Origin of the sequence: Boudabousia liubingyangii (assembly GCF_001907245.1) — a bacterium.
Classification (GTDB): Bacteria; Actinomycetota; Actinomycetes; order Actinomycetales; family Actinomycetaceae; genus Boudabousia; species Boudabousia liubingyangii.
This window is the reverse complement of sequence record NZ_MQSU01000004.1, coordinates 1-57,671: the sequence shown is the minus strand read 5'-3', so window position 1 is coordinate 57,671 and position 57,671 is coordinate 1. Positions and strand designations below refer to the sequence as shown.

Sequence of the window (57,671 nt, the reverse complement as noted above, 5' to 3'; positions counted from 1 at the left end):
TTCCGTGCTGGCGGGGATTGCACCTAAGACCGGGATCGCGGGGACTGGTCCGGGCGGGTAGGATCCGGGACCGTACCAGGTGTCTACTCCCAGGTAGAAGCCGGTTCCAGCAATCCAGCTGAGGGACCAGGCGAGGAGGTCTGGCAGGTAGGCCAGTTGGGCTAGTACGAGGAGGATTTTCTCCCAGGTTCCAGCCCCTAAAGCTTGAGCGATTTCGCTGATTCGGCTAAAGCCGACGATTACGGCTGCCACCAGCGCAATGAGCCCAATAGCGAGGTTTGCTAGGGTCACGCGCCAGCCGATTTCTAGTCCCCGGTAAAGGTCGCGTGGGCCGGAGGCGAGGAAGTTTAGGAGTTGATCATCAACTCGATCATCGTTTAGGTAGCCTAGGTTCTCATCTAGGTCCATCCGGTATTTTCGTAGCCTACGCAGTCCTTGCCAGAGGATCGATAGGCCAGAGACTAAGAGTGAGCCTAGGAAGATTCTGCCGATTCCAATGCCGCTGGGTGCAGTCATGGATAGGAGCAATGCCCCAAAGGTAAAACCTAGGGGGAAGGTCAGGAGGGCAGCTAGGTGCACATCCGAACGAAGCTTTAGCGCCATTTGTGCCAGCAGGATGATCACTAGGGTCATGCCGGCGGGCAGTAGTGTGGCGGCGGTGTCGGCGATTGGGTAGGCCCCGAACAGGGAGGCACCCCAGATGCTGGTGCCGAATCCGATCACGTCTGCCCAAGAGGTTTCCGCTAGCCAGCGGTTACTGGTTTGGCTGAGGTAGCCGGCGAAGGTGATCGCTAGGCTTAGAGCCCAGCTGAGGAAGACAACTTCTAGGCCAGCCAGCAGCACCCTTGACCAGCCTTGAGGCAGGTGGAAGGGTGCTGCTGTTTGCGCCTGAGTGCCCGTTTGGGTCACAGGAAGCTCCGGACTAGTTCAGCGGTCTGGGTGGGGGTCTTACCGACCTTCACGCCGACGGCTTCTAGGGCTTCGGCCTTGGCAGCGGCGGTACCGGCAGAACCGGAAACAATTGCGCCCGCGTGGCCCATGGTCTTGCCTTCGGGGGCGGTGAAGCCCGCGATGTAGGCGACTACCGGTTTGGTGACGTGTTCCTTGATGTACTGGGCGGCGCGTTCTTCTGCGTCGCCACCGATTTCACCGATCATGACGATTGCGTCGGTGTTCGGGTCGGCTTCGAAGGCAGCGAGGGCATCGATGTGGCTAGTGCCCACAACCGGGTCGCCACCAATGCCTAGGCAGGTGGTGAAGCCTAGGTCGCGTAATTCGTACATGAGCTGGTAGGTCAGGGTGCCGGACTTGGACACTAGGCCTAGGCGTCCTGGGCCGGTGATGTCTGCCGGGGTAATCCCCACATTGGACTGTCCGGGGCTGATAATGCCGGGGCAGTTGGGGCCAATGATGCGGGTACCTTTTTCTTTGGCATAGGCGCAGAATTCGACGGCGTCCTTGACGGGTACGCCCTCGGTAATGACGACTACTAGTTCCATTCCGGCGTCGATGGCTTCTAGGACAGCGCCCTTGGTGAAGGCCGGCGGGACGAAGATGACGGAGGTGTTTGCTCCGGTTGCTTCGCGGCCTTCCTTGACGGTGCCGAAGACCTTTACGCTGACCGGGCCGGCCTGGAGGCTGTCAGCCTTGGGGCCGTAGGGTTCGACGTTGAATTCGACTTCGGTGTTGGCCTTGCGGGGGTTGACGCCGCCAGCAATGCGGGTGCCCGCGTTGAGCATCCGGCCAGTGTGTTTCATGCCTTCTGCCCCGGTCATACCCTGGACTAGGACAATTGAGTTTTCATCTAAAAAGATTGCCATTTGAGTTCTCTCCTAGGTTCGGGTTAGTTGGCTTGGGCGGCTAGTTTGGCAGCGGCAGCGGCGGCCTCGTCCATGGTTGGAATCATGGTGACCAACGGGTGGTTGGCGGATTCGAGGATGGCGCGGCCGGCTTCTACCCGGTTGCCGTCTAGGCGAACTACGATCGGTTTGGTGGCGGTGTCACCAAGAATGTTCAGGGCTTCGATGATGCCGTTGGCAACCTGGTCACAGGCGGTGATGCCACCGAAGACGTTGACTAGGACGGAGCGTACCTGCGGGTCTTCAATGATGATCTTGAGGCCGTCGGCCATCACCTGGGCGGAAGCGCCACCACCGATATCAAGGAAGTTCGCGGGCTTGACCCCGTATTCTTCACCGGCGTAGGCGACTACGTCTAGGGTGGACATGACCAGGCCGGCACCGTTACCGATGATGCCTACTTCGCCTTCTAGGCGAACGTAGTTGAGGCCGGCGTCTTTTGCGGCCTGTTCACGCGGGTCTACGGTGGACTTGTCTACTAGCTCTAGGTGTTCTGGGTGACGGAAGCGAGCGTTGTCGTCTAGGGTGACTTTCGCGTCTAGGGCTAGGCATTCACCTTCGGGGGTGATAACTAGCGGGTTGACTTCCACTAGGGTGGCGTCTTCGTCGCGGTAGGTTTCCCAGAGTTTAATGAGGACGGGGACGACGGCGTCGTGGTGTTCTTCGGGGATTAGGGCCTGGCGGCAGATGTCGCGGGCGACTTCCTCGTCAATGCCGCGGGTGGGGTGTAGTCCCACGCGGGCTAGTTTTTCGGGGGATTCTTTCGCTAGGGTTTCAATATCCATGCCGCCTTCGGCGGAGCAGAGCACTAGGTGCTGCCCTGAGGCGCGGTCTAGCAGGATGGAGAAGTAGTATTCGACGGCGATGTCAGCGGCGGTGGCGACCATGACGCGTTTGACGTCGTGGCCCTTAATGTTGAGCTGTAGGATCGCTTCGGCTTTTTCCTTGGCTTCTTCCGGGTTGTGTGCTAGTTTGACGCCACCGGCTTTACCGCGGCCACCGGTTTTCACCTGGGCTTTGATTACATATAACTCGGCGTTGAGTTCTTTGGCACCTGCTTCGGCTTCGCTGCCGGTCGTGGCTACCGCGTACGGTAGTACGGGCACGCCGTGGGCGCCGAATAGTTCGCGTGCCTGGTATTCGTAGAGGTCCACTTTGGTCCTTTCTTAGTTGTAACCCTTAGTGATGGGATTTACTCACTGACTATCGTATGCTTTTTGGAGCTTTTTCGATAGTGCTTCGAATGCACTCTTAATGGTCTCACCCATGACCGTTGCACCCTTTACATTGGGGTGCGTCCGGTCAGATTGCAGTAGTTTGGGGTTTTCTTTGGCCACTGTGGCCCAGTCTGCGACGATCACATTGGGGTATTTTGCGGCCACCTCGTTAAGAATTTCGTTGGTTCGCGGCACGAAGGTGGACCGGGAGCCAATATTGACGAGGACGATTTGTCGCTTTGGCCCTAGGGCCTTGATTAGTTCTTCCAGTGGGGCCGGGTCTGGGAGACCGGCGTTGGTACCGAAGTCGACGACGACGGCGCGGCGCAGTTCGCCCGCATCCTGTGCCTGTTTGAGGAAGCCCATGGCGTGTTTCCACTGCGAGTTGGACTTAGCGTGAATAGCGATCCCGGGGAAGACTTCTTTGAGGCCGTCTTTGGAGGTGACGATCAGGGAGTCGCCCAGCGCGGTGATTTCTTCACCGGTGGGGATGGTCGGGTCGGCTAGGCCTTTAGCTTCGTAGGCTTTGGCAATGCCTTGGGATTCAAGTTCGGCTTGGGCTTTAGCTTTGGCCTCAGCTTCGGCTTTAGCTTTAGCGGCGGCGGCTTCGCGCGCGGCTTCCATTTGGGCAGCGGCGGCGGTAGCGTCGGTGACGACGGTTAGTTTGCTCTGTTCTTCACCTTCGATTTGTGCTCCCACGGCTGATAGTTTGGGGGCGGTGGCGGCGGCGAAGAGGGTGAAAGCGGTTAGGGTGGTTACCCCTAGCGTGATGGGGCGCCAGATCTTTGGGGGTGCGGCACGTAGGGCTCGCAGGGTGTAGGTGATGCCATCGCGACGCATGGGGGTTTCAACCCAGCGGAAGGAGGCGTCCGCCCCGACTACACAGAGGATCACGACGAGGACGCGCAGCGCCCAGTACTTCCAGGTACCGTCGGGAACTACCCAGGCTTGTTCGGCGATTAGTAGGACGGGCCAGTGCCACAGGTAAATACCGTAGGAGCGCTGCCCGATCCAGACGCTAGCCGGGTTGTCAACGATCGTTTCAGAAAATTTCGGCATTAGTAGCAGGCCGGCAATCAAGAGTGCCGCTGCTAGTGAGGCTCCCAGTAGTCCGCCGCGGTAAGTGGCGGTGCCTTCTTCGGTGAGCATCACGGAGAGGGTCATGAGGACACCTAGGCCGATGATGATGAAGGTAGGCCCAAAGACGCGGGGATTTAGTTTGGGGAAGGGGTTGTGAATCCTGGTGGTGTAGGCCATCGCTAGGATAGCCCCGATCATCAGACCGAAGGCGTGCGTGTCTAGACCGTAGTAGACGCGGGTAGCGTCGTTTCCGGGGACGAATAGCAGTGCCATGGCGGTGGCTGATAGTAGGGCCATGAGGCCGGTTAGGCCAGCGCGTGCCTGCCAGGTTTTCCCAGCCCAGATCAGGGCGATTAGGATTAGCGGCCACAGTACGTAGAACTGTTCTTCTACACCTAGGGACCAGAGGTTTGCGTAGATTATCGGTGAGGTCCGGTCAAAGTATGAGGAGCCCGCAAAGATTTCCACCCAGTTGGTGGTAAAGGTCAGGGCTCCGGCCAGTTGTCGTCTGATCCCAACTAGTAGGTCACGGTTGGTTAGGGCCGCGATGGGGGTACAAACCAGCACTAGGGTCAGGACTGCCGGGATAAGGCGCCGGGCCCGTCGAACCCAGAAGTTAGCTAGGTTCAGGTTGGAGAACTGCTGATAGTGACGAAGTAGCAGGGTGGAGATGAGGAAGCCAGAGAGGACAAAAAAGATGTCTACACCAATGAACCCGCCGGTCAGTGCGGCAGGGTGCAGGTGGTAGATGAGCACGGCCGCGATCGCTAGGGCGCGCAGGCCGTCAAGGCCGGGGATCCGTCCGCCTTGGTCGCCGGTGATGCGCGGGTAAGGGTTCGTTCTGGTGTTACTCATATCTTCTTTACCTTAGCGAATCTCAGCATGAGGCGTTTGTGTTTTCCATCGTCGAAGGTAACTTCGGCGATTTCGGCTTCCCCACTGCCGGTTACGTCCATGACTATACCGGTCCCGAAGGTGGGGTGCTCGATTCGGTCTGCGGGTTTGATCCCGTAGTGGAATCGGGTTTGGGAGGACTGTTTTTCGCTGGCTTTTTTGGCGGCTTTGGCGGCCGCGCGGGCCCTAGCGGTCGCCCCCATGGTGGGTTCGGCTCGGCGGCTCAGATCCGGCATGGGGCGGGCCCGGCCACTACCGTAGGCGGGGGCAAAATCGGTATCGTCCCCGTAGTCGCTACTGGAGTAGTTACCGCTGTAGGAGTCATCGCCGTAGCCGCGCCCATAGCGGCCAGAGCCATAACCGCCGGAACCGTATCCGCCTCGGCCAGAACCATAACCAGACCCGTAACCGTAACCGGCACTCCCCTGCTGGAAGCTTTGTTCACTGAATGTCGTGGCGCGACGAGCTTCTTGGACCTCCGCCGGAATATCGGCCAGGAAGCGCGAGGCGGGTAGCATCTGCGGGGTTCCCCAAGAACTGCGGGAGCCGGCGCGGGTCAGGTAGAGCTGTTCGCGAGCGCGCGTCACGGCCACATAAGCTAGCCGACGTTCTTCGCTCAGCTCGTTCGGGTCCTCTAGGGAACGCGAGTGCGGGAAGGTACCGTCTTCCATGCCGGTCACGAAGACCACGGGGAACTCGAGGCCCTTCGCGGTGTGTACGGTCATGAGGGTGACTTGGCCTTCCTCGTCATGTTCTAGTTGGTCTGCGTCTGCAACTAGGGCGACGCTTTCTAGGAAGGCACCCAGGGTGCTTTGGTTTTCTTCCCGGGCGGGCGGGTTTTGGTCGAATTCGAGGGCGACCGCGTGAAGTTCAGCTAGGTTGTCGACACGACTGGCGTCCTGCAGGTCGGTGGAGGCACGCAGGGCCGCTAGGTATCCCGAATCGTCCAGGATTTGGTCTAGGAGGGGCGCGATGGGGTCGCCTTCTTCGGGGTTGAGGCGCAGGATTTGTAGCCAGAATTCGCGCAGGGTTTTGGTGACGCGGGCGCTGAGGTCGTTAAAGGGCGGCAGGGTGGCCAGTTCGGGCCAGATACGGTTTAGTAACGCGTGGAGTTTGGCGGCGTCCGGGTAGTCCGCGTTCGTTACCTTGGGGGCCTTTTCCGCGGGCTTTTCCTCTTCCGAGGTCGCAGCTTCCGGCAATACCGGCAGGTCACTTAGAACTAGGCGTGAGAGCGCGGCACCTAGAGAGACGCCGACTCGCTGAGCGTAGGCGTTGAGCGTAGCGATGGTTTTATCGCCTATCCCCCGTCGCGGAGTGTTAATGATGCGCAGGATGGAGACGGTATCGTCCGGGTTTTCGAGCACGTGCAGGTAGGCGATGGCGTCTTTGATTTCTTTACGATCGTAGAATCGCGTACCGCCAATGACCCGGTAGGGAATACCGTTTTTGACTAGGGCATCTTCTAGGGCGCGGGATTGTGCGTTGGTGCGGTAGAAGACGGCCACGTCCCCGTAGGTGCGGCCCTGGGCACGCAGGGCGTCGATTTCGGTGATCAGGAAGTTTGCTTCATCCCGGTCCGATTCGGCCGCGTCGGTAACGATTTTGGCTCCGTCACCGTGGGCGGTCCAGAGGTTTTTGGCTCGGCGGCCCTGGTTGGCAGCAATGATCGCGTTCGCGGCAGACAGGATGTTCTGGGTGGAACGGTAGTTTTGTTCTAGGGTGATGGTGCGGGCGTCTTTGAAGTCTTTTTCGAACTCTTCAATATTGCGGATGGTGGCCCCGCGGAAGGCGTAGATGGACTGGTCAGAGTCACCCACGACGGTCAGCTGGGCGGGCTCAACGTCTTTCCCGTTTCCGACTAGGACGCGCACTAGTTCGTACTGGGCGTGGTTCGTATCCTGGTATTCGTCAACTAGGATGTGCCGGAAGCGCCGGTGGTAGTGTTCGGCGATCGCGGGGTGTTCGCGTAGCAGCTTGACGCTGAGCATGATCAGGTCGTCAAAGTCGACGGCATTCGCGTCCCGCAGGCGCTGCTGGTAGGTGGCGTAGATTTTAATGAGCGCCTGAGATTGTGGGTCTTTGGCGGCAGAGGCCTCGTACCCTTCGGGGCTGATCAGGTCATTTTTGAGGTCTGAGATTTTGAAGGCGAAGCTCTTCGGGGGGAACTGTTTGGGGTCTAGGTTTAGTTCTTTACAGATCAGGGTGACTAGTCGTTGAGCGTCGGCCTGGTCGTAGATGGTGAAGGTGGTTTTGAGTCCGGCGGCGTTGGCGTGCTGGCGTAGGATGCGCACGCAGGCGGAGTGGAAGGTGGAGACCCACATATAGTTGGCGGCGGGGCCCACCAAATTGCTGACGCGTTCGCGCATTTCGGCGGCCGCTTTATTGGTGAAGGTGATCGCTAGGATTTCGGAGGGGCGGGCCTGTCCGGTGGCGATTAGGTAGGCGATGCGGTGCGTGAGTACGCGAGTTTTGCCTGAGCCTGCACCCGCGATTACAAGGAGGGGCGCGCCGGTATGTTCGACGGCGGCGGCTTGTTCGGGGTTTAGGCCTTCTAGGAGGTCTTCGGGGTTGGTGCGCCGAGGGGGCGTGGGGGCGTCCTCGTCATGGTCAGAGTAGATGCCCGTAGAAAGCTGCGGTAGGCGCGCGGGGGCGCTGGTGGCTTTGGGGGCGTTTAGACCGAGGCTGGCGAAGAGGCTATCCATAGTGTTCATAGATTAACGCGTCTAGGGCGGCGGAGCTTTGCTTTGTTCCGCGTGCCCTGTGAATTCGGTTTTCTGTGGATTGGGGCTAGTGCATTTTGTCCACTGTTGGGCTTCTCACTGGTCATTCTTATTGGGATTGTGTCACAATAGGCGACGAACACGGGAGCCCTACCGACTGGGCTGAGAGGAAAGCACTTTCGCTTTCGACCGTTTGGACCTGAACCGGGTAATGCCGGCGCAGGAAGGTTTTCTCTTCTCCGTGCCCCGCGCACGTAAAAGCTACGTGCGTCCTTGCAACTGCATGAAGGAGCACTTTTCTTATGGCAACTAAGCCGAACTTGAACTGGCGAGTCATTGACATTGTTACCGCCGCTGTCCTAGCTGTCGTCACCGGCCTGATCTTCCTAGGCTGGAATATTGTGGGCGGTCAGCTCTGGTCTACCGTTAACGCCATCACCCCCGGTATGGGTGGACTGGTGGCCGGCGTTTGGCTGATCGGTGGCGTGCTGGGTGGCTTGATCATCCGTAAGCCCGGCGCTGCCCTGTTCGTTGAAACCCTAGCAGCGACGATCTCTGCACTACTGGGTTCCCAGTGGGGTATTTCCACGATTTACTCGGGCCTAGCACAGGGTGCCGGCGCGGGAATCATCTTCCTACTCTTCGCCTACCGTAAGTTCAACCTGCCGGTCGCCATGTTGGCCGGTGCGGGTGCAGGCGTGGGCGCCTGGGTTTTGGAACTGTTCTACGGCTCCACCCCGAACATCGCCCTGGGCTTCACCTACAATGCCATCTACTTGGGTTCCCTAGTGGTTTCTGGCGCGATCCTAGCTGGCCTACTGGGCTGGATCCTAACTCGCGCACTAGCTACCACTGGCGCCTTGGATCGTTTAGCTTCGGGCCGCGAAGCCCGCATTGTGGACTGAGCTGAAGCTAATTAGTTTTTACTGTGGAGATTAAGCCAGCTGCCGTTTCCGCCCGCGGGTGGGGTTGGCGGCACGCATCCCGACGAAACTTCACCCTGTCCGGGTTGGACCTTGAGGTTCAGCCCGGACAGCGGGTTTTACTACTGGGCCCTTCCGGGGCGGGTAAGTCTACTTTCCTGCACGCCTTGGCAGGCGTTTTAGCTGCTGACGAGGGCGAACAGGCCGGTCAGCTTTTGATTGACGGGCAGGCCCCGGCGGACCAACGCGGCCGAGTGGGCATGGTCCTGCAGGACCCAAACTCGCAGGTGATTGTGGGTAAGGTCGGGGATGACGTGGCCTTCGGGCCAGAGAGCCTGCAGGTCCCCCGGCCAGAGATTTGGCAGCGTGTCTATGAGGCCCTGGATGCGGTGGGTTTGGACGTGCCGTTAACTAGGCCCACGAACGCGCTTTCCGGCGGCCAAAAGCAGCGCATGGCACTGGCGGGCGCGCTGGCCATGGCCCCCGGGCTGCTGCTTCTGGATGAGCCGACTGCCAACTTGGACCCAGAAGGCATTTTGGAGGTTCGTGATGCGGTGATCCGCGCCCAGGAACGTACCGGTGCCACGCTGATCGTGGTGGAGCACCGGGTGCCAATCTGGGCTGAGCACGTGGACCGGATTGTGGTCCTAGAAAAGGGCGGCGGCGTGCGCGTCGATGGCCCGCCCGCTCAGGTCCTAGCGGAGCACGGCGCAGAACTGGCTGAACAGGGCGTGTGGGTCGCGGACTTTGAACGCCCCAAGCCGCTCCCCAAGGTGAGCGTAAAGGACCGGGCGCTATTTAAGGCTGTCTCGAAGCAGCTTTCGCCGGAAGAAGCGGGCGAAACTAGCGAGCCAAGGGATACGCAGCACGCGTCCTCGGCAAAGCTAGAACCGATTATTTGGGCCGATGACCTGACTATCGGCTACTCGCCGGAACACCCGGTCGGGCAGCACCTACAGTGCTCGATCCCCCGCGGGGTTTCCACCTGCATTACTGGCGTGAATGGGGCCGGTAAGTCCACTTTGGCTCTGACCTTGGCGGGCCTGCTGCCGGCCCTTTCGGGCACGGTCCACGCTTCAGAAGACCTGCGCACTCCCCTGCCGGATGAGCCGATCGTGAAGAAACATTTTTGGCGTCGCCAAGCACCGAAGGGCCTGCTGGGCGCGGACGGGCTGTTGCCGGTTGATCCGCATGATTGGTCCTCAAAGCAGCTTTTACCCCGTTTGGGTACGGTCTTCCAGTCTCCAGAGCACCAGTTCGTGACCAGTACCGTGGTCGGTGAGCTGATGGCGGGCCCGCAGGCGCTGGGGATCGCGGAGGAAGAAGCTCATGAGCAGGCCATGGAGGTGCTGACTCGTTTACGTTTGGACAAGCTAGCGAAGGCGAACCCGTTCACGCTGTCGGGCGGGGAAAAGCGCCGCCTGTCAGTGGCGACCGTGCTGGTTAGTGCCCCGCAGGTAATTTTCCTTGATGAGCCGACTTTCGGCCAGGATTTGCGGACTTGGCGGGAGTTGATTCGCCTGCTTAAGTCACTGATTGAGCAGGGCACGACCCTGGTGTCGGTGACGCATGATGAGGATTATTTGGCGGCCTTGGGTCAGCATATTTTGCACGTGGATGAAAGCGGGGTGAGCGTGAAGTGAGTAGTTCGCAGGCGGCCTCGGCGGGGAAAGGAAGCGAGCTGGCACAGCCCACCGGTGCGGTGAGCCCCGTGGTGGGCGGGAAGCCCGTGGATCTGGGCCCCTATGGGGCGCCCACGCTAACTGAGCCCCCGTATTTTATTGCCTCAACGAATCCTTTCGCGCGCATTTTGGCCCTGTTCTGCCTTTCTACCCCACTGATGGTGACGGTGGACTGGGTGAGTGGCCTGACCGCACTGGTTTTGGAAGTGATTGCGTTAGCTGCTGGGGGCGTGAAGTTTAGGCACTTAGCTAGGATGGCTTGGCCGATCCTGCTGGCGGCCCCACTGGCCTCGGTGACCATGTTGCTTTATGCGAAGCCATCCGGGCAGGTTTATTTCTCTTGGTGGCTGATGAACATTAGCGATAATTCGATCAAGTTAGCTTCGGCGATCCTGATTCGAGTTTTGGCTTTGGCCCTGCCGGCGGTGGCCCTGTTTTTGCATACGGACCCGACTAGGGCGGCGGATGCGCTGGCGCAGAATGCGAAGTTGCCGGTGCGTTTCGTTTTGGCGTCTTTGGCGGCGGTGCGGATGACGGGCCAGTTGATGAATGAGTGGCGGATTATGGAGTTGGCTCGCCGGGCGCGTGGTTTGACCGATACGGGCAAGTTTAAGCGCTTTGGGCAGATGGCTTTTGCGATGTTGGTGATTGCGATTCGTCGGGCCGCGGACTTGTCTACGGCGATGGAGGCGCGGGGCTTTGGGTCGAATCCGAGGTCGTGGGCTCGCCCGTCTGAGTGGCGAGGGCGTGACACTTTGACTATTTTGGCAGGTATAGGTATTGCTGCCGTCGCCTTGGGGGCGGCAGTCTGGGCGGGCACGTTCCGCTGGTTTGGTTTGTAATAGCGCTTAGCTTTGAGGTATTGATGAAGGATTGCGTCCCGGCGCCAGACTTTCTTTCTGACGAACAGCGTTCCACGATTGGGACCTTACTTTCTGCCGGTCCGGTCCGTGACCTTCCGGGCCCCTACCGGATGTTGCTGGATGGCCCGGCGGGTACGGGCAAGACCACTATGGGGCGTTGGCTGGTACAGGAGTTGCGGGCTCGGGCTGCTTCGGGTGAGCACCCGGAGTACGAGCCGTGGGCTAACGTACAGCTACTGTCGATGGATTCGTTCTACCCGGGTTGGGATGGTTTGGCAGCTGCGCAGACCATTTTGGAACAGCAGATTTTAGCTTCGGTGAAACCACAGTATCCGACGTGGGATTGGGAGTTGAATGTTCCAGGTCCAGCAGTGAAGATTGACCCGACGGTGCCGTTGATTATTGAGGGTTGTGGGGCGATTACTCCGCGCTCTTACCTGTCGGCACACTTTACGATTTGGGTGGAGATTTTGGATACTCAGCGTCGTAAGGATCGGGCTTTGGGCCGCGATGGTGAGATTTTTGCCCCGCACTGGGAGCGTTGGGCCGACCAGGAGGCCGCGCACTGGGATGCTAGCCACCCGCGTGACCTGGCCGATTTGGCACTATTTGGGTGAACTGATCGGTTTTGGGCGCTTAGAGTTCGACCGCAGCTTTTAGTTCTTTTTCGTAACGGGGTTCGAAGGTTCCTAGGATTTGGGGTAGGAGTTCGTCTAGGCCGTAGGCGGCACCGACGAAGGCCCCGCCGACTGCAGCTAGGGAGTCTGAATCCCCCGTCGTGTTGACGAGGACGCGCAGGGCCTGTTCCGGGTTGCCACCGTATAGTCCGGCTGCGACCCAGGCGGTTCGGTAGCATTCTTCCGCGATCCACCCCTGCCCAAGGGCAGCAGAAATATCGTTATTTAGGTAGCGTTCGTAGGCCTGCGGGTCGCGGATCTCGTCAGCTCCGGCCTGAAGGAACTTTCGAAGTTCGGCCTCCAGTTCCGGGGTGAAACCTAAGTAGTATTGACGGCCCAGTTCTAGGGCATCGACCCCAGCCTGATAGCCGGCCTCGGCCCACCACTCAGGGGTAAACAGATCGCCTTGGGGAGCCCCTTCATGCGCCACCATTATCCGTCGCACCAGTAGCGCGGCCGCAGCCGCCGCCCAGTCAGCATAGGGATGATCGTGAGTGGTCTGGGATTGTAGGATCGCCAAGGTGACCAGAGCGCCCTCGTCAATATTTAATAGGCCCATCCAGGGTGAACGCATGATTGTGCCGCAGCCCTTGGAGCCGCTACCTTGGGCGCCTTCTAGGCCGGTTAGTTCAGGTAGGTTTTCCCGGTTTGGGGCCTTTCGTAGCAGGTCCCAGGCGCGCAGCGCACCAATGACGGTGCGTCCGGGTGCGCGGTCGAAAGTATTATCCGGGTCGTGGAAGTAGCCTAGGAATTGGTCCGCGTAGAAGCAGCGAATCTGGTTTGCGGACCTAGTGCTAGGTAGGGCCTGTACCCAGTCGGGGTGTTCGTTGAGGAGTTCTCGGGTGGCCGCTAGGGCGTAGAGGCTCATCTGCGTGTCGTCGGTGACCTGCAGGAAGGGCGGAAGGATCAGCATGTCGGGCGTGATGTCCTCGTATTTGACGAACTCGGTGATCCGACCCCAGGCATCCCCTAGGGCTAGGCCGTAAATACTGCCGGTAACGTAACGCTGGTTCATGAGTTTATTCTACTGCGATAGCGACGCGAGCAGGCCTGTTTTGGTGCGCAGAATCTTCTCAACGGTGACGAGCGCACTCCCCTATCTTTTAGTGGCTGTGGAAGCGTGCGGAGGGCTGGTTTTCTAGGGCTTGGCGGACGATCTCTGTGAAGCGTTCGTTCATGGGTGGGAGTTGGTCAGCACGGACGAAGGCGCATTCGGTGTTTTCCCCGTCCGCAGGCCAGGGTTTGGTGTTTCGGGAGGATTCGGCGACCAGCATGCTGAAGGCTAGGTCTAGGTAGATGGTGTCGTCCCCGTTCGCGTAGATGACTGGTCCGACTACTTGGGTGCTGAGTAGCCGCTGCGGGATTACGTTAATGCCGGTTTCTTCTAGGGCTTCCCGGATGCCGGCGACGGCTGGTTCTTCCCCGGGGTCGACGATCCCAGTGACGGGTGTCCAGTTGCCGTTATCGGAGCGGCGTACGACTAGGACGTCCCACTGGGTGGGGTCTAGGGGTCCTTCGGGGAGTTCTGTAGGCAGGGCCTGATCTGCCGGTAGCTGGTGCGGGCGCAGGATTACCGCGGTAATTCCAGGCATCCAGAGCCGAGCGTGCCCCACATGTTTACGCAGTTCCAAAACAAAATCCGGTGTCGCCATGGGGTAATTCTAGCTCAGCATTAATCCTTCATGTCCACGAATGATCGGCCTGTTGAGTACTTACTTTCCCTATCTGGCAGTTACCTTAAGATGATTTTAGAAGGTAAACTCAGCCGTCACTTTACGACATGATCTGCTACCAATCGAAGAATTCCTGCTACTTGGTCAGCCTGAGAAATGTCAGTGTAAATAACCCAAAATTCTTGATTTCTATCTGCCTTGTATGGCTCCTTGAGTTCATTATCTAGACCATTTGCGGCCTCTATTAACTGGGCACCGATGGTCTTCATTACGTCCTCTTTGCATTTATAAGAGAATTTAATACGGCAATTCATCTTGCTAACTCTTAAAAGTCCTACACGACGTGCAGAGGAATCATCGCTATCAGCGGGATAAGCATAAACAGAATACTCATTGTCGCTACTCTGTTTGCCTATAGTAAAATTATGGTCCTTATCTACATCCTCTATGCGTTTTAGGAGCGCTTCTAGAAGAGGGAAAGACTCGGGGAAGAGCCACTTAAATCTCTCGATACTATCTTCATGCGACATTGTGCCTTTCCTTCCTTTATAAATATTTTTCCCACCGCGCGAAGTAAGTTCGGCCGCAGCACGACCAGCCTCGATTTCTTCCTGCCCAATCTTCATTGAAAGTTCCTCGTATAATTTCAAGAAATCTCTCAATCCACTCAATTCATTTACATCGTAATGCCATGTTTCAAGTTCTTTTGAAAGCTCCTGATCATCACCTAGGAATAAGGTAATTTCATCAGCGATGGCTTTAATACGTTCTCGAAGTTCCTCTTTTTTACTTAACGACAATAATTCATTAAGCTCCGGATAAGCACTTTGTGCACATAGCCAATAAAAACGAGCAAGACGCTCATTCTTAATCCTTTTTGTGTCATCTGACTTTTGCGAATTTATGTTCTCTAATAACAAGAAGGTGTTCACGAGACGTTTTATAGATCGCGGAACTGTACCTACAGAGCACTGGGTAATCTCTGTTATCAAAGAACGGTCTCCCTCTGCTTCATCAGAAAGATCGATCTCACCTAATGTTTCCTTCAAAAGTCTGCTGGGTTCATACTCGGAAACGGGGAGCTGAAAGGGAACTTGAATAATCTTGTCAAAAAAGGAACGAGCTTTACGCTCTGACAGATCCGAACCATACTTACTAGATATCCCCTGTGAGACTACTGAAAAGTCAATTGCCAAAACAAAAACACAATTTTTAGATTCAAAAAATAGTTTTAACGCTTCCAATACCTCAACTGCTTTAGCGGGCTCCAATCGATCGAGATCATCGATAAAAATAACAACCCTATCATTTCCGGTTTGGTTTAAGAATTCTTGAATTGTATTCTCAAAATTAGCTCTAAGATTCCTTAATGATTCAACGAGCGAGGGTTCGGTTTTTTGCCCTGTCTTGATTTCTTCTTGTGCTTGTCGATAATCCGAAACTACTTCTTGGGTCAAACCGCTCATGCCGGCTTTGTCCTCAACTTTTCGCCAAGCATATTTAAGCACCGTTGTCATAATCCTTAGGCCGGAGTTAGCAAACTCTTTCAGTTTCTCCTTGGCATCAGCATTAAGCTCCTTTTTCTCCATCAGTGTCTGCGTAATCTGCGAGATCAAGGCAAAAATTAAGGTATCCCCCAGATTAAATTGAGAAAACTGCCATGTATTGAAGAAAACTGTTTGGGTCCTTTTAGCAACAACGCTTTTACTATTGTTATCGTCTGTTGTTCTTTTTATGGAGCGTTCTTCCAATATATTTTCGATGATATTCATCGTGCTAGTTTTCCCGGTCCCCCAATCTCCTTGAATTGCGATTGTCATTGGGGTCTGGCAACGTTCAATAAAATCTGCAAGTCCCTCGTAGTACTTGCCCATCTCAAAGTAATCCGCTTCTGGGCTGGACAAGGGCAGATCGGTATTCCCTAAGGATGTTTTCGCAATACTTAATTCGTCATTTATAGGCTTGGTCATCGTTGTCCTCAGCATCTAGCTTCTATCATCCAAACTATTTAGCTTGGATGGTTGTTGCTTTCATTTCGAAGCTTACTCGTGCTGTATTTGAAAAACAACCGAATTATCGCGGAAGTTTAGGAATCTAAGTGAGCGTTTATTGTGAGCGCTTAATAGCCGATTTCATTGTATTTCGAACGGTTCCCAGCGGGCGAAGGGTTCGATGCCCGGCCCCATTGGTGGCGCTACCTTTTCGGCGAGGACGTACCAGAGTTTTCGGGTTGGGTCCCACCTGGCACCTAGGCTTTTGGCGGCTTCTTTTTCCCGGTAGGGCACGTTCAGGTAGATGCGTCCGGTAGTGTCTTGTAGTTGCCCGTCCTCGCCTGCGTAGCGTCGTCGTCCTTGGTTTCCGGCGAAGATTTTGGCTAGGGTTTCATCTCCGTGTTGGCGGCGCATTTCAGCAAAGATTAGACCGCAGGTGATGGCGTCGGCTTCTGCGTGGTGGTGCTCAAAATCGTAGTCCAGTAGATAGTGTTGAGCGACGCAGGTTAGGCGTTTGGATCCTTCGTAGGGGTTGAGTGCTCTAGCGACCCGCAGAGTGCAGAGCCTGCGGTTTGGTACTTGTTGCCCGTAGATTTCGGCTAGGGCGTCCATGACGGACCCGTCGAAGTCCATATTGTGTGCGACTAGCGGTAGGTCGCCGATAAAGTCGAGGATCGCGGGTAGGGCTTCTTCCCAGGTGGGTGCGCCTACTACTTCCTCGGGGTAGATTCCGTGGATACCAATATTTCCGGGGTCGAAGTAGCTGACGGTGGGGTGCGGTTTTAGTAGCGTGTAGTAGGTGCGGGCGACTTCTCCATTAGGGTCGATTAGCGCTAGTCCGACGGCGCAGGCGGAGGCTCGACTACGGTTAGCGGTCTCGAAGTCGATCGCCACAAACTGTTCGAAGTCACTCATTCCGCTCCCCTTTCTGGTCCAGCGGATATTTTAGTGCCCGTTTCGCTCTTCTGCTTGGTCGTTCAGGTACACGGTGAAGGGCCGGACTTCTTGCGGAGCACTGGTCTCAGTTGTTATCACAGGTTCTGGGATGGTGACCGTTTCCCCGGTTTGCGGGTTGGTGAAGCTGGCTTCCCAGCTGGTCGTGAGGGTGACCGTGAAGGTACCGTCACGGGTGAACTTTCGGTGCAGTCCTCCTTTTAACCCTTCCGGGTAGGGGCGAGGTTGCTGCCCGGTACTTACTTTGGGCCCACCGTCCCCGAAATCGGCTTCCCACTTTTTGGCTTTTAGGTTTACGGGGATTACTTGGCCATCCAGGTTTACTTGGAGGGTCTGGGTGTCTGCGGTGGTGTAGACGATGGCGTCGTGTTTTCGATCGTGGCGTCCTTCGGGCTGGATTTTCATCCCGGCTTTTTGGGCTTGTTGTTGCGCTTCACGCGTGATGATTGTGGTCAGTGACGGCCCCGGGTTTGGCGAGGGCGCACCACCCTTCCCGCCACTTTTAGCGCCGTCTTTTGCGTAGAAATAATCGTATAGTGCGTTGCAGTCGTTAATCGGGACAGGTACTCCACCTGGCGTGAATCGTGCACGCTCTTCCATTGATTGGCGACGATATCTAATATCGCCATAGACCTTCTCAGGATCCGTCCCATCCGGTACTGCCACCCGCCAAACCCCACAATAACGAGCCAGCTTCGGTCCGATAGATTGCCCGTGTACAGCGGGCTTTGAGCGAAGTTGGGGTAGGGAATTTGGAATTTTACTAGGCACTTTATTCAAAATATCAGTTGTGGAGACAAATATTTGGTCATCCTTAATACGAACATCGGGTCGCCAACCTTTATCCCCAGCCAAAGCAGTGGAATGAACGAAGCTAATATCAATCAACAAGCTGATTGCAAGAAGCAACCTTGATAACCGCACCTTAGTCTAGCTCCACAACACGATCGGTAGGGTCAACAGATCGATATTCTTCTGACGAAGCAAGATCGGAAACTTCCATCAAACCTTCTCGAGAGGTGACTGTTACCCGGAAATCACGGAGTCTATCATTGTCGTCGTTTGACTCATTATCGATTCTCAACACAAATGAATCATCTCCACTCTTTCGAAAGTGGATTCGAAAAACCTTTGTTATCGAGTGAATATGAGTTAGCTGAATAAAGCTTTCTGATTTGGATGCATCGATTGCTCCTACAATATATTCTTCACAAGAGTCACAATCCTTATAGAGGGTCTTCGTCATTGCGAAGTTGAGCGTGTGAGACTCCAAGATCAGAGTCTCCAAGAAGTACTTTGCGAATGCTTCCTTCCCCTCAACTGTATTGGGGAATTTTTTCGGATCATACTTCGTAGGTTTTTCCAACGCCCAAGCAGGCAAAGGATCTTTGCGCCCAGCTGGGGTTTCAGGAGTTGGATAGTGCTCCCACACAAAAACCCTCTGCTCCTCCACGCCCTCAGGAGTCTTAACCTCAGCGCCCTCTGCCGAAGCCGACACCGTAGCCTGCTGGCCTTCAGATTCATTTGAAACCGCACCACTTTGCGTAGTTCCGCACGCCGCAAGCGGCAGGCAAAGCCCCGCACTTAAAAGCATTGCAAGCGCGCCCCGACGGAAGCCTCCGGAAGAAATAATCTCCTGCCCACCAGTGCGCACACCGGCCCCAACCATAAGAGCATTTTCACTTCGCAGCCCATCAGATTGATTAAGCATCTTAAACTCCCACTACCAAAAATGGCGAATAACTGGCTACAGAGTAACAAAAGAGGAGAAAAAGTGCCGCAAGTTTTCCACAGGCCCTATTAGCAGTAGATCACAATAAAAACTGGCCAACGCAAATAGGCTCAGCCGAGTAACTCCCCCAAGAACGACCTAGCCTTCTCCACAATCTTCATCTTCTGCACCCTCAGCTTCTAGGCCCAACCCAAAAGCGGCCCAACGCTCAAGGTATTCACTGGTTTCCGCGGCTTCACGTCGCCCCTTAAGCCAAGTAAAAACTTTGCCCACCCACCCGGGGTACTCCTGCGTGCGCACTAAAATAGTCACTCCAGGTTCCGGGTTCTCAACTCGACAAGTCAGTGAGGAACGCAGGGGCCCGGCTTCGGCGAGGGCGCGCCACTCTTCCCCGTACCTTTCGCACCGTCTTTTGCGTAGAAATAATCGTATAGTGCGTTGCAGTCGTTAATCGGGACGGGCACTCCACCTGGCGTGAATCGTGCACGCTCCTCCATTGATCGGCGACGGTATCTAATATCGCCATAGACCTTCTCAGGATCCGTCCCATCCGGTACTACAACCCGCCAAACCCCACAATAACGAGCCAACTTCGGGCCGACTTTAGTTCTCTAGATTGGAGTCTTTATTCCCGCTTTCTCTTGACCTTTTCTAGGGTGATTTTGCGTCGTTTCAACTCATTTTAAGTCCTTGAGAAATACGCGATCACGTTGGGTATGAACATCAATCACCTCGTATTCTGCTTCCTTCGCGTAAGCAGATTTAGGGAGTGAAATAATGCAGCAAACAAGCAAAAGAGTCCCAAATAACTTTTTGATATCACTCATCTACTTGAACTATCTCATTGCTGGGAGTTCGGTCTTTGAAATCACCGGTTGTGCTGAACCGAGAAATGTATAGTGGACCTTCTTTCGAAACTACCGTAACTCCATAATCAAGCGACTTGGTATTTTTTTCTCCATCTCCAACTGACTCGAGCAACACTCTCTCTATGGAAGTTAACGCCTCACTATCACGATGGCTATAACGGACTAAAGAGTTAATACTCTTTACTCTCCAAACACGCGTAGTTCCTACTTCTTTGCTCGCGATAGCGGTCTTATAGTCCAAACAGGATTCACATTTTTCTTCAAAGAAGTTTTCGGTTAATACAACACTCCTGTAGTTACTCTCATGGATCAAAGTCTCCAAGAAGTACTTCGCGAATGCTTCCTTCCCCTCAACTGTATTGGGGAAGTTCTTCGGATCGTACTTTTTAGGCTTTTCCAGAGCCCAAGCAGGCAACGGTTCTTTACGCCCAGCTGGGGTTTCAGGAGTTGGATAGTGCTCCCACACAAAAACCCTCTGCTCCTCCACGCACTCAGGAGTTTTAACCTCACTCACTTCAGGGGAGACAGAAACCGTCGACGCACCATGTCCAGAGCCAGTCGAAACACTACTATCTTGTGCAACCCCACAGGCCATAAGAGGCATAGAAAGTACAGTGCTCAGAGCTATCCCGACCGCCGCTTTACGGAACCGGCCCGAAAGGAAAACCTCGCGCACGCCAGAATACACACCCGATCCACCCAAAGTACCATCAGCACTTCGCAGCCCTTCAGATTGATTGCGCATCTTAAACTCCCACTACCAAAAGGGCGAATAACTGGCTACAGAGTAACAAAAGAGAAGAAAAAGAGCCGCAAGTTTTCCACATCCCCTCTTAGCAGTAGGTCACAATACAATCTGGAAATACAAAACAAATCAGAATGGCAAACTATCGAAGACCATCTTTAGCTCTCAATCTTGCGAATCTTCCCCGATACCACCAGTTATCGGACAAAATAAGCCACCATAAATCGAAAATATCTCAACAAGTAACCTTAGAAACAAAACCTCAGTCCAACTCGATAACCTGGTCATTAGGCTCAATCGTCCGATAATCCTCTGACGTGAAAAACTCCGAAACCTCCAGCGCCCCATCGTGAGAAACAACTGTTACCCGAAAATCTTGGAGATGTTCTCGTCCGTCCCTATTATCTATTGAAGCCCGAAGTACAAATGAACAAGAATCACTTGCCATGAGATGAAACTTCAAAACCGTAGTTAGATTTTTCAGTTTTGAGAGTTTGACAAATTTTCTATCGTTCCCTTGCGCCACCGCTTTCTCTACGAAGTGCCCACAAGAAGAACAATCCTCATACAGCGTTTTAGTTATTGCAAAGTTCAGAGTATGAGATTCCAAAATCAAAGTCTTCAAGAAGTACTTCGCAAACGCTTCTTTGCCCTCAACAGTATTAGGGAAATTCTTCGGATCATATTTTGCAGGTTTCTCCAAAGCCCAAGCTGGCAAATGTTCTTTACGCCCAGCTGGGGTCTCAGGAGTCCGATAATTCTCCCACGTGAAAACCCGCCGTTCCTCGACTCCTTCCGGAGTTACCGGCGTTACCCTTTCCGGCGTACTCGCTTCCGGACCAGCACTAGTCGAAGACTCACTCGTAGGCACTGAACTCCGCTCAGCAGTAACTACATCAGTTTGCGAACCGCATGCAACAAGTGGGACAACCAAAGCCGAAACTGCCGCCAAACGCCAAAAGCGCCTAACCGAACCCAGCAGGAACCGATTAGCTGAAAGCCCCCTAGGAGCACGGCCAGAAAGACAGGATCCATTCTGACACCCCAAAGAAACCCCTAACTTTTGTTCAGTTTGCTTAAACACGACGAGCCCCAAACGATAAAAGTTAATTCTTTAGGCACAAGAGTAACAATAAGTCCAAAAATACACAGCAACTTATCCACAGAAAAGAAAAAGAAACAAAATATGGAAAAGCCCTAGGAACATCGCACTCCCCCAATATACGCACTACACTGCGCGACTACTCCCCTAAAAGCATCCTTTCAGCCAAGCCGCGGACCTGCTCACACACCTGCCCGATCGGCAAAGAAAGATCTACTACATGCACAAAAATCCGAACGCCAATGCCGCGTACCTTCACCACATCCTCAGCACCACCGGCATAAAGCAAATGCCCCTCAGCTAAACCCAGTCGGCCACAATAACTAACCAACTGGTAAATATCCTCCCTAGCCAAGGCGCGCTTATACTTCATATCCGCCACCACCCGAACTGTCTCAGGATCACCAGCATCAGCTAACACCACATCCGGGTAAATCGAAACCTCTTGCCCCTCATCAAGGTGATAGTGAGCCTGTAAAATAGTTTCCGCACCCGGCACATCCTGCCAAGCCTGCCGCAAAAGCTCAGAACCAAAACGCTCAAAGATCTTTGCCATGTCAAAAACAAAGGAAAAACTACGCTCCCGCCCTTGGCTCTGGCTAAAATTCATTCCCTGCCAAATCGCCCTCGCTAATCGCAACACCGGCCCATAATGCTCATTAAGCCGACTAATATAAACCTCTGGCAGGTCCGCCCCAAGCGGGACCACACTGACCTCTGATAGTTGCCGCTCCAGACGCTGCAATACCCTAAAGTTTTCACTCCCCAAATACTGGTATCCCAGCAAGGCCACAGTTACTGATTTCAGGATTTGGTTCTCTGCACAATCCACCGAATAGTGATGGTAAGTCGTCTGAAGCGGAAGCCAAGTTCCCGGGGACTGACGGATTTGAGCCGAAAAGTCGATGCGTCCTCGAACAGTATTACTTCGCTCATCCCGTTTCTGATAGTCACGCATCAGCCCCAAATTCAAAGCCCGGTCACACAAGCGCGCAAAAAATCCGATTAACAAATCACTCAAGCTACTATCCTGCCAAGAGGACGAAGCTAAGAAATTAAGTAACTCCAAGTCCTGTTCGAAAGCCAACATGGCAAACAAGTTTTGGACCGGCACCTTTGGTTCCACCTGGAACTCAAAACCATTCACCGCAACTAGACCCACCCGGTTCAGCTTGGGTACCACTCGCCAGTGATCAGAAACCGGCGTCGGGAAGACATCCGCCAGCCCGAAGTCGATCAGTTTCTGCGCAAGCAGATCCGGAATCGGGAAAGTCTCAGCCTTATTCTCGGTCGTCCGAAAACGCTGAACCGGAACAGACTCCAAAGAGGTTTCCATAGTGCGTTAGAGTTCCTGATCGTAATCCTGCAGCTGAGCCAGCAACGCCTCCAGACTAAAACGACGCTTAAGCTCAGAGGGGGTCAAAGTGCCGTACAGACGCTCGGACATAAGCGGCAGAATGTCATACTCCCAGATTCGCGCCAAACCATCCGATTCCAAAGCCTCCGGGCGCATGAAATATGACGGCCCAATCTGCAGTTCACGATACTTCTCGCCCAAGTTCGCGTTCAGACGCGCATGCAAACGCGTAAGCAAATGATCCGGCCCATAAGTATTCGCCAGCAAGTCGCGAATCGGGACACTGTCCGGGTGCAGTTCCACGAAGGGGAAACGACGCCGAATAGCTGCATCCACCAGCGCAATCGACCGGTCCGAGGTATTCATCGTGCCAATAATCAAGAGGTTTGAAGGCAGTGAGAAGTTCTCTTTCGAATACTGCAAACTAATGTTCTCATTTCGGTATTCGAGCAAGAAATAGAGTTCCCCAAACACGCGCGCAATATCCACGCGGTTAACCTCATCAATAATCAACACATAGTTATGGTTCGGGTCTTCCTTAGCAGCCTGCGCGATTTGCTTTAACGGTCCGGCGTGTAGCTCGAAAGCGACCGCGTGCGCCCCAGCCGCATCCCTACTATTTAATACGGGACGGATCCCTTCGAAGAAATCTTCATAACTATAGGAGGGATGGAATTGCACTAGCCGACTCCGCTGCGCACCTTCACTTAAAAGCGCAGCTAGGTTCTTGGCTAGGTAGGTTTTCCCAGTTCCCGGCGGGCCACACAGGATCATCTGCTTACGGTTTAATAGCAGCTCGGCGATTTTGGTTAGCCATTTCGAATCAAGTTTTAGTCGGTCCGCCAGCGCCTCAACTCCGCCAACGTCCCACTTTAAACTCGAGGTATCTTCCTCTTCTAATACCTCATCCTCATTTTCGACACCAGTCCGGTCTCGAAGTGAAGAGGCAGCAGCCTTCGCTTCCATTTTGGTTACGGTTTTTTCAGGCCGCCAACGGCTCACAAGCGGCTCTGCATACCACTCAATAGGCTCACCTGTTTCCCGCCAGATTTTCTTCCGGATCCCATAAAGATCTTGATCCAATGTCAAAGTTTCAGAATCTTTACCAGGAGCACGATCAAGGTATTTTTCAGCATAGCAATTCCTAATGTCTACCTTGTGCTGTCGGGCGCAGATCTTTTCAAAAACCTTCGGATATACCAGGCTGAGCAAAGCGTGTGCCATTAACTTATCGTCATCGCTGTTCCGAATCGTCACCCGGTGAAAAGCCCAGGGATCACGCAACACCTGTTGCTTCTCGGATTCACTCAGACTATCGAATCGAATCACGAATTCCGCCATCCAAATCAACATTGCCCAAGCCTGCTGATTATAACCACGACCTCCCCCGAAGACGGCATTTTCTTCCGCTAGAGCACTAACCATGTCATTTGGCAGCGAGAGCTGAATCCCACCCGCAGCTAGAAGCCGATTTAGGTCGCTAATCTTTCTGGCGGGAGTTACATCAGTATTAGGCAGATGCCGCAACCACATGATTTCGGTTGCCAGAAGAACCTGCGGGTATTCGAGTTCCTGCATTTGCGATTCGAACTTTTCCCACATGCTCCTAGAGTCTTCTAAGAGCTGGTAGTTGTCCAAGAAGTTTTGAGCATTCTCTGCCGTCCAGATGATGGTATCTGGATCAATAACCGACCTTTTATCCCCAAATAGATGCGACAATACGATCCACGCTAAGGAACCAATATTGACTTCACGAGGAAGCCACGATCCCGCCACTTCTTCCGGATCAACTTGGTAGGTTAAAAACTGCTCAGACATCTTTGACCTTTCCTAAACGATACTGAGGATAATCTTACTGCTATTCCCGGTCCCATATTCCGGTAGTGCCAACCAATACCACGTATCCAGTGATCACGGACCCAAGCTTAGGCTTTGGTTCAATACTCGTCGGTAAAGCGACTTGAATTCCTATCTCATTCTTCACCCTCAGCTTCTAGGCCCAGCGCAAAAGCGGCCCAACGCTCAAGGTATTCACTGGTTTCCGCGGCTTCACGTCGCCCCTTAATCCAAGTAAAAACTTTGCCTACCCAGCCGGGGTACTCCTGTATGCGCACTAAAACGGTCACTCCAGGTTCCGGGTTCTCAATTCGGCAAGTCAGTGAGGAACGCAGGGGCCCACCTTTCGCCTCAATGCGCACTTCACCTAGCTTCCGGTCCACCCTAGTCACCAGCGCCCGCATCGTGACGCCCTCCGGCGTATGAACCAGATACTTCCGCCCTAACTTCAGGAAGGGCTCACCGCCTTGATGCTCAACATCTTTAATCGTCGACAGCTGCACCAGCCATTCATCGAACCGTTCCAAGGCCGCCCACGCAAATTCTGGTTCAAGCCAAATCCGCATACGCTCTTCATACCCATCGGAGGCATTATCGCCCTGTTCCTCCGTTATTTTTTCCGAGGGCGCTCCCCCGCCTGCCGCACTCCGGTACGCCTTTATTTTTTGCGCCAGTTCCGGCTGAGGTTCCACTTCCTCCTCAAGCTTCTTCAGCAGACTACCCGGAATCTGGACCTCCTCTTGGCGTGCTATGTCGAGCACTTTAAGGTAGGCGTAACCGTAGTCGACCCGAGTCATCATTTCTTCGTCTGCTCTGCGAGCCACCCGAATCCTATGCTCCTCAGGGAAACAGGCGAACAACTGTGCCAGCAAGACTTCCCCGAACTCTACAGAGATTTCATCTACCGGTTTGCCACTGGGCCAAACTCTAATCGGATCCTCATTCCACTCCGGCAGGTCCGTTGGAACCGAGAAGATCTCCCGCACTTCCCCGGTAGCCTTATCAACGGCTAATCCTTCAATGGCACCATAGGCGACATGCCCATTGAGTGCCGTACACATATTTACCCGGTAGACGCTGGGAGTCTCATCGCCGAAACCGGTAAAGTCGCCTAGGTTTCGCCCGGTCTTTCCAGTGGGGTTCGCTAGCTTATAGGCTTGTTTCCAGCTGGTTATTTTCTGTTGTTCCGCTTGTTGTTCCACAAGCCCATAATAGCAATCTAGCTCACATTTCTTGCTATTATTGCCCCGTGACCAAAGTTGATTTCCCCCGCCCTCTTTCTGACCGGGAGCGTGAAGTCATGGTCGCCATGTTGACCTACGCTTCCGCAGACGACGAAGACCAACAATCCACGTTAACAAGCGAGTGGCGTTCTCAGATACTTGAGAATCTAAACCTAGTCACCGTCGCCTCCACTTGCGATTGCGGCACCTGCCCAACCATCAATCTGCCCTTTGACGGTCACCCCAAGCTCAGACCAAACCTTGCGACCTCGCCCTTATGGCATCGACCGAAGACATGCACCTTCTGCTTCTCATCCGGGACCACAAACCCGTCTGCCTAGAGGGTGCTCCCCTGTCAGACCAAGCAGTCCCCCAGTTCCCGCCACTTTCAGAAATAAAGTTTGCTTAGCACTTCCCCGTCTCTTCAAAACTAACGTCAATTTTGCACCTCCTCTTTCTGGGGTTATTATCGGATTGTGGCCAGCATTGTTGCTGTGTCCCCCTTCTGGCGTTGATGTGATTCCGCCAAAAAACTAACCCCTTACAAAAAGAAAGCGAAGAGCGATGTTTGAAGAAAATATCGCCCAGTCGCCCCTCGACGCCCAGGAACAGGGCGTTATTGGTGCTGGGCTAAAATGGTGCAACCTGCCAGATCTAAACCTTGAGGATCTCGATTTTGAAAGTATCGTCCAGGCAGGGTTTGACCTACTACGTAGGCGCACAAACCAGAGCAGGATCGGTGATGGCCACCCAATGAGCCACGAACCTAACCTATTGCAGATCCGCAGTCGAGTCCCCGAGTGGGACACTACCCCAAAGCAGATGATTGCTTTAGCCCTGATGGATAAATGGTTCGATCTTTGGGTTGATGAGGCACTTAATAACTGGGAAATCTGGGTTGATCGTTCCCGCCCGGTGCCAGGTTGGCTGTGGCAGTTAGTGCATTCGTACCCGGATTCAGAAGCTCGCACCCACTACCTAAATGCCTTTGAAGCTCATGATCGTCCCCTTCTGGCAGATTATGATGGTGTCTATTGCTTCCAAGACGGCCGACCATGGAAAGATCAAATCAATCACCCAATGGTCGCTTTTATGATTGCGAAGCATCTACCGCACTGGTTAGAGCGTTTTACCTTCGAGCAGGTTTTCACTCCTAAACGCGTAATGGACCTATTCTACGAAGGTGAGATTCCCGCTGACGAGGTCGCAACCTACTGTGCCCATTACCCCTTCCTTAATATCCCGCCGACTCCCCTTTGGGAAGAATATGCTTCCGTCCCGAATGAAGGCTCAGGTTTCGACGTGGTTTGGTTTGAAGGTTTTAACCACATGACAACTGAACAAGATGAGGACTTAATCGAACCAGCATCCCCGGACCCCAAGCAGTGGAAGGGAGCCCATTGGGGAGCCTTCTACAACTGCCTCATCGCCAAAGAGGGAACTCTACGAAAGGACCCAGACACAGGCAACTACTTCTTCACCAAGTGACTGCCATTCGCCATCTTCTTGAGTTATTGCAGCCCTATTACCGGTGCCATCAAGGAGGCCCCCTGGTATTGGGGGTTTCTGCGTTTACCCTTGCACCAGAGAACGTAGCTTTTAAGAGCGTGGATTAAATCGACGACAGTGTAGAGCTTTCACCAACCAAAAATACAATTTTTGTCCAGAACCCCAAAGGGCATTAACCCGAAAATGCTCAAATTGCCCACTCGCAACAAGTGTGATGTGGTATACTGTACGGAAGCCATTATCTTATTGGCCTTGTCATACAGTATCAACGGAGATAGTATATGCCAACAATTTTTTCTAAAAATACCGCCAGATCACGGCGTTCCTTTGGGGCGTTAGCCGTGACTTTAGCCAGCACCGGGGCACTTTTGTTCTCGGCACAGCCCGCCTTAGCTAGTGGGACCATCCCCGAAAGCTCACCCTCAAGCCCAGCCAATTCGCTTGCGGAAACCTATTCGAATACGTACATTCAGGCTCCGACCTATCAGGCCAGCGCTGAGGAAATTAAGAAATGGCCGTGGCTCGATAGTTCCTTGACCCCGGAAGCTCGGGCGGAACTACTTGTAAATGCAATGAATGAGGATCAACTGATCCACATGCTGCACGGCTATTCCTCACTGACCGGCATTCGGTTGAAACCAGGCGGTCCGCCTTCGATCGGATATATCAGGCCGATTCCGGAGTTACGCGTTCCCGCCCTCGTAATGTCAGACGGTCCGTCTGGGCTGCGTAACGGAGAACCCGCCACCGCCCTGCCGGCTCCAATCACGCAGGCAGCCAGCTTTAACCGGGAACTGGCCCAAGAATATGGGAAGACCATCGCACAGGATTCAGCTGATCGCGGCCAGGATCTGATTTTCGGGCCGGGCTTCAACTTGGCTCGCAATCCGCAGGCGGGTCGGACCTTCGAATATTTCGGCGAGGATCCGTTCCTGTCCGGTACGATAGCCGCCCACAATGTGCGTGGCTTGCAAAGCGCGGGCATCATGGCCACGCTGAAACACTACGTGGCGAATAATCAGGAAACGAACCGGACACAAAACAACTCGCAGATGGATCAGCGTACCCTGCACGAGATTTACGAGATGCCGTTCCGCTATGCGATCCGTGAATCGCAGCCGGCAGCTGTTATGTGTGCCTACAACAAGATTAATGGGGACACTGCCTGCGGCTCAAAGAAGACGCTGGTAGACGACCTGCGTGGCCTGCATAAGTTTGGCGGCTTTGTGGTTACTGACTACCCGGCAGCCTGGTCGCCCCTGGATATCAAAAACGGGCTAAATGTGGAGCTTCCGGGCGGTTTTTGGACCTCGAAAGCAAAAATCAAGCGGGCAGTTGCCAAGGGCCAAATGACGTGGGATGAAATTCGAGGACGGGTACGTGAAACCCTGACCCAGATGTTCCGCTTCGGCCTATTCGATCACCCGTGGGATGAAAAGCTCAATGACCGGCAGCGCGATATTAAACCGGTCGATGCGGAACGTGGCAACCAGGTTGCCCAACGCGCAGTCGAAGAAGGCGCGGTATTGCTCAAGAACGACGGCATCCTCCCGCTGGGCAAAACCTTTGAGGGCAAGCCAGTTAAGCGCGTCCTCGTCGTTGGGTCGGGAGCAAAGAAACCCATGTCTGGTGGCGGCTCATCAAATGTGACCAGTCCGGTCAGCTCAGACTCGGCGATTGATGCGCTGGCCAAGCGCCTTGGAAAAGATGTTCAGATTGACTACAAGTCCCAGTGGGATCCGGTCGGCATTAAGAAGGCTGCCGCTAAGGCAGACTACGTCCTAGTGTTCGCCACCCAGATTTCGACGGAACTGATTGACCGGCCGAACCTGGATTTCTTGCCGCATATGAATAATGCGGTGAAAGCCGCAGCAGCCGGTAACCCCAACACGGTCGTAGTGGTGCAGGCAGGCGGCCCGGTACTAATGCCGTGGCTGAATGACGTACGTGGCGTCCTCGACGTGTTCTATCCTGGGCAGGCTGCTGGTGAGGCGACAGTTCGCCTCCTGACCGGCGAGGTTAATCCTTCCGGACGGTTGCCGCAAACCTTCCCGGCGACGAACTCGCAGTTCCCGGCAAATACCAGGGCCCAGTTCCCCGGCGCCAAACTGGGATTCGAGGCCCGCTACACTGAGGGCATCATGATGGGGTACCGCTGGTACACCACGATGGGGCAAAAGCCAGCTTTCCCGTTCGGGTACGGCCTGTCCTACACCACTTTTGAAGTATCGGAGCCTACCCTAGCGGCCTCCAGTGGCCAGGCAGATCAGCCAGTCACTGTCAGCGTCCAGGTGAAGAACACCGGTGAGCGCGCCGGCGCAGTCGCACCGCAGGTCTATGTGAAGAAGCCCAGTGTGCGCGGCATTCAGACACCGGTACGTGAGCTGGTGGCCTTCGACAAGGTCACCTTACAACCGGGAGAGTCCAAGACTCTAACCATGAAGGTAGATCCGATGCAGCTGAGCGTCTGGAATGACAGCACTAAGCAGTATCAGGTGACCCCCGGTAAGTACCGGTTCGTTTCCGGCCTAAATGTCGAGGACGTGAAGGGCAACGCCACCTACACCGTGCGTTAGCCTTTAGTCGCCTCTGATTTTATCTGCTACCCCCGCCCGGTTGTTTCCCAGCAGGAAGCTAACCAGGCGGGGGTGCTTTTAGGCGCTTCGGGATTAAGACACTCCTTGGTCAGTTTGTCGGCGTTTTGCGATTAGCAACGCCGGGTCAGCCACTTCCGAGGTAAGGAGGACAAAGGCCGCTGCTATACAAAGCGATGAGCTGGCTGTTCTCCCAGTAGAGACTGGTTCTTTGTGGGCGGCATTAGCGGATTGTTCATCACAGCTCCTTTAAAGCCTAAGGCGACTCATCGTCGCCTCCATCTGCAATTGCGGCACCTGTCCGACTATCAATCTGACCTTAAACGGCCAGATCCAGTCGCAAACCGAATCTTACAACCTAGTTCTGCACACGCACACTGAGAACCTTGTACCTCTGCTCCTAAACCGGGACAATCAACCGATCTGATTCAAGGACACTACCCTAACTGACCAAGCAGTTCCCCAGTTCAAACCAGTTTCAGACTTGAGTTAATCAGTTGAAAGCAAAAGAAGTTACCGCCTAAAATGCCTAAAAACTATAATGGACAAAGAGTATGATTCAACTCTCGTTTAGCACGCCTCTCTTAAGAGAACATCTTACTCTCATCACATTCGGCCAAATCATTTGAACTGCGGGCAAGAAAAATATTTATTTTGCGAAATTTCTTAAACCATCCAAAACTCATAAAAATCGTCCGCACCTAAAACTAATATATTGCCATTGTTAGGACCTAAACTTTGATTATAAGGCAACGCGTACAATCCATTTCCCAAAACTCGGTTTATGGAAATCCTGAAAGTGCAGTTCCACAAACTAGATGATAAAAATGTCTTCCAATTTTTGTGGATTTACACATTAATAAAGAGTAACATTCGTACCAATAACCCTAAGCATTTGCTCAGCTTCCGGGCTAGATCCGTGACCACTTAGGAAAGCAAAGAACATGAACGATGGATCATTTCGAGTATATTCGACCTCTCTAGTTGATTTATTAAATACAAAAAGTGTCATAACGATACCGCTATTCCAACGCGATTTCGTATGGGGAGAAGATACGTCACCCCTGGCAATAGATCTAGCAACTACAATTATTAACTATAAAAATGCTAAGAACTCGAAAACACACTTGCTGGGGACCTTGTTATTCGCTGATTATGGAGAATGGACCGAGGTGATCGATGGTCAACAAAGACTACTCACATTAATGATATTGTTGTCAACGCTAACGGGTCTAGCTCTCAACGATCCTCCAGCCGATCAGTCACCTAATCCTCATCCATTTTTACATGCTAGATTCCATCACCTTCTCCTCTCATTTAATGAAGCATATCGGTGGAAATTAATCGACCAAAATAGTCCGACCTTTTTAATGGAGTTTTTCGATAATGTGACCAATATTAGCTCACAGGTACGTTTCAAAGACCCGCAAAATAGCCGCGAATCAAACATCATTTCCGTATATAAAAAAATCTACGCATTGATTCGTGCAGATATGCAAAAAAAGATAAAAAACGATTCGAATCCGGCCGCATACGGGGCGTACTTTAATCGGTGGTATGAAGTCCTCAATGAAATGGTCTTTTTTTCTATTATCGAGATCAAACCTGAGGCGGTACACGAAACTTTCATTAAACTTAACCGAGCGAGACAGGAACTATCTGACGAGGATATCATCAAAAGTTGGCTTTTCGACGTGGCCAGAAGAAGGCACAAGAATCACATAAAGCCACCCTGGCCCGTTTCTGAAGAAAAAAGCGATAGCACAGCCAAAAAATGGGCCGAGTACGAGCTCTATAGAGAAAAAAGAATAAAAAGTTATCAATCTATTCACTCCAAATTCTCGACGCACAGGGTACCTTCATTTTTTAGGATTTCGGGACGTCATTTCCGCCACGAATCGGAGCGAGTGCTTGCTACTTTAGTTTCACTTGAGACTCCCTCCTATATCAGAAAAAAGCAAGAGCTTTTAGATTTCCTAGATGTATCAAACACAACAAATTCCAATAAGAATACGAACGAAGTTGACGCCATACTCGAAACGTTTGGTAACGCACTATCCTCTTTGGAATGGGAGGAACAAATTAAAAAACAATGCCAGACTGATGAGGTAAAACATTTAGGCTACCTTGAATTGTTATCTGCGATTCTTAGCTCCGACTTATTTATCATGGCAACTACGGAAGTATCGAATCGTTCCGCTATTTTCGACGACAATTTTCATGCAAGAATAGACGCTAATAGCCTTCTGAGGGTACTCGTTTATAAGCTCCATCTAAGGAGCATCAAAAATATCTCGCTAAATGATCACCAGTTAACTGGAATAACAGCCTTGATCGTATGCTATTTACAACTGTCGCTAGCACCCCTATATCCATTCCCTAATGGTGTAGACAAGCTTTCTAAGATCAGTTCCAATCTGCTAGCAGCTTTGACTGCATACGCAAATAATCTCTCAGATTTCGAAATACAGACTTTCCTAAAAATTTTCAAAAGGCTATCTGCATTGCCTGAAATAACTTTTAAACTACATAGATTCGCTAATTTGTTCTCATGGGGCTTACATAGGGCTATTTTCGTCGAAAACAAGGGCCTAGATACCGTCAATGGCGCTCAAGACGGCTTCAAAAATGCCCTGTTAAAAGCTGCAGTGATATTAAACACCCCGCGAAATAATAGCCCCAAAAAAACTACCTCCTCATCGGGGGGTAAGATACGAGATTATCTAACAGATCAAGCAGATTTACCCAATCTAGCTGAAGAAGAAGTACTTGATTATTTCCTCAAAATTGGAAGAAAAAGTTTTGACCCAATCTCAAATAATACTAAAGATTTGATAGATGAGTATAGCTTAAAAAATATGAATATTTTATTGTCAATATTCGAACAAGCATTAAAAGAGCTAGAGGAATCCTAATGGCAGTATGGCACTATACAGGATTACAATCTGCGATTTCGATCCTTCAAAATGGATGCTTTTGGGTAAGCCATTCTCAATATCTGAATGATCCTTCAGAAACCTTATACGGTCTAGAAATTATTTTGTCGGTTCTGCAGGACAAAACAGACAAAATAAATAAACAATCGCCGACAGGGCCAGATAGCCTAAACAGCGCTTTCGATACAATTCTTTCATCAACTCTCGATCTCTTTAGATGGCATAAATCTAAAGAAAGCGGGAAAAGAAGTATTCTAACGATGCTTGGCCTTGATTCGTTTATTCTGAGTTTTACGCGTCACGATAATAGTAGCCATATGTGGAACTATTCTACGAGCGATTCAATTGCTCTAAGTTTCGATTTTGCCCCAAACACGAATCAAGACGACTATAACTACTGTTTTGTATGCCTGTGCGAGTCGTGCACTAACCCATCAGCATATAGCGGCAAAATCCAGAAATCCAACAATAGAATACCGTTACTAGATGTTTATGGGAGTTCGCTCCAAGAAGTAATTTACGATGCTAAGGATTCCAAAGTTCGGATTCAGGAGAGATTAGTTTCGTACGTAGAATCAGAGTATCCAGACCTAGTAAGAAACTTAGGTGAAAAACGTGCCCTAGATCAGATGTTATCTAAGGCTTTGGAAAAGGAGTTCGATAGTGAAGCATTCTTAATCTCCATGCTTCGAGAATCAGCTTTTCATAAGAACTCTGCTTGGAATTCAGAGGCAGAGGAAAGGCTCGTATTTTACGACATAGAACCAATACACGTTGATTTTCGTACTTCTGGAGAAAAAATAATTCCCTACTTGAAAGTAGGGGTTGGAAAATATGATAAAAAAAATAAAGTTGTAACCGGCAATAACTTCAAGAAATACCTCCTGGAGTGCATTACGGAGATAAAAATCGGACCGAGTCCATATCAAGATTTTCATGCGAACTCGATTAAAAAACTATTAGAGAAACTTGGACACAATATTCCAATAACCCTTTCGAACACCCCTTTTAGAAGATGGTAATTCTAATTTACTAAGAGTTAACCTATAGCAGCAAATAAACGTGATATAACTCGATCAAGATTATTTAATTATGTTATAAAGTTGTATCACAACATATGCAGTTGATTTTGTTACGTAACGTTTATCAAGATTTCTCAGCCTAGATTGTTAGACCGGTGTCTACTTTAATTGGATAGAACCCAGAGTTTATCTAATAAGGACTAATGTAATATGCTTCTAGTAGTCGACTCATCGCATTTTCGTTCTTGTGTTTGATATAAACCTGAAAAAAGGAAGCCAGAAAACAAAGACATAGTTAGCTACACCTCGGAGAGAGAAGTGTTGACGATCTATGTACTAATATTTTCCTGCTAATACTTGATACTCGGATCGTGCTTCTCGCTAACTTTACGAGTAGACAATATTTCGCACGCCTTTAGAATCAGCCGTCTAGTAGTACTCGCGTATATATTCAAGAGCCTTAAAATGCACTTCCGCACTCTTTATTTTGAACTTCAAATATAAAATCTTGCGGAGTTCCTGAGAGACGACGCGGTCACCTTCTGAGGTACTTTGCCAACCGTCGAAGCGAACTTGGCGCACAACGTTATCGATCTCCTCGACGACCTTGTCCACGATGATTGGGGTCTCTTCGCTTTTCACGGTCTCGAAAAGCTCTGAGAGTGCGGCCTTACCGCGCTCTTCACGGGGTACCTCACCGGCTTCCTTCTCAGCCTGCAAAGTGTCGCGGCTGAGATCCAGAAGAGCTTTGAGGAAGTCCAACGAGTGTTGCTGGGCGTTGGCATATTTTTCACGCAGCTCCTGCAGGCGTTTACCTAGTTCCACAAACGCTGGGTTGCCTCGGTGTTTAGCGATGCGGGCTGAGACGATCTTCGTGAGCTCCTCGGGGTCAACAGTGCCTTTGCCTGCGCTCATTAAGTCTTCGATGAGTTCAGCGTTAAGCACGATGGTTTCGAGATCACTGCGTGGCAGGTCAACATGAACATTGTCATGGATGAGCTGCAGTGTTTTACCGCCGAGGGCATGCCACAGCAATCGGTCGGAGGTTTCGGCTGGCCGGGTGGACTGGTAAACAGCACTGAGCCACAAGTAATCCTTGCGGTATGCGCCCAGGAATGGGTCGGGCGAGAGCGCTTCCCACAGGTGGTGCAGGGTTGAGTAGGTTTTCGCGAAGTCTTCCCGGGTCTGCTTATCAGGCAATTTCTCTTGTGCTGCTTGGAGTGCTTCCCAGCCGTCATGGGTGCGATCTACCCTCGGGAAGAACGAGAGTGCCTTCTGCATGGCTGGACGGAATTCCTCTTTTAGCTTGTCGAGGTTCTTGATGACCTCTCGCACGCTTTCATCATCAAAGGCAAGTGAGGAAGCAACGTCGTCGAAGATACCGAGGTAGTCCACCACTAGCCCATAGGCTTTATTGGGCGGGTAGACACGGTTGGTGCGAGTAATGGCCTGAAGCAAAGTGTGCTCTTTGAGTGGCTTGTCAATGTACTGGGCCTGCAAGATGGGAGCATCGAAGCCAGTGAGGAGCTTGGCGGTGACCACGATAATTTTCAACGGGTCATCAGGGTCGTTGAAGCGCTCTAGAAGCCGGTCCAATTCGGTGCGGTCCGGGCACCACCTATTCCACTCGGGTGGGTCTGTTTGTGCCGCGCTCATCACGATGGTGGAGGCTTCGGGCGGGAAGTATTTGTCGAGTTCGCGTTTGTAGGCCACGCAGGTTTCTTTGTCGTAAACCACGACCTGCGCTTTGAACCCTTGGGGTTCAACATGTGCTTTGTAGTGCTCGGCGATGTCGGCAGCGACCTGACTGATTCGGTTTGGCGCTTTGATGAGCACTTCCAGGCTGGAGGCCTGTTGGGAAAGTTTCGCCCGATCCGTTTCTGAAATTTCACTGGTCTGGGTTAGCTCATCAAACGCAGTGTTGATGGCGTCCTCATCCAGGTGCATCTCGGACAGACGCGGCTCGAAGTTCAACGGCAGCGTCGCCCCATCACGTTGGGAATCTTGGAATGAGTACCGCGAGAGGTAACCGGATGGGTCTTCTTCGGAGCCGAACCATTTGAACGTGTTGCGATCACGCTTATTAATGGGAGTGCCGGTGAGCCCAAACAGGAAAGCGTTAGGCAGTGCGGTGCGCATGGATCTGCCGAGGTCGCCTTCTTGGGTGCGGTGGGCCTCGTCGACCATCACGATGATGTTGTCACGCTCATCCAAAGCCTGCTCGATGTCAGCAAACTTATGGATCGTGGTGATGATGACCCGCCTCGCGCCACCGGCGAGCAGACTTTGCAGTTCTTGCTTCGAGGAAGCAGGAACCATGTTCTTCACGTCAGCCGACAGGAATGTGGCCGTAATCTGGGCATCAAGATCGACCCGGTCCACCACAATGATGACCGTCGGTGATTTCAACTTAGGCGTGGCACGCAGCTTCCTGGTAGTGAACACCATGAGCAAGGACTTGCCTGAGCCCTGGAAATGCCAGATCAGCCCAGACTTCACCCTGCCCTCAACCACACGTTCAACCATCTTGGTGGCAGCCTCAAACTGCTGGAAACGCGCAATAATCTTGATCTTGCGGTGCTTACGGTCCGTACCAAAAACCGTAAAGAACCGAAGGAACTCGAGAATCACCCTAGGTGTTAACAGGACACGAACCACTGATGCAACTTTGTCGAGGCCGGGCATATAGTCGGCTTCAGATTCGTCGTTACGCCACGGCCCCCACTTCTCGATCGGCATGCCCACGCTGCCATAGCGCAGATCCTTACCATCAGAAGCAAAAGAAAACACATTGGGCACAAAGAATTTCGAGGACTCAACCTCATACTCATCATGCAACTGCTGAGCACCATCAAGCCACGAACGCCCCTCACGCACCGCACTCTTGCACTCACCAACCGCCACGGGCAGGCCGTTGCACCACAGCACGAGGTCGAAACGGTTCGTATTCGCACCTTGAGTGAAAGTGACCTCGGTGGAAACAATCCACTGATTCGCGCTCGGATCTGAGCCTTCAAAATTGATGAGGGAAACTGGAGTGTGTTCGCCGTTCTGACCAAACGGCATGGACTTGTTGCCCAGCATCCACTCACAGAACTCTTCGTTCGCTACCACCGGGTGATGGGAATGCTCTGCCTTAGCCACCACCTGATCGAGGTTGAATAACACCTCATCAACCCGCCCCTCATCCCCAGCCAGCTCAGGATTCAGCCGCTGCAACGCCTGAGACAAAGGACCACGCAGGAACACCTCTGTGGTCTCACGAGGCAAATCCTTGCCCTCGATAAACTGCACGTCCCCACCGGAGACAATGATGTCACGAATAAAGTCACGCACACTCGTATTCTCAGTGAACATCAAAACCCCCACAGAAAGAGGTAGTCAGCATAGTCTCCATTCGTTTCAGCGCAAGGAATTCTCTCTTTAGGTCTTGAGAAAGATTTTCAAATCTCGACATAGTATGCAAAAATCTCCTGCACTCGTCATCCGTGAGTTCCGGTATTTCAAAGCCCTCAATATGCCTCCAGTGCATATGCTTAACCTTTGACCCTTCTGCCTGCCGGTTAACCCAAGAGTTAAAGTCCTCAGAATCAAGCAAGTAAGCAATTACCCGAAGATTCACTTCCTCATTGATTGGTAAAAGCTTTCCTATTCGCTGGTTCTGAAATGCTTCATCGTGGGCAACGCAAACTCGGCCAAGAAATCTGTCATCCAAATTTTGCGCAGTCATGTTAATGACTAAATCCCCTGCTTTTAGAATCCAGTCAGAAAATTTTTCAGCCCACTCGTAAGGGATGCGTTTAGTTGTCTGACTCCATGAAATTTCTAGGGAACTTTTCATATCGCCGGGGCGTAATAGTGGCAAGCCCTCGTCTTGATAAAGTGAGGATGGAACGCTGTGACCATGGCTAAGGCTAACCAGATCTCGAAGAGACTTTTTACGTGCATTCTTGTATTGGAATGAAACTACAGCATCCCTTGCCTTTAAAACAGCTTTGCTGGCTTTAAAGATTTCATTTTTAGTGTTTTCAAGCCTCCAAAGGAGGTCGGCGATGCGTTGTTGTTCGTCGATGGGCGGCAGCAAAAACTTATACTGTGCAATATCCGACCAGTTTACATAGGGATTCGTAGACCCCTTGCTGACAGAGATAGCAAAACGATGGAAAGGTTCTGCCGACATCACGAGTGGCAGAAATTCTGGGAGCAGAATACGCTCATCCTTGGGCTCCAAAACATAAGTCGTATTTGCGCAAATTCCTTCAAAATCTGCTAGCGCCACTTTTCTCAAGTATGCACGCCGTGAGCCATACAGCACCTGTCCAGGACGGAAATACATATGAAATGCAGGCCCTAAGTATCCATCGCCAATTGTTCCCCAGCGCTGGATAGTCAGTTCATTCGAGTCCATATGCTCTCCGGCAACGTAGCGTTCTAATCTGCTCTCCATAGGATTAACTTTTTTCTTGGATTTAGCGACTACTTCACCCAGGGTTACGGGGGTCCAGTTAGTTTTGTCGACGGTGAAGGTCATTGCTGGTCCTCCGTTTCTTGGGTAAGCATGGTTAGGACGTTTTGGTAGGCGGTCCGGGTGGCGTTAGTTGCCTCGCGCCAGGCGATGACGGCTTCTTCGACACTGATGGTCTCGCCGTTATTGTTGTCGTCTTTTTGTGTTGGCGTGACGTATTGCGGCAGAGCCAGTGTGAAATCCTTTGCGGCAATTTCGTCGACGGTGGCGACCGTGGCGAAGCCGGGTTGGTCTGTGTAGGCGTCGTAGGCGGCTAGGATTTTGTTCTGGTGGGGTTCGCGTAGGAACGATTGGGCGGATTCCCTGGCGTACTCGTCGACTGCGTTGATGAACAGGATTTTGCCCTGTCGTTCTGGGGTTTTGTTGGCGCGGAGCACGATGACGACGGCTTCCATGGGGCTGTTGTAGAACAGGCCTGGTCCGAGCCCGATGACGGCTTCGATCAGGTCTGATTTCACCGCGTTTTCCCTCATGGAGCGCTCTTCTTGGCGGAAGAGTACCCCGTGTGGGAAGAGGATCGCGGCGCGGCCGGTATCTGGTTTGAGGCTGGCGGCGATGTGTTGGAAGAAAGCGTAGTCGGCTCTTCCTTGGGGTGGAGTGCCCCACATGTTGCGCCCGTAAGGATCATGGGCGAATGATTCGCGGTCCCAATTCTTGATGCTGTAAGGAGGGTTCGCCAGAACCAGATCATGCTGGAGCAGGCGCCCATTCTTCGTCAGGAACGCCGGTTCGCGCAGGGTATCGCCGTGGGCGATGTGGGCGTCTGGGATGCCGTGAAGGAATAGGTTGGTGCGAGCAATGGAACTGGTGGTGTGGTTGAGTTCTTGCCCGTAGAGAGCAAGGTTGCGCCACTCCTGGCCTGAGACTTTCAACTCTGCGATCGTGGAGATGAGCATGCCGGCGGTGCCTGCGGTGGGGTCATACACCGACTCGCCACTCTTGGGGCGCAGCATTTTGGCCATGAGGTGCACCAGGGTGCGGTTGGTATAAAACTCTTGGGCGGTGTGCCCGGAGTCGTCAGCGAACTTCTTGATCAGGTACTCATACCCTTGACCCAACTCGTCCTCGGGCAGATTCGCCAGGGAAAGATTTTTAGAAGAGAAATGCTCGATTAGGTCGATGAGTGTCGCATCAGGGAGTTGGTCTTTGTTTGCCCAGTCGCCGTCGCCGAAGACACCATCGAGGACGCCGGGGTTGGCGGCTTCGATACCGCGCATGATGGTGCGGGCTGCTACACCGACATTTTTGGTAGTTTCTCGTAGGTCATCCCAGTGGCATGAGTCTGGGATGGTGAACCGGTGGTTTTCGGGCAGGTCTGCGAGGGTCTCGTCACCATAGATGTCCATGGCAGCGTCATGTTCTTCGTCGTAGACGTCACTGATGCGCTTGAGAAAGATCAGAGGGAAGATGTACTGCTTGTAGTCCCCAGCATCGATCAGGCCGCGTAGTTTGACCGCGGCATCCCACAGGTAGGACTCGAGCTCGCGCTGGCTGATTCGGGTGATCTTTTTCTTGGTGCTCATGCAAGGTCCTCCGCGCTCAAACCCCACAACGCTAGTTGTTCCTCCAAGGACGCCCGTGACTCTTCCACCTGTTCCCAAGCAGTCAGTAGATTGGCCAAAGCCTGTTCCATGGTCAACGTCTCAGTGTCATCGCTACGTGTTACGTAGCGGGTGATGTTGAGGTTGTCTGCCTCAGCATGGATGTCATCCAAACTCACCACTCGGGCGAAACCCTCGATATCGGCAAAACCTTGGTACGCAGCCAAGATCTCATTAGCGTGAGAATCAGACAAGCTGTTTTGGTTGCGACCCTTAGTGAACAGGTGGTCCGCATTGATAAACAGTACTTTGCCCTGGCTGCGCTGGGGCTTACTGGTGCGCAGCACCATGATCGCGGGGGCCAGGCCGGTTCCGTAGAACAAGTTCGGGGCCATCCCAATCACGGCCTCGATAAGATCTCGCCCCAAGAATTCACTACGAATCCTGGCCTCGGCACCGCCACGGAACAATGCGCCCTGCGGCACCACCACTGCCACCCGACCGGTGCCAGGTTTCGCCGAGGCCATCATGTGCTGGATCCACGCCCAGTCCGCGTTCTTCTCCGGCGGCACCCCGCCGATCTTGTTGCGCCCGTACGGGTCAGATGCCCACGCTTGTGGCCCCCAGTCCTCCAAGGAGAAAGGCGGGTTTGCGATTACATTGTCAAATTGCTGCAACTTACCGCCGGATAGAAACGCAGGGTTGCGCAGTGTGTCCTCACGCACGATCGTGAACTCGGGAACTCCGTGGAGCAGTAGGTTCATCCGCGCAATCGACGCAGTGGTCAGGGTCTTGTCCTGCCCAAAGAGGTGCCCCCACAACAATCGCGGGTCGTGCCCCTGCTCCTTGGTATGGGCGATGACTTCGAGGAGCATCCCGGCCGTTCCACAAGCCGGATCATACGTGTCCTCGCCCGGTTGAGGATCCAAAATCCCTACCATCAACCGCACTACACTTCGAGGCGTGTAGTACTCGCCAGCCTTCTTACGCGACAGGTCAGCGAACCGCTTAATGAGATACTCGTAGGCTTGGCCAAACACATCCGGCGCAACAACCTCGTTTGAGAGGTTCTTCGTGGAGAAATGCTCAATCAGGTCCAACAGCTTGTCATCAGATAGCTTCGCCTTGTTCGTCCACGGGGCATTCCCGAAAATGCCGGCCAAAGTTTTTGGATTCGCGCTCTCGATAGCTCGGAAAGCACGGACCAATGCTTGCCCTACGTTTACGGTAGTTTGTCGTACTGACTCCCACGAAGCATCTCTGGGAATGTCAAAGTGATGATTTTCCGGTAGTCGGGCATATTCATCATCCCCATCAGACTCAGTCAATGCGTGAACATACTCGGCATCGTACACATCTGAGAGACGCTTAAAGAACATCATCGGAAATATGAAGGCCTTGAAATCTGCTTGGTCGATGCTACCTCGCAACAGGTCCGCAGCAGACGCTAGATACCCTTCCAACTGCGAAAGAGTCATTATTTCCGTCATATATCTAATCTTTCAACCTAGGTTTGATCTATCGTCTAACTTTAAGTACGTATCATTTAGCCGTCATCTTATGGCGCCAATGACCCTAGTATATTTCTAGATCCCAACGAAGCGCGTTATCCCAACGGTCATTGTACGCATTAGAAGATTTAGGATCATTCATCTGCTTCGTAACCTCTCTGAATACGAATTGCGTAATAGCTTTCATTGTTAGGTCTACCTCTTCCTCTTGGCATACAGCTGCAATCACTTCAACAAACCGCGCTCTATTAGGCGACTTTGCCACATGCGACAGGGTATTACGTTTCTCTCCAAACGCATTTAGATGACGATTAATGCGTTGTCGTAATCCATCCTCGAAAAAACGATTACACTCCGCTTGTAATTGCCTGATCGCTTCGTTTCCATTTTGACAAGTATCCGCACGCAAAGCTTCAGCGATCCCATATCCACGCCAATACAGAGAACTACACATCATTTCAGGCCACGGTTGAGGTAGTTCTTGCAGCACATAAAAGTGATTAACGAGGCCCATAAAAGCCTCTCTTGCATCCTCGTCATACGGCATCAACGCAGGAATCGCAGTCCTCAAAGCCCCGGGAATTTGAAGACGTTGACCCAGGGTCCACCCAATAATCTCAGGTTGAAATGAACCTGGTAACGGAAAGCTAAGGGTGGGGCATGATTCCTTTACTTGGCTGTTAACTCGAGAAATCAGAAGGGTCGAAAAATCTGCTGAGCTGCCTTGTGACTCTAAAGAAGCTAGAAGAAAAGAAGCGAACTCAGCATGATCATCGGATAACGCCAAAGAGTTAGCAGTCTCTTGAGAGACCTCGGGAATGATAGACTCCCATTTTTCTCGATAGTTCTGTTCCGCTTCAAGTAGCCATTCACCTGATAGTCCGTTATTTTCCAGTCGAGAAAGTAGCGGCTTGAAACTAGCAAATTGGTCATTGAGAATATGGTAGATTTCAGCAAACACTAATGGAGAAAACCTACAGACCATTTCCATACTCATCTCCAGATTCTCTTTTCTAGCTCTTCTTTGAGTGGTCGAATGAGGCCTGTTCCCTCCCAGTCCTTGAGGTCTTTAGGAACTCTCATTTCAAGCATATCTTTAGAATTAATTGTTTTAATTACACTTCCAGACAGTAAGGACCTTCTTTGTCTGAAGCCACTTCGACCGTTTAAGAAACTTACCAACGCATCAGTTTTTGAAGGATCTTTTGGTCGTAGGACAATGACTTGTTTTCTTGCCATAGTTTGGTCAGCAACTACTGCATGTGCATTGTCCCCTATTGAAGAAACCAAAATGTCACCCTCTTGTACAAGTTCCATTTCTGGTTCGGGAATACACCATCTGGTAATTTCGCGATTGCTTAAATATCGATGGTCTGCCATTGGGATGCTGCCTTTGGCCTCTTGTTTAAAAATAGACCCCGGTTTCATAATTTTGGTTTTAATTATCTCAATCAACTCTCCAAGGGGCTGGGAGTCCTTAATGTTTTCCTCCTGCGGCGGAGTTAAAACTTTTTTCCAAGATTTTGTGCTTAAACGGGTCTTTCGCCACCAGGTAGGCTCTATTTCTTCGATCCAAGTAGAGTTAGAAGCCAGCTTCTTGAGATCACTTAGTTCAGAGTTTGAAATATCCCGTACGGGAAGCAATGCGTTTAAAAGTTCATACCGATAGTTCCGTGACGATAAAGAGAATAATCTAGATAGAAATTCCCTTCCGGTCGCACTTGCCAAAACTCCCCAGAGGTATAGTCCTTGATCCATTTTATGGGGTCTTAGAAGTACAAAATCACTACTAAAAAATAAACCTTCAAACTGGTTGGTGATCAGGATAGGCTTTGAATTCGCTATCTTTGCTACTGCAATGTCCCCTACGTTAATGTCATCAGGATGTGGGCCAACTCGATATGCTGCACCAGAATACTCCCTGCGGTGAATAAAGATTGGCCCCGGAAATTGAGAAAGATCAGCAGGAGTGATAACTGAAATTGGTTGTTCAATGAAATGATGGGGAAAAACCTCATCAACCAAGTTGCTTAGGACTTCAAGTTTGTCTTCCTGCGGCCAGTGAAATGATTCTAGGACCGTACGCTCAGGGTTCCAGTCACTTGGTTTACTCAAACGAAGAATTGCAATATTATTCATCGCCATTACCGTTCTCTTCTTGAAGGAGATGCTCTTTCAAGGCCTCCATGAACGAGCTAGTAGTTGATAGCTGCTCCCGCCAATCGTCTCCTAGCTGAGAGACAAAAGTATCAGTAGGAGGCTCCTTTTCAACTACAAGTAACACTGTCCTGATTACTGTCGCAGTAACAGCTCCCGAAGGTAGTCCGATAATCGCAGCAACTCGATAGTTTTCTGCTAAGTACTGACGATACGCTTCCAAAACAGGACTTGTGGTAAAAGAATAAGGGAGCTGGATGATTAGCCTTCCATGCTCCGAAAGGGCCCTGAGGCAAAGGTCCAAGGCTGCAACATGGATTTCCCTAGTGGTTTGGTTATTTAATAGCTCCCATTTACGTTCAAATCTTCCAAACGGGGGCACTGTAAGAATCAATTCTGCCTTCGGAATATCAGTGCTAAATGAGTCAGCCTCCTGGATATCTATTGATATCTCTTTATAATTGATTAGGCGTGTTAGTTGTGCCGTTTCAGGTTCAATCTCGATTCCAACATACTCGGCTTTTAACCCTTTAAATTGCAGCTCAGCTGCCAGAGAAGCCAGTGTTACACCTAAACCGACAAAGGGATCTAGCACAGTATTGGCTGGTTTCTGTGCCCCCAAATTTGCCATGGCCTTTGCAATCACCGGATCTACTAAGAGCTGTTCATCGGCTCTAACCCGAAGCATCGAGTCACGTTCTAAGAGTTCTTTCACGACTGAACGAACCATGTTCTGATTTACCGAGATCGTACTACCATCAAAGAATGGCAGAGTTCCTTGATCTGAGACTTCCTTCAGTTTTTCCCGGATCACTTTTACCGAAGAGACTTGATTCCCACTCAAGTCTCGTTTGATCAAGCCAACCAGAATCCGAGCGAGATTTTCTTTATCAGATAGGATTCCATCTCCTTCAGGGGCACTGGGAATACGATCAATAGCTTTAAGGCTTTCTAGATGATCATCTGCGATGAACCAAGAGCCTTTAGTGACAATATAGTGTTCCCTAGTCGATAGCTCATTCTTTACCCGGGTAAGGTACGGCAATCCAGCTTCTGGAATCCCTTCCATAATTAAGACGAATGTATGAGGTCTTAGTTCTCCATCATTTTCTGGAGCCCAAGCAATTAGGCCTTTCCCAGCAACGACGGGCAAAGGTATCTGAGAATCTTGGATATGTTTAAAACCTGCAGCCTTAAGCCTCTGAAGTGCTTTTTCCACCTCTAGTTTGTGGTTCATTGAGAAGACCTCCTTAATCAAATAGCCTTATAAGATAAGCCCACAGATAATAAAAGTCAACGCCAGGAAATAACGATTTGATATCGACTCATTTTACTTACTCTCCCTCTTCATACTTAAACAAGTTAGGTATTGCTCCAGCAAACACAATCAGAAGAACAAAAATAAACCAAGCGATTGCAGTGACCCATAATACTGTGCCCAGCCATCCGGTAGCGTAGTTAGCTGCTGTCAGCAGACTGTAGCTAATTCCACCACCAGCTAGGGAAAGCACAATTGCTGCCATGACCGTTGGGAAATCTAGTTTTCGTTTTAATCTTGAGCGCATTTTCGCAGAATATACAGTCATTTCTAAAGAAAGTAGGTCATCTAATTCTGCAAGAGCCTTTTCAGATCCTTGCAGGCCTTCCCTTAGTTTCACTTGACTCTTTATCAACCGTAAAGCTCTACCGCCACTTTCCCTGTCCATCAATGGTCTAACTACAGCAAGCAGTATTGGTACAACAACCGAACTTAACACCGGCGCGTTATTCAGAAACCAGTTCATTTCAACTCCTTCAAAAGCATTCAAGCAGCTTTAAATATAAATAGTAAGAAGCCGAATAGAAGGTTAACGCATCTTAGATCCCACGCCTCATTCTGCTAAAATAGTTCCCCAAGTCACACCCGACCACCTCTGAAGGGAACTAACCATGAATAGCACTTACTGGGAATCTTTGGGATTTGACTCAACCCAGGTACAGGCCGAATATGAGGGGCTCATTGAGGCAATCGTTCAACGCGCCCAAACTGAGGTCCGTACAGAGAAGCCTGAAGACTGGGAACAGGCATGCTATTACGTGGATCCGTCCGGTTTCATGGCCTGCGTATTTATCCACAAAAATGGCGAGGCTTCAACCAACTTCACAATCCACGGTCAGCCGGGCGTAACCTTCTACACCTTCCAGGTACGTCCCGGCTTGGGCGTAGGTCAATACCTTCTCCCGGACCCCGAGGACCCCAATAACGTAACAGGCTGTACTCCCTTCTTCTTGGAATACACCGACCCATTGGCTTACCCGGTTCCGGTCGGTGAGATTGATGGCCGCTATGGTCAGACCTTCCAGAACTATCGGCTAGCGGCAATTGCCGTCAATATGGAGGTCCACCCCAGTCTAGAATCTTGGGCTCAAGCTTACCTTGACCTAAACCGGATTGAACCAGCAGACTACCTTACCGCTCTAGGTGACATTGAAAGCCCCAGCTACGAGCTGATGAACAATATCGAACAGCACCTAGATGATGTCCATGGCGGGGCGATCCTCGGTGGCATCTGCGAACACGTCGAAGAACGCACCAACGGCATTACTGGAAACAAGTGGCTATATGCGACCGTCAACCAGGGGGCAGTCAAACTCAATATTGCACTCCCCTACAACATTGAGCCACGTCCAGAACCCGGCAACGTCATCTACGGCCAAGCCATCATGAACGGCTGCACCGAACGCTGGGATGAGGGCCTAAGCAAAATCCAATAGCCCCATCAAAACAGGCCAGCCTCTTTCCACGAATCGACAATCCGGCAGCTAAAATTACTTCCATGCCTCAAGACTCTACGCATCCGCAACCGCGCACTAGCACAACTGCAAACACCCAGGCCCTCCACGCCCCACATCCCCTGCAGCCGGGTGACCGGGTGGCGGTACTCTCCCCTGCTTGGGCGGCGCCCGCCTACTTCCCGGACCTGCACACCCAGTCCATGGAGCGCGTGCGCACCCTGCTAGAGCTTGAGCCGGTCGAATACCCCACCACCGCGATGATGGGTGCCAGCCCGCAGGCGCGCGCCGCAGACCTCATGGCTGCCCTGACCGACCCGGACGTTAAAGCAATCTTCGCCAGCATCGGTGGGGATGACCTGATCACCGTAATCCCGCACCTAGACGGGGAAGCCCTGCGCGCGGCCTCGGCAGAAAACGGGGCGAAGGCCTTCTTTGGGTATTCGGATAATACGAACCTGAACCACTGGCTGTGGCAGCACGGGATCGCCAGCTACTACGGCGGTTCCACCATGGTGCACCTGGGCCCCGCGCAGATCGACGACGCACACCTGCAGACCCTGCGTGCGGCCCTGTTCGGCACGGACCTGGCCCTGCCCATTCCCACGGAAAGTGAGGATTATGGTTGGGACTGGTCGGACCCGCGTAGCCTCACCGAGCCCTACCTGCGCCTGCCCTCCCCGCCGCTGGAGTTCATTGGCCCCGCTCAGGCGGTCACCGGCCCCACCTGGGGTGGCTGCCTAGAAGTCCTGGACCAGATGGCACTTGCAGGGCGACTGCCCGAACCCACACAGCTTGAGGGTGCGATCCTAATCCTGGAGACCTCTGAGGTGCTGCCGCCGCCGGACTATGTGGGCCGCTGGGTCCGAGCCATGGGTGAACGCGGCTACCTAGACGCCATTGCGGGCCTGGCCTTCGCGCAGCCCGTCGTGGAGGACCGTGACCACCCGGCCCCTGAAGGCACCACGCCGCAGCAGCGCTCGCAAATGCGTGAGGCTCGCCGAGAGGCCTACACGGAGTACCTACTGTCCAATATTGCGCCCTACCGCACGGACCTGCCGGTCTGTCTGAACCTGCCCTTTGGGCACACTCGGCCCCAGTTGGTGATCCCCTACGGTGGCCAGCTAACCCTAGATCCGGTAGCCGAGGTCGTGACCGCCCACTACCGCTAAATAATATGCCGCTCGGCAGCCCAGCGGGTCAGCTCGTTACGGTTCGACAGCTGTAGTTTCCGCAGCACGCTGGACATGTGCGTCTCAATGGTTTTTACAGAGATGAACAGTTCCTGCGCGGCCTCTTTGTAGGTGTAGCCGCGGGCAATATAGCGCATGACTTCCCGCTCCCGGCTAGAGAGCGAATCGAGTTCGTCCTCCCCCGTCTGGGTATCCCCGGCCGCCCCGAAAGCATCCAGCACGAAACCGGCCAGTCGGGGTGAGAATGCGGCGTCCCCCGCGGCCACGCGCTTAATCGCATCCAATAGTTCCGGGGTGGAAATTGACTTGGTGACGTACCCGCGCGCGCCGGCCCGGATTACGCCCACCACGTCCTCGGCCGCGTCAGAAACAGACAGGGCCAGAATCCGGGGCGCCTTCCCCGCATTATTGCCGAGGGCGCTTCCGCCCAATACCGCCCGAGCGACCTCGATCCCGCCGCCCCCATTACCACCTGGTAGGTGCACGTCCAGCAGGACCACGTCGGGCTGGGTTTCGCGAATAACTTCGATGGCACTATCGACATCTTTAGCGGTGCCACAAATTTCGATCTCAGGACTGGGGTCTAGTTCGCCGCGGACGCCCGCCAGGAACATGGGGTGGTCATCAACTAGGACTAGGCGTAGTGGGCGTGCTTGTTCCCCACCGGACGGCTCGGTAGCTGCCGCATCCATCGGTTCGTCCTTTGGCTGGCCTGACTGGCCACCCACCTGCTGGCCCTTCTTCGGCTCCATCGGTTCCTCTTTCATGTTTTCCCTGCTCATTTTCAGTTCTTTCCCTCAGCCTTTTCTACCGCCCACGGCAGACGAATGCTTACTTCCGTCCCAGAGGCCAGTTTCCGAATGCGGACCTCACCGCCGGCACGCTTCGCGCGCTTGACCAGTGAATCCCGCACCCCGTGGCGGTCCCCCGGCACCTGCTCAAGGTCCGCCAATTCAAAGCCCGGCCCGTGATCCTTAATGAAGGCCTCAAACTCGCGCCCACACTCCACATACACGCTAATGGGTGGTTCGCCGTGCTTGGCCGCGTTCGTTAGCGCCTCACGCAGTAGGGCGGAAATATTCTCCCCCTGCTGTCCGGCGGGACGGTCCCCGGTCACCACGACCTCGACCTTCAAGTTGAAGCGGTCTTCGACCTCGGCGGCCTGTTCTTCCACCAGCTGCTGCACGCTAAGGCTGGCACCCTTCGTGGGGTTCCCATAGAGCCAAGTGCGCAACTGTCGTTCCTCGCGCCTAGCCAGGGCTGCGACACGCTGCGGATCCTCTGGGTGTGCCTGAATCAGCGCGAGCGTCTGCAGGACCGAATCGTGCAGGTGCGCGGCCAAGTCCGCGCGCTCCCGCTCTTTAATCTCTTCTGATTCCGCATGCGCTAACTGCGCCCGAATCGTTGCCCACAAGGGCAGCGCCAACAACACCAGTGCGATCAGGATCAACAGGACAGAAAGCAGGATCTGAGCCAGTTGCCTAAAGGAATCCCAGGGGGCAAAAATCCCCAAAATCCCGGCGGTCACGTAGGTGGCCCCCAGGGCCGCTAGGGACCAGTTGATTTTCTTACGTCCAATATTGAGCCATACCAGCCACGTGCCCAGGATGATCACTAGGCCGGCGGGGATCCCATAGTGCCAGATCCCGTCAAAACGCTCGGTCAAGTACACGGCCAGGGCCAGGGCTCCGGCCGCTAGGGACAGCATGCCGATTAGGTTATCGTTTCGTCCTCGCCTAGCTTCTGCGGCCGCCAACTGGGAGCCGGTCGGGGCGTCTTGTTGGAGCGGTGCCGCCAAGGGTCCATTGGTAGCGTGGACGGACGCCGGGCTACCTCCCCGCCGGGAGTTCCCGGCAGGCACCCCAAAACCTGCCCACTTTCCGCGCGGTTCCCGGCTGGCAGGCGTCGAGGTCGGCGGGATCCACCCGGGGACGCGCCGCTCGGTGGGCTTAATGTAGGTTCCTTGGCGTACTTTCACGTTCCCAGTGTGCCACCTTTTTGGCCGCTACGGGTACCCCCTGAGCCGTTTTTGGGGGTATTTTCGGGGTTTTCAGGGTTTTTTCAGGGGTTTCCCTGATAGTTTTTTCGCCCACCTATGGCGGACAATAGAAGCATGAACGAACGTAACATGTACACCAGCTCTTCTGGTAACTCATTCTTTGGTGGGATTCGCGACCTGCGTTTCTACCGGGCTCACCCCCGGATGCTGGGCGGCGTCTGTGCCGGCCTGGCGCACCGGACCGGCTGGAGCCTGGCCTTGATTCGCGTCCTGGCGTTGATTTCCATTTTGGCTTTTGGCTCTGGCATCGCGGTCTACATTATCCTGTGGATCCTGCTGCCGGAGGGCGCCTCTGGTGAGATTATCGCCGAGGACTGGGTTCGACGAGGACGCGGCGGCGAGTTCCTTTTCTTCCCCATTTTGCTTCTGGCTTTCCTAGCTATGATGCTCTTCGGGGTTGGGTTCTTCCGCAGTGTGATTGTCCTAGCGCTACTTTCGCTGATTTTGATTGTCGTGTACGCGTCGCGCGGTAATGATTCTGGTCGTCATGATGACTATGGCCCGTACCGCGAGAATAAGCGCCCGGGTCAGCCCTGGCAGCAGACTCGTCCTTCTGATGAAGAGATCGACGGTTACGCGGCCCCTTTCGTTAAGCCCTCTGGCTCGTCGGCTTTTGTAGGGTCAGAGGATTACCGTGCCCAGGGTACTACTGGCACCAAAGCCGAAAATGGTAGCGAAAGCGGCAATAAACGTACCGGCGACACCAGTGCTGAAAGTGCTCCCCAGGGATCTTCTGAAAGCTACCAGGCAGAGTCTTACGCCAGCCCCACCCCGGGCCCGGAAGACGAAGAGGAAGGCCTGTACTTCCGCCACTCTAAGCCCCAAGCCAAGGTGAGTAGGCGGCCTAGTCGCCCCGCTCCCTCGGCCCGCTTCTCCCTACTGCTGCTGGCGCTGATCTTTGCCGGTATCGGTGGCGGGATCATGGTGGGCACCGCGTACGACTCGGCGCTACTGGGTTACCTGTTCATGGTGCCCGTGACCATGCTGCTTTTGGGTGGCGCGCTGATCATCCAGGGTGTGCGCGGACACCGAGGCGGCTGGATCTCGATTGTTTCCTGGCTCTTCGTGCCGTTCCTGGTGCTCACCTCCATGCTGGGGGTTACCGTCAGTGAAGGAAATATGGGCTATGTTAAGGCCCCTATTTACCTGCAGTACACGAATGCGGAGCCCATGGAAACCGAACTGACCTTCGGGAAGCTGGATGTGCCCGTGCCGGAAAACCTGCCCCTGCACTATCGGATAAAGGCCGAATGGGGAAAGATTGACTTCTCTAAGGTCCCGGCAAACTTCAAGGTGCTGAAGATGAACGCGAGTCGGACTTCGCAGCAGTCCAACGATTCGCTTTCCGGCCAGAACCTGTACCTAGAGGCCACCACGGGGGATCCCGCGAAGGCCGAACAGTACCCCGTCGTGGACATTAATGTCATGGGCGGCATGGTCGACCTGGTCAATGATGGGAACTGGAAACTCAAAGAGGTAGAGGAAACTCGCCGCGAAATGCTGAAGCAACGCGACCAGGTTGCCACCACCCCAGAAGCTGGCTCCACCGCGGAATCTAGCCCGACTATCGAAGGCACTAAGGAGTAATCATGAGCAGTAAATCAAAATCTCAAAAACGACCGAAGTACGGTTTCAATATTTGGGCCTTTGCCGGCGGCTGCTTCCTAGTGCTCTGCTCTATCCTGCCCATTGCGATCCTGTTTACCAGTCAAAAACAGATGGGGTATGTCCTAGCGGGCTTCCCGGCCCTACTGGCGGTACTGTTCTTGGTCTCGGCCTTCTTCGTGGGGTCGAAACGTGATCACGAATATCAGCAGGACCTGCCTTAGTTTCAGGAATCTCGAGGTCGCTGCCTAGCCCCAACTGAGGCTTCCACCTTGGCCTGACAGAGGGCTTGGCCAGCACCGGTTTTAGCATTTTGCACCGTTTAACTACTGAAGTTAAGCGGTGCATTTGCTATTTTTGAAGATATTTCTGTTTTTCAGTGCCCGTGCCGGAACTCATCTGGCACGGTCGCGGTAACTCAGATTTCAAAACTTTGAAGGAGGTCCCATGCCGTTCCCAGACGATTCCTGTACCGACCCTACCCCTGATTGTCCCGGGGCCCCTGAACCGATCGATCCTTTACTTGAGGAGCCTGAAGACGAAGCTCTGAACGTCGAAACCCCGGACGCGCTGCCTCGTCCGGAACTGGTCCTTTTCGACATGGATGACACCCTGGTGATCACTCGGAAGGTCAAGTGGGAGCAGCACCAGTACGTGGCCAAGCACGAGTTCGGTATCGACCTGGCCGAAGAGACCCTGCACGAGCACTGGGGCAAGCCCTTCGGCCCCATGCTGGAGCTACTCTATGAGCAAGCCGCCCCGCAGGACGTGCTGATTTCCACCTACCGCAAATACCACGACCAGTACCCGAAGCTGGAGCAGCCCGGTGGCGTGGCCGCCGTGACCGCCCTGTTGGATGCGGGCGTGAAGGTAGGCGTCCTAACCTCCATGATTAGCGAGGTTGCTATCCCCGACCTTAAACGTATTGGCTTCCCCGTCGAGCGTTTCGAATGCGTCCTAGGTGCGGACCATAGCGAGTTCCATAAGCCTGACCCGCGCGTTTTCGATGAGGTCCTGGCCCCCTACCGGGATTCGTCCGCCACCGATTCCGCAGGCGCTTCAGAGGACGCTTCGGCAGCTCCTTCCGCAGGCGCTTCAACTACCACTTCTGACTTGGCTTCCCGCGTGGTTTACGTGGGCGATGCCCTCATGGACGAGGCCGCTGCGCAAGGAGCCGGCATTGGTTTCGTAGCCGTCACTACCGGTTTGGTCGAAGCCGACGGCTTCGCGGCGGGAGTGCCGGTCTTCCCCGGGGTGGCCGAGGCTTGCCAGGCCCTCCTTGGGGACACGCCCTCGGCGGAATAATATCTGCCGAGGGGGCGTCTACAGCCTCAGAACCGACGCGGAATATTACGTAGGTTCGAACGAGCCATGGACATGACTTCACCAAAGCCACCGTTTAGGATCTGCTTGGACATGGCGAAGGCAAAGCCCTTTGCCTGCCCGAACTCGATCTTCGGCGGGATGGATAGGGCGTTCGGGTCCGTGACAATGTCAATAACTGCCGGGCCGGGCTTAGCCATTTCTTCTTCCAGGACGGCTTCGAGCTCTTGCGGGTCGGTGACTCGCACTGCTCGGATGCCCATGGCTTCAGCGATCGCGGCGAAGTTCATCTCATCATTGGTGGTACCGAAGTCAACCAGACCATCCACGATCATCTCGAGCTTAACCATGCACAGGGCCGAGTTGTTAAACACGACGGCCTTCACGTTCAGGTCCTGAGTCTTAATGGTCTGCAGGTCCCCTAGCAGCATGGATAGGCCACCGTCACCACACATGGCCACAACCTGGCGGTGAGGCTCAGCCACCGCGGCACCAATGGCCTGCGGGAGGGCGTTCGCCATGGAGCCGTGTAGGAAGGAGCCGATCACGCGGCGCTTCCCGTTGGGGGTAATGTAGCGGGCGGCCCAGACGTTGCACATGCCGGTGTCGACGGTGAAGATCGCGTCGTCGCTGGCAGCCTCGTCTAGTTTCACGGCCGCGAACTCGGGGTGGATCGGCTTGAGCTTCGAGCCGTCTTCCGTGTAGGCGCCGACGACCTTATCCATCAGGTAGGCCTGAGACTTGAGTTTCTTATCCAACCAGGAGCGGGACTTCTTCTGCTCCACCATGGGGATCAGTAGTTTCAGGGTTTCGCGCACGTCTGCCTGCACGGAAATATCGCAGCGAGTACGACGCCCTAGGTGCATGGGGTTGATGTCGATCTGCGCGGTCCGTACCTTGTGCGGCAGGAAGCTGTCGTAGGGGAAGTCCGTGCCGATCAGGACCAGCAGGTCGGCTTCTTCCATGGATTCTTGGGCGGCACCGTAACCCAGTAGGCCGGACATGCCCACATCGTAGGGGTTGTCCCACTGGATCCATTCCTTACCGCGTAGCGAGTGCCCAACCGGCGAGTAGAGTTTGCCGGCCAGTTCCATGACCTCGTCGTGCGCCCCGCGAGTACCGGCACCGCAGAAGAGGGCGACCTTGTCGGCCTCGTTAATGGCGTCGGCTAGTTCCTTTAGGTCTTCCTCGTTCGGGATAATTCGCGGTTTACGAGGATGCGCCATATCTAGCGCCTTACCTTCCGGGGCCTTTTCTTGGGTGACCGTCGACGGGATGGTGAGGACGGAAACGCCGGGGGCGGTCAGGGCGGATTCAATAGCAATCCTAGAGACGCGCGGCATCTGGTTGGGGTCCGAGATCATTTCGCTGAAGACGGAGCACTCATTGAAGATGCGGTCGGGGTGGGTTTCTTGGAAGAACTGGGTGCCAATCTGGGTGGCGGGAATGTGGGAGGCGATTGCCAGTACGGGCACGCGGTTGCGTTGGCAATCGTAGAGGCCGTTAATCAGGTGTAGGTTACCCGGGCCGCAGGAGCCCGCACAGACGGCCAGTTTGCCGGTTACTTCAGCGTCCGCGCCGGCTGCGAAGGCGGCTACTTCCTCGTGGCGGACGTGGATCCAGCGGATTTTCTTTGAGCGGCGGATGGCGTCTACGATCGGGTTTAGGCTGTCGCCTACGATGCCGTAGACTCGTTCAACGCCGGCTAGTTCTAACTGTTCGACTAGCATTTCAGCTACTGTCGCCATAGTTCCCTCCTTAGGGATAGGTGTTCGGCTATTTCCAGCCTAGCGGGTTTCAATCTGACTGGCAGTGGCACAGTAGACGATTGTCTCTTAGCCAAATTGCTAGTTTTGTAACCTGTGAAGAAAAACCCGAACAGAAAAAGCAGAACAAAAACCCGCCCGGGACAATCGACTTAAAATCGATGTGTTCCGGGCGGGTTTCGCTAGCTTTAGCTCCAAGCTGGGAGCCTAGCTAGTTTGGGCCTAGTTAGGCGGTCATCTTTAAACCGATGACTCGTCTAGGACTGCTTTTTGTGCCCGCTTAGCGGTGCACTTGTTAAGCAATCACTTATTGCCGTAGCGTTCTAGCTCTTCCTCAATGATCGCTTCGTCCAGCTTCTGGAAGACCGGCTTGGGCTTAGCAATCGGAGTACCAACGGTAACCTCAATGGGTGCCCAGGTGGGTACCTGAGTGTAGTCACCGGTGATGATCGGGTAGTCTAGCGGGCTACCATCTTCACGAGTGATATCTAGGTCGGTGACTTCCTCAATCTGAGGTAGCGGCGCTACCTTGCCTTCCCCACCGAAGACCTGGTCGACGGCGTTAGCGGCAAAGGGCAGGAACGGGCTAAGCATCAGGTTCAGGTTCACTACCGCAGTTGCTAGGGTGTGCAGGACGGTAGCTAGGCGTTCGCGCTGGCTCTCATCCTTCATCTTGAAGGGCTCGGTGACCGTCACGTACTTGTTGGCTTCCCCAACTAGGCGCATAACCTGGGCGATAGCAGCCTTCTGACGGTGGTGAGCGATCAGGTCGCCAACCTCAGCGAAGCCGTCACGGACAGCCTTGAGTAGGTCTTCGTCAATCTGCTCTAGCGGACCGGGGGTGGGGATTTCACCGAAGTTCTTGGCGATCATCGCGGCGGTACGGTTCACTAGGTTGCCCCAACCGGCTACTAGTTCCGAGTTGGTGCGGCGCACGAACTCGGCCCAGGTGAAGTCAGCGTCAGAGTTTTCCGGGCCGGCGGCGCTAATGAAGTAGCGTAGGGCGTCAGCCTGGTAGCGTTCTAGCATGTCGCGCACGTAAATCACGATGCCGCGGGAGGACGCGAACTTCTTGCCTTCCATGGTTAGGAATTCGCTGGAGACAACCTCGGTGGGGAGATTTAGTTCGCCTAGGTCGCCGGGCTGGCCACCCTTGTCGCCCTTGCCGTTGTAGCCGATTAGTTCGGCGGGCCAGATCTGGGAGTGGAAGACGATATTGTCTTTGCCCATGAAGTAGTAGGACAGGGCCTCAGGGTCGTTCCACCACTTGCGCCATGCTTCAGGGTCACCGGTTCGGCGGGCCCATTCAATGGAAGCCGACAGGTAGCCGATAACGGCGTCGAACCACACGTAGAGGCGCTTGCCGGGCTGGTCTTCCCAGCCGGGTACGGGGATGCCCCAGTCAATGTCGCGGGTCATGGCGCGGGGGCGAACATCCTCGAGGAAGTTCTTGGAGAACTTAATGACGTTGGGGCGCCAGGTGCCGGACTGTTCGCGATCGTCCAGCCAGGCTTCTAGGGCCTTGGCTAGGGCGGGTAGGTCTAGGAAGTAGTGGTCGGTTTCTACGAACTTGGGGGTTTCGCCGTTGATACGGGAGACCGGGTTGATTAGGTCGGTGGGGTCTAGCTGGTTACCGCAGGAATCGCACTGGTCGCCGCGGGCACCGTCAGTGCCACAGATGGGGCAGGTACCTTCAATGTAACGGTCGGGTAGGGTGCGACCGTTGGAGGGGCTGATGGCCCCGCGAGTGGTCTGGACTAGCATGTAGCCGTTGTCGCGCACGACCTCGAACATCTTCTGTACGGTCTGGTAGTGGTTACCGGTGGTGGTACGAGTGAACAGGTCGTAGGACAGGCCTAGGGCGACTAGGTCTTCGACGATTAGGCGGTTGTTCTTGTCAGCTAGCTGCCGGGCGGTGATGCCAGCCTCATCTGCGGCGACCAGGATGGGGGTACCGTGTTCGTCAGTACCTGAGACCATGAGGACTTCATGGCCGGCCATGCGCATGTAGCGGCTAAAAACATCTGAGGGGACGCCGAAGCCGGCGACGTGTCCAATATGACGGGGGCCGTTTGCGTACGGCCATGCAACTGCTGAAAGAATTCGACTCATAGTGCACAGTTTAACGCGTTGCGGTAGACGTGCCCTAAAGATATCGTCTATTTTGGTATCTGTGTGAAAGGAGCAACATGAAAAAGGCACTTTTAGTTGTAGATGTCCAGCCCACTTTCTGCGAGGGTGGGGCCCTAGGAGTTACCGGCGGTAATGATACTGCCCAGGGTGTGGCCGATTTTTTGGCTGCCCACGCAAAGGACTATGACCTGGTGGTTTCGACCCAGGATTGGCATATTGAACCGGGTGACCATTTTTCTGAGCATCCTGATTTTGTTGATACTTGGCCTCCGCATGGGGTGGCGGGTACACCAGAGGCTGAACTTCACCCGTTGATTGCGGACTTCCCCTTTGACGCGCAGGTCCGTAAGGGCCAGTATGCTGCCGCGTATTCGGGTTTCGAGGGCGTCACCGATGATGGTCGCACCCTCACCGAGGTGCTACATAAGGCTGCGATTGATCAGGTAGACGTGGTGGGCATTGCGCTTTCGCACTGTGTTCGCGATACCGCGCTTGATTCCTTGCACCGCGGCTGGCCGACTACAGTATTCACGGACCTTTCGGTTCCAGTTAGTAAGGAACTAGGTGACGAGGCCGTAGCACTCATGGCAGCCGAGGGTGTCACCTTAGAGCACTCCCCCGCTTAAGGATCATCGCTGGTCACCGGTTTAACGATTATTTTTAGCGTCTAGGGCAGCTTGGTAGAGCTGATTTTTCCTTAGTCCGCTTTCTTCAGCGATTTGGGCGGCGGCAGCTTTAAGTTTCATGCCCCCATCTACTAGGGTTAGTACTGCCGGTAGGTAGTCTTCGATCTCTGGGGCTTTGGGGGTGGCACCGTGGACGACAATGGTGATTTCCCCGAGGACTTCGCCACTGGTCTTTTCGATTAGCTCTTTTAAGGTACCCCGCATGATTTCTTCGTGGGTTTTGGTTAGTTCACGACAGACCGCGGCGGGGCGTTCTTCCCCGAAGACTTGGGCCATGACTTTTAGTGAGTCGTGGGTTCGTCGTGGTGAATCGAAGAAGATCATGGTGCGTTTTTCGTTTTTGAGTGCACTTAGGGTAGCGGAGCGTTGTCCGTCTTTTCGGGGCATGAATCCTTCGAAGGTGAAGCGGTCGGTGGGCATGCCAGAGGCTGCCAGCGCAGTAAGCACAGCAGAGGGCCCAGGAATGATCCTGATGGGCGTACCTGCTGCTAGGGCCGCCTGGATAAGGTCATAGCCGGGGTCTGAGACGGTGGGCATGCCTGCGTCAGAGATGACGAGGATGCGGGCACCGTTTTGGGCGGCCTCGATGATTTCGGGGGATTTTCCGCTTTCGTTGTGTTCGTGTAGGGGCACGAGTTTGCCGCCTGGTTTGATTCCTAGGCGACCGGCTAGGTTGAGGGCGCGGCGGGTGTCTTCGGCAGCGATGATGTCGGCGTGCTGGATAGCGTTTATTAGTCGGGGGCTGGCGTCTCTGGTGTCCCCGATGGGTGTGCCGGCGAGGGCGATGGTACCGGGTTCTTGGTAGATTTCTACGGTTTCGGTACGTGCCGCGGCGTTATTTTCCATGGTTTTAGTTTAATGGTTTGGTGGGTGAATTGTTTTGGGGCCCGGTGCCAAACACTGTTTGGTTCCGGGCCCCTCTTTTGTTGTTTTTAAGTGGCG

General features: G+C 53.4%; 45 protein-coding genes and 1 riboswitch (1 of these 46 running past the window's edge). Of the genes, 15 read left to right on the top strand and 30 right to left on the bottom strand.

What is annotated here, in order from left to right; translation table 11 throughout:
* The 5 genes in view from BSR28_RS07085 to BSR28_RS07065 are tightly spaced (at most 42 nt apart) and all read right to left on the bottom strand, a layout consistent with a single transcriptional unit that may run on beyond the window.
* Window positions 1-909 carry the 5' portion of a cell division protein PerM gene (locus BSR28_RS07085; protein WP_143237633.1) on the bottom strand. 441 nt of this gene lie to the left of the window's left edge, so only the first 909 of its 1,350 coding nucleotides appear in the window; its start codon is at window positions 907-909; its stop codon lies off the left edge, out of view.
* The gene (gene sucD / locus BSR28_RS07080; RefSeq protein ID WP_073709740.1) at window positions 906-1,820 is read right to left on the bottom strand and encodes a succinate--CoA ligase subunit alpha; all 915 of its coding nucleotides are present in this window, start codon (window positions 1,818-1,820) and stop codon (window positions 906-908) included. Before sucD ends, BSR28_RS07085 begins: the two co-directional genes overlap by 4 nt.
* A gap of 23 nt (window positions 1,821-1,843) precedes the next feature.
* The gene (sucC, locus tag BSR28_RS07075) at window positions 1,844-3,013 is read right to left on the bottom strand and encodes an ADP-forming succinate--CoA ligase subunit beta (RefSeq protein WP_073713785.1); all 1,170 of its coding nucleotides are present in this window, start codon (window positions 3,011-3,013) and stop codon (window positions 1,844-1,846) included.
* 42 nt (window positions 3,014-3,055) lie between these two features.
* The gene (locus BSR28_RS07070; RefSeq protein WP_073713784.1) at window positions 3,056-5,011 is read right to left on the bottom strand and encodes an acyltransferase family protein; all 1,956 of its coding nucleotides are present in this window, start codon (window positions 5,009-5,011) and stop codon (window positions 3,056-3,058) included.
* Entirely contained in the window at window positions 5,008-7,752 is a 2,745-nt protein-coding gene (locus tag BSR28_RS07065) for an ATP-dependent helicase (protein ID WP_198928949.1), read from the bottom strand. The genes BSR28_RS07070 and BSR28_RS07065 overlap by 4 nt, the downstream gene beginning before the upstream one ends.
* Window positions 7,753-7,901: 149 nt before the next feature.
* A riboswitch (TPP riboswitch) is annotated at window positions 7,902-8,014 on the top strand.
* Window positions 8,015-8,072: 58 nt separating this feature from the next.
* On the opposite strand from BSR28_RS07065, the gene BSR28_RS07060 reads away from it, so the two are divergent.
* From BSR28_RS07060 to BSR28_RS07045, 4 genes are read left to right on the top strand one after another with little or no spacing between them, the layout of a single operon-like run.
* The gene (locus BSR28_RS07060; RefSeq protein WP_073709736.1) at window positions 8,073-8,675 is read left to right on the top strand and encodes an ECF transporter S component; all 603 of its coding nucleotides are present in this window, start codon (window positions 8,073-8,075) and stop codon (window positions 8,673-8,675) included.
* Window positions 8,676-8,698: 23 nt separating this feature from the next.
* The gene (locus BSR28_RS07055) at window positions 8,699-10,336 is read left to right on the top strand and encodes an ABC transporter ATP-binding protein (protein ID WP_073713782.1); all 1,638 of its coding nucleotides are present in this window, start codon (window positions 8,699-8,701) and stop codon (window positions 10,334-10,336) included.
* Window positions 10,333-11,217 (top strand): energy-coupling factor transporter transmembrane component T family protein, encoded by an 885-nt coding sequence (locus BSR28_RS07050; RefSeq protein ID WP_198928947.1) that lies wholly within the window; start codon window positions 10,333-10,335, stop codon window positions 11,215-11,217. The genes BSR28_RS07055 and BSR28_RS07050 overlap by 4 nt, the downstream gene beginning before the upstream one ends.
* A gap of 23 nt (window positions 11,218-11,240) precedes the next feature.
* Window positions 11,241-11,855 carry a hypothetical protein gene (locus tag BSR28_RS07045; RefSeq protein WP_083563193.1) on the top strand — a complete coding sequence of 205 codons (615 nt, stop codon included), beginning with the start codon at window positions 11,241-11,243 and terminating at the stop codon, window positions 11,853-11,855.
* Window positions 11,856-11,874: 19 nt separating this feature from the next.
* On the opposite strand, the gene BSR28_RS07040 is transcribed toward BSR28_RS07045, so the two are convergent.
* The 12 genes from BSR28_RS07040 to BSR28_RS08870 form a co-directional block, all read right to left on the bottom strand.
* Window positions 11,875-12,930, bottom strand: a complete 1,056-nt coding sequence (locus BSR28_RS07040) for an ADP-ribosylglycohydrolase family protein (RefSeq protein WP_073713781.1) — start codon at window positions 12,928-12,930, stop codon at window positions 11,875-11,877.
* An 88-nt stretch (window positions 12,931-13,018) separates the two neighbouring features.
* Entirely contained in the window at window positions 13,019-13,567 is a 549-nt protein-coding gene (locus tag BSR28_RS07035) for an NUDIX hydrolase (RefSeq protein WP_073713780.1), read from the bottom strand.
* Window positions 13,568-13,683: 116 nt separating this feature from the next.
* Window positions 13,684-15,558 carry a KAP family P-loop NTPase fold protein gene (locus BSR28_RS07030; protein ID WP_158020333.1) on the bottom strand — a complete coding sequence of 625 codons (1,875 nt, stop codon included), beginning with the start codon at window positions 15,556-15,558 and terminating at the stop codon, window positions 13,684-13,686.
* A gap of 162 nt (window positions 15,559-15,720) precedes the next feature.
* A complete protein-coding gene (locus BSR28_RS07025; protein WP_073713778.1) occupies window positions 15,721-16,494 on the bottom strand; it encodes a DUF5710 domain-containing protein in 774 nt (257 codons plus the stop codon).
* 30 nt (window positions 16,495-16,524) lie between these two features.
* Window positions 16,525-17,304, bottom strand: a complete 780-nt coding sequence (locus BSR28_RS07020) for an HU family DNA-binding protein (RefSeq protein WP_143237631.1) — start codon at window positions 17,302-17,304, stop codon at window positions 16,525-16,527.
* A 154-nt stretch (window positions 17,305-17,458) separates the two neighbouring features.
* Window positions 17,459-18,244 carry a hypothetical protein gene (locus BSR28_RS07015; RefSeq protein WP_073713776.1) on the bottom strand — a complete coding sequence of 262 codons (786 nt, stop codon included), beginning with the start codon at window positions 18,242-18,244 and terminating at the stop codon, window positions 17,459-17,461.
* Between the two features lie 159 nt (window positions 18,245-18,403).
* Window positions 18,404-18,565 carry a hypothetical protein gene (locus BSR28_RS09065; protein ID WP_158020332.1) on the bottom strand — a complete coding sequence of 54 codons (162 nt, stop codon included), beginning with the start codon at window positions 18,563-18,565 and terminating at the stop codon, window positions 18,404-18,406.
* A 519-nt stretch (window positions 18,566-19,084) separates the two neighbouring features.
* Complete coding sequence (locus BSR28_RS07010; RefSeq protein WP_073713775.1) at window positions 19,085-19,648, bottom strand: hypothetical protein; 564 nt, start codon at window positions 19,646-19,648, stop codon at window positions 19,085-19,087.
* A 493-nt stretch (window positions 19,649-20,141) separates the two neighbouring features.
* Window positions 20,142-20,963 carry a hypothetical protein gene (locus BSR28_RS08985; RefSeq protein ID WP_143237629.1) on the bottom strand — a complete coding sequence of 274 codons (822 nt, stop codon included), beginning with the start codon at window positions 20,961-20,963 and terminating at the stop codon, window positions 20,142-20,144.
* Between the two features lie 157 nt (window positions 20,964-21,120).
* Complete coding sequence (locus BSR28_RS07000) at window positions 21,121-22,317, bottom strand: McrC family protein (RefSeq protein WP_073713773.1); 1,197 nt, start codon at window positions 22,315-22,317, stop codon at window positions 21,121-21,123.
* Window positions 22,318-22,323: 6 nt separating this feature from the next.
* A complete protein-coding gene (locus tag BSR28_RS06995; RefSeq protein ID WP_073713772.1) occupies window positions 22,324-24,156 on the bottom strand; it encodes an McrB family protein in 1,833 nt (610 codons plus the stop codon).
* A gap of 155 nt (window positions 24,157-24,311) precedes the next feature.
* Window positions 24,312-25,376 carry a hypothetical protein gene (locus BSR28_RS08870; RefSeq protein WP_083563191.1) on the bottom strand — a complete coding sequence of 355 codons (1,065 nt, stop codon included), beginning with the start codon at window positions 25,374-25,376 and terminating at the stop codon, window positions 24,312-24,314.
* Window positions 25,377-25,423: 47 nt separating this feature from the next.
* Here BSR28_RS08870 and BSR28_RS08980 point away from each other — a divergent pair, with 47 nt between their 5' ends.
* The 5 genes from BSR28_RS08980 to BSR28_RS06970 all read left to right on the top strand — a co-directional run bounded on the left by BSR28_RS08980 (window position 25,424) and on the right by BSR28_RS06970 (window position 33,458).
* Window positions 25,424-25,738, top strand: coding sequence for a hypothetical protein (locus BSR28_RS08980; RefSeq protein WP_143237627.1), 315 nt, complete (start codon window positions 25,424-25,426; stop codon window positions 25,736-25,738).
* Between the two features lie 223 nt (window positions 25,739-25,961).
* The gene (locus BSR28_RS06985) at window positions 25,962-26,885 is read left to right on the top strand and encodes a hypothetical protein (protein WP_073713771.1); all 924 of its coding nucleotides are present in this window, start codon (window positions 25,962-25,964) and stop codon (window positions 26,883-26,885) included.
* Between the two features lie 362 nt (window positions 26,886-27,247).
* Window positions 27,248-29,482: a beta-glucosidase gene (locus BSR28_RS06980; RefSeq protein WP_073713770.1), complete on the top strand. Its 2,235-nt coding sequence runs from the start codon at window positions 27,248-27,250 to the stop codon at window positions 29,480-29,482.
* A gap of 962 nt (window positions 29,483-30,444) precedes the next feature.
* Window positions 30,445-32,415: a DUF262 domain-containing protein gene (locus BSR28_RS06975; RefSeq protein WP_073713769.1), complete on the top strand. Its 1,971-nt coding sequence runs from the start codon at window positions 30,445-30,447 to the stop codon at window positions 32,413-32,415.
* Window positions 32,415-33,458 carry a protein kinase family protein gene (locus BSR28_RS06970; protein WP_143237626.1) on the top strand — a complete coding sequence of 348 codons (1,044 nt, stop codon included), beginning with the start codon at window positions 32,415-32,417 and terminating at the stop codon, window positions 33,456-33,458. Before BSR28_RS06975 ends, BSR28_RS06970 begins: the two co-directional genes overlap by 1 nt.
* 429 nt (window positions 33,459-33,887) lie before the next feature.
* Here BSR28_RS06970 and BSR28_RS06965 read toward each other — a convergent pair whose 3' ends face one another.
* The 8 genes from BSR28_RS06965 to BSR28_RS06930 form a co-directional block, all read right to left on the bottom strand.
* Complete coding sequence (locus tag BSR28_RS06965; RefSeq protein WP_233120632.1) at window positions 33,888-36,794, bottom strand: type I restriction endonuclease subunit R; 2,907 nt, start codon at window positions 36,792-36,794, stop codon at window positions 33,888-33,890.
* 10 nt (window positions 36,795-36,804) lie between these two features.
* On the bottom strand, window positions 36,805-37,989 hold the full coding sequence (locus BSR28_RS06960) for a restriction endonuclease subunit S (protein WP_073713766.1): 1,185 nt from the start codon (window positions 37,987-37,989) through the stop codon (window positions 36,805-36,807).
* Window positions 37,986-39,506: a type I restriction-modification system subunit M gene (locus BSR28_RS06955; RefSeq protein WP_073713765.1), complete on the bottom strand. Its 1,521-nt coding sequence runs from the start codon at window positions 39,504-39,506 to the stop codon at window positions 37,986-37,988. The genes BSR28_RS06960 and BSR28_RS06955 overlap by 4 nt, the downstream gene beginning before the upstream one ends.
* Window positions 39,503-41,014: a type I restriction-modification system subunit M gene (locus BSR28_RS06950; protein ID WP_073713764.1), complete on the bottom strand. Its 1,512-nt coding sequence runs from the start codon at window positions 41,012-41,014 to the stop codon at window positions 39,503-39,505. Before BSR28_RS06950 ends, BSR28_RS06955 begins: the two co-directional genes overlap by 4 nt.
* Window positions 41,015-41,099: 85 nt before the next feature.
* Window positions 41,100-42,032: a hypothetical protein gene (locus tag BSR28_RS06945; RefSeq protein WP_073713763.1), complete on the bottom strand. Its 933-nt coding sequence runs from the start codon at window positions 42,030-42,032 to the stop codon at window positions 41,100-41,102.
* Entirely contained in the window at window positions 42,029-43,180 is a 1,152-nt protein-coding gene (locus tag BSR28_RS06940; RefSeq protein ID WP_073713762.1) for a restriction endonuclease subunit S, read from the bottom strand. The genes BSR28_RS06945 and BSR28_RS06940 overlap by 4 nt, the downstream gene beginning before the upstream one ends.
* Window positions 43,167-44,429, bottom strand: a complete 1,263-nt coding sequence (locus BSR28_RS06935; protein ID WP_073713761.1) for an HsdM family class I SAM-dependent methyltransferase — start codon at window positions 44,427-44,429, stop codon at window positions 43,167-43,169. Before BSR28_RS06935 ends, BSR28_RS06940 begins: the two co-directional genes overlap by 14 nt.
* 97 nt (window positions 44,430-44,526) lie before the next feature.
* On the bottom strand, window positions 44,527-45,000 hold the full coding sequence (locus BSR28_RS06930; protein ID WP_143237624.1) for a hypothetical protein: 474 nt from the start codon (window positions 44,998-45,000) through the stop codon (window positions 44,527-44,529).
* Window positions 45,001-45,121: 121 nt separating this feature from the next.
* On the opposite strand from BSR28_RS06930, the gene BSR28_RS06925 reads away from it, so the two are divergent.
* Window positions 45,122-45,946 (top strand): hypothetical protein, encoded by an 825-nt coding sequence (locus BSR28_RS06925; RefSeq protein WP_073713759.1) that lies wholly within the window; start codon window positions 45,122-45,124, stop codon window positions 45,944-45,946.
* Between the two features lie 62 nt (window positions 45,947-46,008).
* Window positions 46,009-47,136, top strand: a complete 1,128-nt coding sequence (locus BSR28_RS06920) for a S66 family peptidase (protein ID WP_083563187.1) — start codon at window positions 46,009-46,011, stop codon at window positions 47,134-47,136.
* On the opposite strand, the gene BSR28_RS06915 is transcribed toward BSR28_RS06920, so the two are convergent.
* Window positions 47,133-47,849, bottom strand: coding sequence for a LuxR C-terminal-related transcriptional regulator (locus tag BSR28_RS06915; protein ID WP_073713912.1), 717 nt, complete (start codon window positions 47,847-47,849; stop codon window positions 47,133-47,135). The genes BSR28_RS06920 and BSR28_RS06915 overlap by 4 nt on opposite strands.
* A gap of 92 nt (window positions 47,850-47,941) precedes the next feature.
* Window positions 47,942-49,135: a sensor histidine kinase gene (locus tag BSR28_RS06910; protein ID WP_073713758.1), complete on the bottom strand. Its 1,194-nt coding sequence runs from the start codon at window positions 49,133-49,135 to the stop codon at window positions 47,942-47,944.
* Between the two features lie 135 nt (window positions 49,136-49,270).
* Between BSR28_RS06910 and BSR28_RS06905 the strand changes: the two genes are divergently transcribed.
* The 3 genes from BSR28_RS06905 (at window position 49,271) to BSR28_RS06895 (ending at window position 52,126) form a co-directional block, all read left to right on the top strand.
* Window positions 49,271-50,803, top strand: coding sequence for a PspC domain-containing protein (locus BSR28_RS06905; protein WP_073713757.1), 1,533 nt, complete (start codon window positions 49,271-49,273; stop codon window positions 50,801-50,803).
* A gap of 2 nt (window positions 50,804-50,805) precedes the next feature.
* On the top strand, window positions 50,806-51,045 hold the full coding sequence (locus BSR28_RS06900; RefSeq protein ID WP_073713756.1) for a hypothetical protein: 240 nt from the start codon (window positions 50,806-50,808) through the stop codon (window positions 51,043-51,045).
* Between the two features lie 223 nt (window positions 51,046-51,268).
* Window positions 51,269-52,126, top strand: coding sequence for an HAD family hydrolase (locus tag BSR28_RS06895; RefSeq protein WP_073713755.1), 858 nt, complete (start codon window positions 51,269-51,271; stop codon window positions 52,124-52,126).
* 26 nt (window positions 52,127-52,152) lie between these two features.
* Here the strand turns inward: BSR28_RS06895 and BSR28_RS06890 are convergent, their stop codons facing one another.
* Together BSR28_RS06890 and metG are read right to left on the bottom strand one after the other, a co-directional pair.
* Entirely contained in the window at window positions 52,153-53,892 is a 1,740-nt protein-coding gene (locus BSR28_RS06890) for a pyruvate dehydrogenase (protein WP_073713754.1), read from the bottom strand.
* Window positions 53,893-54,213: 321 nt separating this feature from the next.
* A complete protein-coding gene (gene metG, locus BSR28_RS06885; RefSeq protein ID WP_073709712.1) occupies window positions 54,214-56,022 on the bottom strand; it encodes a methionine--tRNA ligase in 1,809 nt (602 codons plus the stop codon).
* Window positions 56,023-56,099: 77 nt separating this feature from the next.
* On the opposite strand from metG, the gene BSR28_RS06880 reads away from it, so the two are divergent.
* On the top strand, window positions 56,100-56,669 hold the full coding sequence (locus tag BSR28_RS06880; protein WP_073709711.1) for an isochorismatase family protein: 570 nt from the start codon (window positions 56,100-56,102) through the stop codon (window positions 56,667-56,669).
* A gap of 21 nt (window positions 56,670-56,690) precedes the next feature.
* Here BSR28_RS06880 and rsmI read toward each other — a convergent pair whose 3' ends face one another.
* The gene (gene rsmI, locus BSR28_RS06875) at window positions 56,691-57,575 is read right to left on the bottom strand and encodes a 16S rRNA (cytidine(1402)-2'-O)-methyltransferase (RefSeq protein WP_073713753.1); all 885 of its coding nucleotides are present in this window, start codon (window positions 57,573-57,575) and stop codon (window positions 56,691-56,693) included.
* Between the last annotated feature and the right edge of the window lie 96 nt (window positions 57,576-57,671).

Excerpts from the sequence above, each read along its gene's own strand:
- BSR28_RS07040 (WP_073713781.1), bottom strand. The coding sequence starts at position 12,930 with ATGAACCAGCGTTACGTTACCGGCAGTATTTACGGCCTAGCCCTAGGG.
- BSR28_RS06940 (WP_073713762.1), bottom strand. The coding sequence starts at position 43,180 with ATGGCGATGAATAATATTGCAATTCTTCGTTTGAGTAAACCAAGTGAC.
- BSR28_RS07065 (WP_198928949.1), bottom strand. The coding sequence starts at position 7,752 with ATGGATAGCCTCTTCGCCAGCCTCGGTCTAAACGCCCCCAAAGCCACC.
- BSR28_RS06925 (WP_073713759.1), top strand. The coding sequence starts at position 45,122 with ATGAATAGCACTTACTGGGAATCTTTGGGATTTGACTCAACCCAGGTA.
- sucD (WP_073709740.1), bottom strand. The coding sequence starts at position 1,820 with ATGGCAATCTTTTTAGATGAAAACTCAATTGTCCTAGTCCAGGGTATG.
- BSR28_RS06900 (WP_073713756.1), top strand. The coding sequence starts at position 50,806 with ATGAGCAGTAAATCAAAATCTCAAAAACGACCGAAGTACGGTTTCAAT.
- BSR28_RS06985 (WP_073713771.1), top strand. The coding sequence starts at position 25,962 with ATGTTTGAAGAAAATATCGCCCAGTCGCCCCTCGACGCCCAGGAACAG.
- BSR28_RS07030 (WP_158020333.1), bottom strand. The coding sequence starts at position 15,558 with ATGACCAAGCCTATAAATGACGAATTAAGTATTGCGAAAACATCCTTA.
- BSR28_RS07015 (WP_073713776.1), bottom strand. The coding sequence starts at position 18,244 with ATGCTTAATCAATCTGATGGGCTGCGAAGTGAAAATGCTCTTATGGTT.
- BSR28_RS07070 (WP_073713784.1), bottom strand. The coding sequence starts at position 5,011 with ATGAGTAACACCAGAACGAACCCTTACCCGCGCATCACCGGCGACCAA.
- BSR28_RS06890 (WP_073713754.1), bottom strand. The coding sequence starts at position 53,892 with ATGGCGACAGTAGCTGAAATGCTAGTCGAACAGTTAGAACTAGCCGGC.
- BSR28_RS06950 (WP_073713764.1), bottom strand. The coding sequence starts at position 41,014 with ATGACGGAAATAATGACTCTTTCGCAGTTGGAAGGGTATCTAGCGTCT.
- rsmI (WP_073713753.1), bottom strand. The coding sequence starts at position 57,575 with ATGGAAAATAACGCCGCGGCACGTACCGAAACCGTAGAAATCTACCAA.
- BSR28_RS07025 (WP_073713778.1), bottom strand. The coding sequence starts at position 16,494 with ATGAGTGACTTCGAACAGTTTGTGGCGATCGACTTCGAGACCGCTAAC.
- BSR28_RS06970 (WP_143237626.1), top strand. The coding sequence starts at position 32,415 with ATGGCAGTATGGCACTATACAGGATTACAATCTGCGATTTCGATCCTT.
- BSR28_RS06975 (WP_073713769.1), top strand. The coding sequence starts at position 30,445 with ATGAACGATGGATCATTTCGAGTATATTCGACCTCTCTAGTTGATTTA.
- BSR28_RS07060 (WP_073709736.1), top strand. The coding sequence starts at position 8,073 with ATGGCAACTAAGCCGAACTTGAACTGGCGAGTCATTGACATTGTTACC.
- BSR28_RS07045 (WP_083563193.1), top strand. The coding sequence starts at position 11,241 with ATGAAGGATTGCGTCCCGGCGCCAGACTTTCTTTCTGACGAACAGCGT.
- BSR28_RS06995 (WP_073713772.1), bottom strand. The coding sequence starts at position 24,156 with ATGTCTGAGCAGTTTTTAACCTACCAAGTTGATCCGGAAGAAGTGGCG.
- BSR28_RS06895 (WP_073713755.1), top strand. The coding sequence starts at position 51,269 with ATGCCGTTCCCAGACGATTCCTGTACCGACCCTACCCCTGATTGTCCC.
- BSR28_RS06905 (WP_073713757.1), top strand. The coding sequence starts at position 49,271 with ATGAACGAACGTAACATGTACACCAGCTCTTCTGGTAACTCATTCTTT.
- BSR28_RS07035 (WP_073713780.1), bottom strand. The coding sequence starts at position 13,567 with ATGGCGACACCGGATTTTGTTTTGGAACTGCGTAAACATGTGGGGCAC.
- BSR28_RS07000 (WP_073713773.1), bottom strand. The coding sequence starts at position 22,317 with ATGGAAACCTCTTTGGAGTCTGTTCCGGTTCAGCGTTTTCGGACGACC.
- BSR28_RS06955 (WP_073713765.1), bottom strand. The coding sequence starts at position 39,506 with ATGAGCACCAAGAAAAAGATCACCCGAATCAGCCAGCGCGAGCTCGAG.
- BSR28_RS06920 (WP_083563187.1), top strand. The coding sequence starts at position 46,009 with ATGCCTCAAGACTCTACGCATCCGCAACCGCGCACTAGCACAACTGCA.
- metG (WP_073709712.1), bottom strand. The coding sequence starts at position 56,022 with ATGAGTCGAATTCTTTCAGCAGTTGCATGGCCGTACGCAAACGGCCCC.
- BSR28_RS06880 (WP_073709711.1), top strand. The coding sequence starts at position 56,100 with ATGAAAAAGGCACTTTTAGTTGTAGATGTCCAGCCCACTTTCTGCGAG.
- BSR28_RS06935 (WP_073713761.1), bottom strand. The coding sequence starts at position 44,429 with ATGAACCACAAACTAGAGGTGGAAAAAGCACTTCAGAGGCTTAAGGCT.
- BSR28_RS06945 (WP_073713763.1), bottom strand. The coding sequence starts at position 42,032 with ATGAGTATGGAAATGGTCTGTAGGTTTTCTCCATTAGTGTTTGCTGAA.
- BSR28_RS06960 (WP_073713766.1), bottom strand. The coding sequence starts at position 37,989 with ATGACCTTCACCGTCGACAAAACTAACTGGACCCCCGTAACCCTGGGT.
- BSR28_RS06915 (WP_073713912.1), bottom strand. The coding sequence starts at position 47,849 with ATGGATGCGGCAGCTACCGAGCCGTCCGGTGGGGAACAAGCACGCCCA.